Source organism: Blastococcus sp. SYSU DS0616 (genome assembly GCF_054051015.1).
Genome location: NZ_JBJHAJ010000015.1, coordinates 55562 through 103805, shown reverse-complemented (window position 1 = coordinate 103805; position 48244 = coordinate 55562). Strand labels below are relative to the sequence as shown.

The window sequence follows — 48244 nt, the reverse complement described above, 5'->3', positions numbered from 1 at the left end:
CCCCCCCCCCCCCCCCCCCCCCCCCCCCCCCCCCCCCCCCCCCCCCCCCCCCCCCCCCCCCCCCCCCCCCCCCCCCCCCCCCCCCCCCCCCCCCCCCCCCCCCGGCCCGGATCAGATCAGTCGTGGTCACTCACCCGCAGGGGCGGCGTCGGCCGGAGCCTCGGCGGGCGTGTCGGCACCGTCGGCGGCGACCGGCGCGAGGCTGATCTTGCCGCGGGCGTCGATGTCGGTGATCTCGACCTGCAGCTTGTCGCCGACGTTGGCGACGTCCTCGACCTTGCCGATGCGCTTGCCGCCACCGAGCTTGCTGATGTGGACCAGCCCGTCCTTGCCCGGGAGCAGGGAGACGAAGGCACCGAACGGCGTGGTCTTGACGACCGTGCCGAGGAAGCGCTCGCCGACCTTCGGCATCTGGGGGTTGGCGATGGCGTTGATCCGGTCCACCGCGGCCTGCGCCGAGGGACCGTCGGAGGCCCCGACGTAGATCGTGCCGTCGTCCTCGATGGTGATGTCGGCGCCGGTCTCGTCCTGGATGGCGTTGATCATCTGCCCCTTGGGGCCGATGACCGCACCGATCTTGTCGACCGGGATGCGCACCGTGGTGACCCGCGGCGCGTACGGGCTCATCTCGTCCGGCGCGTCGATGGCCTCGTTCATCACGTCGAGGATGTGCAGGCGGGCCGCACGCGCCTGGGTGAGCGCACCGGCGAGGACGTCGGAGGGGATGCCGTCGAGCTTGGTGTCCAGCTGCAGCGCGGTCACGAAGTCGCGGGTGCCGGCGACCTTGAAGTCCATGTCACCGAAGGCGTCCTCCGCACCGAGGATGTCGGTGAGCGCGACGTACTCGGTCTTCCCGTCGACCTCGTCGGAGACCAGGCCCATCGCGATGCCGGCGACCGGAGCCTTCAGCGGCACACCGGCGTTGAGCAGGGCCAGCGTCGAGGCGCAGACCGAGCCCATCGAGGTGGAGCCGTTGGAGCCCAGCGCCTCCGACACCTGACGGATCGCGTAGGGGAACTCCTCGCGGTCGGGCAGCACCGGCAGCAGCGCGCGCTCGGCGAGTGCGCCGTGGCCGATCTCGCGGCGCTTGGGCGAACCCACGCGGCCGGTCTCACCCGTGGAGTACGGCGGGAAGTTGTAGTTGTGCATGTAGCGCTTGCGGTCCACCGGCGAGAGGGTGTCCAGCTGCTGCTCCATGCGCAGCATGTTCAGCGTGGTGATCCCCAGGATCTGGGTCTCGCCGCGCTCGAACAGCGCGGAGCCGTGCACGCGGGGCACGACCTCGACCTCGGCCGACAGCGGCCGGATGTCGGTGAGTCCACGACCGTCGATGCGCACCTTGTCGCGCAGGATGCGCTGCCGGACGACCTTCTTGGTCAGCGCGCGGAAGGCACCGGAGATCTCCTTCTCCCGGCCCTCGAACTGACCGGCCAGCGCGGCCTTGACCTCGTCCTTGAGCGCGTCGGTCGCGTCCTCGCGCTCCTGCTTGCCGGCGATCTGCTGGACCTGGGCCAGCTTGTCGCCGACCTGCGCCTCGACGGCGGCGTAGACGTCGTCCTGGTAGTCGAGGAAGCGCGGGAACTCCGCGGCGGGCTTGGCGGCCTTGTCGGCGAGCGCGGACTGCGCGTCGCACAGCGCCTTGATGAACGGCTTGGCCGCCTCGAGGCCCTGCGCCACGACCTCCTCGGTCGGGGCGGGCGCGCCGCCGGCGACCAGCTGGACCGTCTTCTCGGTGGCCTCGGCCTCGACCATCATGATCGCGACGTCGCCGTCCGGGAGGACCCGACCGGCCACGACCATGTCGAAGACGGCGTCCTCGAGCTCGGCGTGCGTCGGGAAGCCGACCCACTGGCCGTTGATCAGCGCGACGCGGCAGCCGCCGACCGGGCCGGAGAACGGCAGCCCGGAGAGCTGGGTGGACGCCGAGGCGCCGTTGATCGCCAGCACGTCGTAGAGGTGCGCCGGGTCCAGCGACAGGACGGTGATGACGACCTGGACCTCGTTGCGCAGGCCCTTGGCGAACGTCGGGCGCAGCGGGCGGTCGATCAGCCGGCAGGTGAGGATCGCGTCCTCCGACGGCCGGCCCTCGCGGCGGAAGAACGAGCCGGGGATGCGCCCGGCGGCGTACATCCGCTCCTCGACGTCGACCGTCAGCGGGAAGAAGTCGAACTGCTCCTTGGGCTGGCGCCCGGCCGTGGTGGCCGACAGCAGCATGGTGTCGCCCATGGTGACGACGACGGAGCCGGCGGCCTGACGCGCGAGCCGGCCGGTCTCGAAGGTGATCGAACGGCTGCCGAATGCGCCGTTGTCGATCACCGCGGTGGCGGTGGTGACCCCGTCCTCGGGGTCGAACTCGGCGGCGATGGGGCCGCTGGTGGTGGGTGCGGACATCTGTCCTTCTCTCGTCTCGTCGCGCCGGCCTCGTACCGGTTCGCGACTCCTCTTACGGCGAGCGTTCGCCGTCTGCGCCCGGGGCGACCGGTGCTCGATCGAAGCCCTCGGGCCGTGCCGTTCCCCGTCCGGGGTCCGGCCACTCCTCCCGGGGGCCACTACCGAGGACCGGCCCTGTGCGGGCGGCCGACGGAGGTCCCGCCTGGCCCGTGCGGCGGGTGCCGCACGAGAGAGGGGACCGACCCGGTGATCCGGAGCGGTCCCCTCGACGTGCTAGCGGCGCAGGCCGAGCCGCTCGATCAGCGACCGGTAGCGGTTGATGTCGGTCTTCGCCAGGTAGTTCAGCAGCCGACGGCGGCGGCCGACCAGCAGGAGCAGGCCCCGCCGGCTGTGGTGGTCGTGCTTGTGCATCTTCAGGTGCTCGGTCAGGTCGCTGATCCGGCGGGTCAGCATCGCGACCTGCACCTCGGGCGAACCGGTGTCCTTCTCGACCGTCGCGTAGTCGGTCATGATCTGCTGCTTGGTCGCGCTGTCGAGCGCCATGGTTCGCCTCCTGGGCGGGTCACGTGTGGCCCTCGGTCCGACTCACGAGGGCAGGTGAACACACACGTCGGTCACCCGACGTTGCTGCCAACCTTACACACCGCCCGGGCGAGGACCGGGTCCCGCGTCAGCGGAGCCCGAGCAGACGCCGGGTGTCGGCCACGTCCTGCGCCATGGCGGCGAGCAGTCCGTCGACGTCGGGGAAGGCGGCCATCGGCCGGAGCCGGTGGGCGAACTCCACGCCGACGTGCTCGCCGTAGAGGTCGCCGTCGTAGTCGAGCACGTAGGCCTCGACGGTGCGGCGGCTGCCCTGGAACGTCGGGTTGGTCCCGACCGAGATGGCCGCGGGGAACCGGTCGCGGCTGGCACCGCTGCGCGGGTCACGGGTCACGAGGTGGCCGGCGTAGACACCGTCGGCGGGGATCGCCGTGTACGGGGGCGTCTCCACGTTGGCCGTCGGGTAACCGAGGTCCCGCCCCCGGCGGTCACCACGCACCACGACGCCGTCCACCCGGTGCGGCCGGCCCAGCGCGCGGGCCGCCGGCACCATGTCCCCGGCGGCGACGCAGGCGCGGATGTAGGTAGAGGAGATGGTCACCTCACCGTCCTCCGACGCGTCCTGCGCCAGGGCCATCCCCTCGACCGCGAACCCGAAGCGCCGTCCCTCCGCGGTCAGCGACGCCACCGTGCCGGCGGCGCGGTGGCCGTAGGTGAAGTTCTCCCCCACGACGACCTGGGCCGCGTGCAGCCGCTCGACGAGCACCGTGTGGGTGAACGTCTCCGGCGGGAGCTTCATGAACTCCGGGGTGAAGGGCAGCACGCACATCGCGTCCACCCCGAGCTCCGCGACCAGCTCCGCCTTCCGGTCCAGCGACGTGAGGATCGCGGGGTGCGAACCCGGTCGGACGACCTCGGCCGGGTGCGGGTCGAAGGTCAGCAGCAGGCACGGACGGCGCATCGCCCGGGCGCGCGCGACGGCGGCCCCGATCAGCTCCTGGTGCCCGCGGTGGACGCCGTCGTACATGCCGACGGTGACCACGGTCCGCCCGAGGTCCCCCGGGGTGGCCTCCAGCCCCCGCCAGCGCAGCATGCGACCGCCTCCAGCCGCGATCAGGAGACCCGGTGCAGCCAGCCGTGGGTGTCGGCCACCCGCCCGTGCTGGATGTCCAGGAGGGTCTCCCGCAGCCGCATGGTCAGCGGGCCGGGCTCGCCGTCGCCCACGGTGAAGTCACCGGTCCGCGCCTTGACCTCGCCGACGGGGGTGATGACCGCGGCCGTCCCGCAGGCGAAGGTCTCGGTGATCGAGCCGTCGAGCGCGCCGCTGCGCCACTCGTCGAGGGTCACCTTGCGCTCGGTCACCCGGTGCCCGAGCTCCCGGGCGACGGTGATCAGCGAGTCGCGGGTGATGCCCGGCAGGAGCGTGCCGGAGAGCTCGGGGGTGACCAGCTCGGCGTCCTCGCCGGAGCCCAGGACGAAGAAGAGGTTCATCCCGCCCAGCTCCTCGATGTAGCGCCGCTCCACGGCGTCGAGGTAGACGACCTGGTCGCAGCCCAGCTCGCCGGCCTGCTGCTGGGGGCGGAGGCTCGCGGCGTAGTTGCCGGCGCACTTGACGTCGCCGGTTCCGCCGGGCGCGGCCCTCACGTAGTCCTCGGAGACGAAGACCGAGACCGGGTGCACGCCGCGCGGGAAGTAGGCGCCGGCCGGGCTGGCGATGACCAGGAAGAGGTACTCGTGCGCCGGGCGGACACCGAGGAAGGACTCGCTGGCCAGCTGGTACGGACGCAGGTACAGCGTCTGGTCGGGCCCGGTCGGCACCCACTCGCGATCGGCGTCCACGAGCGCGTCGACGGCGGCGAGGAACGCCTCCTCGGGCACCGGCGGCATCGCCAGCCGCTCGGCGCTGCGGACGAAGCGCGCGGCGTTGGCCTCCGGCCGGAAGGTGGCCACGCTGCCGTCGGGCTGGGCGTAGGCCTTGAGCCCTTCGAAGATCGACTGCGCGTAGTGCAGGGCGGCCGTGCCCGGGTCCATCGGCAGCGGGCCGTACCGGGTGAGCCGGGCGTCGTACCACCCGCGGCCGGCCTGGTAGCGGGCCACGAACATGTGGTCGGTGAAGTAGCGGCCGAACCCGGGGTCCGCCAGCAGCTCCTCGCGCTCGGCCGTGGGGCGGCGCTGCACGTCCTCCACGACCACCGGCACGCCCTCGACGAACGTCCGGGACGAGGTACGGCTGTCGGCGAGCGTCTCGGTCATGGCTCCTACCTGACGGGCGGGTGTTCGGACGGAGCGGCGAGCGCCGGATCCGCGGGCTCACCCTAGCCCGCGCCCGCGCGGGAGCCGACGGCGAAGCACCCCCGGCGCCCGCGACCACGCGACGATCGGCGGCCACCCCAGGGGCGGCGCCCGGTCACCCGGACGTCGCCCGGGGGGGCACCCGGCCGCCCTAGGCTCCGGTGGATGGGCGGGGATCCCGCGCGGACCCCCGCGTCCGGGGCGCTTCGCGCCGTCGGGTTCGGGATCGCCGTGCACGCGGCCCGCCTGGTGGTCATCCTGGCCACCCTCGCGCTCGGGCCGCTGGCCGGGATCTCCAGCTGGTACCTGGGGCTGGCGGCGAACGTCGCCTGCACCGTGTACGCCGTCGCGCTGGTCACCCGGATGCGGCTGTGGCGCTCGACCGGCCTGCTCCGCCTGCTGCCCTCCCGTCTGGCGCTGCTGTCCCTCCTCCCCCTGGTGGCGGAGGCGGCGCTGTGGGCGCTGCCCGGAGGCATCACCGTCCGGGCACCGGGGCTTCCGCTCTGGCTGCTGACCCTGCTGCTGGTCGGTGTCAACGAGGAGCTGATCAGCCGGGGCGTGGTGCTCTCCAGGCTGCGGCGCGACCTCCCGGTCGGGGTCGCCGTCCTGGTCACCGCTGCCCTCTTCGGCACCCAGCACCTCTCGCACCTGGTCACCGGCGACCGGGCCCTCGCCGACGTCGCGGTGAACGTCGTCCTGTCCGGCGTCCACGGTTTCGCCCTCGCCGCCTTCCAGGCCCGTTTCACCTGGCTGTGGCCGCTGGTGCTGGTGCACGCGGCCACCGATGTCACGTCGGTGCTCGGGCAGGAGGCGCCCACCGGCTGGTACGTGGCGGCGCACGCCGGCCTGCTGGCCTACGGGATCCTCCTGCTGCGCGGCCGGCCGGCCGACCCGGTTCCGGGACGGCCGGCGTCCGGGTCCGCGACGGTCAGGCCTGGTGGTCCTGGTTGACCTTCGGCCCGGCGTACTCCAGCACCTCGTAGGTCCACACGTGCGCCGAGTGCGGGGCGGCCGAGGCGAGGGTGTCGCCGCCGCCGTCGTGGGCGCGGTCGAAGTCCTGGCTGGACTGCCATGCCTCGTACGCCTCGACGCTGCTCCACCGCGTGTAGACCAGGTACTGGTCGGTGCCCTCGACCGGCCGCAGGAGCTCGAACCACTCGAAGCCCGGGGTGCTCTCCACGGCTCCGGCACGCCCGCGGAACCGCTCCTCGAAGCGCTCCTGCTTGTCCTTCGGCACGGTGATCGCGTTGATCTTGACGACGCTCATGGTCGTCCCCTTCCCGGTCGGCGCGGCCGCCAACCCCACGGCCACCCGCCCGTGCGGCACGCTGGCGCAGGTGAGCGCACCCCGCACCACGGACCTGGGCTTCGCCCGCCTCGACCTCGACCGCGAGGCCCGCACCGGCACCCCCGAGGTGGTGTACGCGGCCGGCAAGACCCCGACGCAGACGGTCACCTGCCTCGCCGGCCTGCTCGAGGGGTCGCCGGCGGCGTTCGCCTGGGCGAGCCGGGTCGACGACGCCACGGCCGAGGCGATCCGCGAGCGCTGGCCCGACGCGGTGGTCGACGAGGAGGCGCGGTGCGCGTTCGTGGGGACTCCGCCGCCCCCGGTCGGGGAGGTGCTGGTCCTCACGGCCGGCACCTCCGACGGCCCGGTGGCCGCGGAGGTGGCCGCCACCCTGCGCGCGTGCGGAGTGGGCTGCCGGCGGGTGGACGACGTCGGGGTGGCCGGCGTGCACCGGGTGCTGGCGGTCGCGCCGGACCTGGCCGCGGCCGACGCGGTCGTCGTCGCCGCCGGGATGGACGGCGCGCTGCCCAGCGTGGTCGCCGGCCTGACCGACCGCCTCGTCGTCGCCATCCCCACCTCGGTGGGCTACGGCGCGGCGTTCGAGGGGCTGGCCGCGCTGCTCACCATGCTCACCGCCTGCGCACCCGGGGTGCTCGTCGTGAACATCGACAACGGGTTCGGCGCCGGGGTGGCCGCCGCCCGGATCGTCCGCTCGGCTCAGCGGTAGCGGACGGGGTCGGGCAGCAGCTCGTTCATCGCGCCCGACCGGAAGCCCCGGGGATCGAGCTCCACCCGGCCGAAGCCGGGGACGGCGGTGGGCAGGTCCACCCGGGCGGCGACCTCGTCCACCAGCGCGGCGTCCACCTCGACCCGGGCGACGTCGTCCCCCAGGTCGCGCACGCGCAGGTCGCGCACCGGCAGGCCCGCACTCGCGAGGGCCGAGCGCAGCGCCACCTCCGCGCGCTCGACCCGGGCCAGGGCCTCGGCGCTCACCGGCACGCCGTAGGCGATCCGGCTGGCCAGGCATGCGGCGGCGGGCTTCTCGGCCAGCGGCAGACCCCAGCGCCGGGCGGCGGCGCGGACGTCGTCCTTGGTGAGGCCCGCCCGCGCCAGCGGCGCCCACGCACCGCGTTCGGCGGCGGCCCGGATCCCCGGCCGGAAGCCGGCCACGACGTCGTCGGCGTTGGTACCGGTGACGACGTCTCCGATGCCCAGCCGCGCCGCCAGCGGCATCAGGACGTCGACCAGCTCGGACTTGCAGAAGGCGCACCGGTCGCCGGCGTTGGCGCGGTACCCGGCGCGGGAGAGCTCGTCGGTGCGCGGCCGCTCGTGCCGGACGCCGAGCGACGAGGCGAAGTCCCCGGCGCCGGCCAGCTCGGCCGTGGGCAGGCTCGGCGAGACGGCCGTGGCCGCGACCACCCGCCCCGGGCCCAGCGCACGCACCGCGGCGGCGAGGAGCACCCCCGAGTCCACGCCCCCGGAGAACGCGACGACCACCCCGGGCAGCGGGCGGAGCTGCGCGTCGAGGTCGGCCAGCCGGGCGTCGAGGGTCACGGCCGCCAGGCTGCCACCGGCTCAGGCCGGCGGGAAGCCGACGACGACGCGGGCGGTGCGGCCGGCGTCCTCGACCAGCGCCGCCAGGCGGCCGTCGGGGTCCACGGCGGCGTGCAAACCGGCGGCCCCGGTGGCCGGGATGCGCTGCCCGTACCCCAGCGCCCGCGCCTCCTCGGCGGCGAGCGCGCGCTCGGGGAAGACCAGCCGGGCCGCCTCGGTGAGCCCCAGGAACCCGGGGCCGCCGCCGGCCACCAGGGAGGCGGCGGACTCCTCCACCGTGCCCGCCTGCGCGACGGTGAACGGGCCGGAGGCGGTGCGGCGCAGCGCGGTCAGGTGGCCGCCGACGCCCAGCGCCGCCCCGGCGTCGCGCGCGATGGCCCGGATGTAGGTGCCGGCGGTGCACTCGACGGTGACGTCGGCGTCGACCAGGTCCGGCTCCGGCCGGGCGATCCGGTGCACCTCGAGGCGGTGCACCGTGACCGCGCGGGGCTCGAGGACGACCTCCTCCCCCGCGCGCACCCGGTCGTAGGACCGGCGGCCGTCGACCTTGACCGCGCTCACCGCCGACGGCACCTGCCGCAGCGGCCCGGTCTGCGCCGCCAGGGCCGCGCGGACGGCGTCGTCCGGCACGTGGGCGGTCGAGGCGGAGCTCAGCAGCTCCCCCTCGCGGTCGTCGGTGACGGTGGCCTGCCCCAGGCGGATCGTGGCCTCGTAGGTCTTGTCGTGGCCGCCGACGTACCCGAGCAGCCGGGTCGCGGTGCCGACACCCAGCACCAGCAGGCCGGTGGCCATGGGGTCCAGGGTCCCGGCGTGGCCGACCTTGCGCACCGACAGGGCGCGCCGGGCGCGCGCGACGACGTCGTGGGAGGTCATGCCGCCGGGCTTGTCCACCAGCAGCAGACCGGGCGGTACGTCGGCGTCGGGGCGTCTCGGGCTCACCCGGCAACCGTCTCAGGTGCCCGCAGCCAGCGGTCACCCGCCACCCGCACCAGCACGGCGAGCAGGCGCAGCCCGATGAACAGCGTGAGACCGGTCCAGATGCCGGCCAGCCCCAGGCCCAGCGGGGCGGCGAGCAGCGACAGCGGCAGGAAGCCGACGAGGGCGGCCGCGATCGTGACGGTGCGCAGGTAGCCGACATCCCCGGCGCCCATCAGGACGCCGTCCAGGGCGAACACCACGCCGGCCAGCGGCTGGAAGCCGGCGAGGAACCACCAGACGACGGCGGCCTGCGCGAGCACCGCCGGGTCGTCGGTGAACAGCGGCGGCAGCACCCCGCGCAGCGCGACCAGCGCGGCGGCCACGAGGCAGCCGGTGACCAGCCCCCAGACGGCGACCCGACGCGCGGTCGCCCGGGCGTCGTCGGGACGCCCGCCGCCGAGCGCCTGCCCGACCAGGGTCTGCGCGGCGATCGCGTAGGCGTCGAGCACCAGCGCGAGGAAGAAGAAGAGCTGGAGCGCGATCTGGTGGGCGCCCAAGGCGGCGGTCCCGGCCCGGGCGGCCACGCCGGCGGCGACGAGGAACGACAGCTGCAGCACCGCCGCCCGCAGCAGCAGGTCCCGGCCGATGACCAGCTGGCGCACGATCGCGGCGGGCCGCGCCCGCCAGGCCGCCCCCTCGCGCAGCAGCGCCCGCACGAACAGCGCCGCGGTGAGCGCCTGCCCGACCACGTTGGCCACGGCGGAGCCGACCAGGCCCAGCCCCGCTGGGTGCACCAGCAGCGGGCACAGGACGAGGCTGAGCAGGCTCCCCGCGACGACGTAGCGCACCGGTCGGCGCAGCTCCTGCACGCCGCGGAGCCACCCGTTGCCGGCCAGCGAGACCAGCAGCAGCGGGGCACCGAGCGAGGCGACCCGCAGCCACTGCTCCCCCGCCTCGGCGACCGGGCCCGCGCCGCCGGCCAGCGCCCGGGTCAGCGGTCCGGCCAGCGCCTGGAAGAGGGCCAGCACGAGCAGGCCCAGACCGACGGCCAACCACGTCGCCTGCACGCCCTCCTCGACGGCGCCGGCCCGGTCGCCGGCCCCGGCCCGGCGGGCGGCCCGCGCGGTGGTGCCGTAGGCCAGGAAGTTCAAGAGCGCGGCCGCCCACGCCAGCAGGCCACCCCCGACGGCCAGGCCGCCCAGCGCGACCGTCCCGAGGTTGCCGACCACGGCGGTGTCCACGAGGAGGTACAGCGGCTCGGCAGCGAGGACGACCAACGCCGGCAGGGCGAGGGAGAGGACGGACGCCGGGCGCGACGGGAGCCCCGCCGGGTCCCGCTCAGCGCCCCGATCGGCCTCGGTGCGGGGGCCCGCGCCGGGCGTGCGAGGCGTGGGGGGCTCGGTCCTTCTAGGCACCTGGTCGCGGGGGGAGGCCGGAGGCCGACACCGCGTCCAGCTCGCGGCGCAGGGCCTCGATGGTCATCTCGCGATCGAGGGAGGAGGTGTACCCCGCGGCGGCCCGGTGCCCGCCACCGCCCAGCGCCATCGCCACACGGGCGACGTCGGTCCGGCCGCGGGAGCGGAGCGACACCGACCAGGACCCGTCGTCCTGCCCCTTGAGCACGCAGGCCACGTCGGCCTCCTCCGTGGCGCGGACGACGTCGACCAGCGCCTCGAGCTGCTCGCCGGGCAGGCCGTGCTCGCCGGCCTCCGCGGTGCTCGACCAGGTCCAGACCAGCCCGGCGCCGACCCCCGGTTCCAGGACCGCCCGGCCCGCGACGACCGAGAGCAGCCCGAGCCAGCTGAACGGCGCGGTGTCGAAGAGGCGGCGGCTGATCGCCGCGTGGTCGATCCCCGTGGCGAGCAGGCGCGCGGCGAGCTCGTGGGTCTCGGGGCGGGTGCTGCCGAACCGGAAGGAGCCGGTGTCGGCGGCCAGGCCGGCGTACAGGCAGGTCGCCAGTCGGTCGTCCAGCGCGACACCGAGGCCGTCGAGCAGGTCGGCCACCAGCGTGACCGTCGCCGGTGCGGCCGGGTCCACCAGGCGGACCCGGCCGAAACCCGGATTGCTCGCGTGGTGGTCGACGACCACGGAGGTCCCGGCACGGTCCAGCAGCGGGGCCAGCTCTCCCAGCCGTCCCGGGGAGGCCGCGTCCAGGGCGACGAAGACGTCCGGGGAGGACGGCACGTCGGCGGACGGCACCAGCCCCTCGGCGCCGGGGATCCACCCGAGCGAGGCGGGCAGCGTGAACGGACCGGGGAAGGTGGCGAGCACCCGGGCGCCGCGCCGGCGCAACGCCTCGGCGAGCGCGAGGCAACTGCCCAGCGCATCGGCGTCGGGCTGCACGTGGCCGGACAGCACGACGGTCGCACGCGATCGCGCGGCCTCGGCCAGTACCGCGGTCGCCGACCGGGTCGCGTCCGCCAGATCCGCGGCGGGGCGCTCGTCGGGGACGGGGGTCACGCGCCCGGATCGGGGTCGGCCATGCGGCCGCCCTGGTGCTCGGTGATGTCGCCCCCGCCCACCGGGTAGCCGGGGCCGCCGTCGTCGGGCTCGTCGGCCGCGATGCTGGGCGCCTCGCCGATCTGGCCGCGCTTTCCGCCGTCGGTCGGGTCGCCGGTGTCCGGCACGGGTGCACCGCCCAGCACCGATGTGCCGTGGCCCTCGTCGGGCTCGTACGGGTCGGGGTCGTTCTCGGTCACTGCGCACTCCTCGTGTCGGCGGCGTCCTCGGATCCGTCGTCGACGGGGTCGGACGCCACCATGTCGTCCTCGTCCTCGTCGTCGTCCGCGTCCTCCACCGGCTTCCGGTAGGGGTCCGGCTCGCCGGCGTAGCTGGCGCCCTCACGGGCGCGGGCCAACTCCGCATCGGCGTGCCGCGCCCGCTCGAGCGCTTCCTCGAGCTCACGCGCGGTGTCGGGCACGATGTCGGCGACGAAGGTCAGCGAGGGGACGAACTTGATCCCGGTCTGCCGTCCCACGGTGGAGCGCAGCACACCGGTCGCACTGCTCAGCGCCTTGGCCGAGTCGGCGACCTGGGTCTCGTCGCCGTACACGGTGTAGAAGACCGTGGCCTCGCGGAGGTCGCTGGTCACCCGGGCGTCGGTGACGGTCACCATGCCCAGGCGGGGGTCCTTGATCTGGGACTCGATCGCGGCGGAGACGATCTGTCGGATGCGCACCGCGAGCTTGCGGGCGCGGGCCGGATCGGCCATCGGGACCTCCTGGTGCGTGGATGGAACGGCCCCCTCGCAGGGCCCCGCCGCGAGCCTGCGAGCGGTGGGGGGCGAGGGGGTCCTTCTAGTCGGTGTCGCTGAACAGCTGCCGGTGCGTGGACAGCAGCGTCACCTCCGGCCGCTCGGCCAGCAACCGTTCGCAGGCGTCCAGGACGTCGGTGACCTGGGCTGCCTCCCCCGCCACGGTGGCGACCGCGACCTGCACCCGACGGTGCAGGTCCTGGTCGCCCACCTCGGCGGCGGCGACGGCGAAGCGGCGGCGCAGTTCGGCCACGATCGGTCGCACGACCGATCGCTTGCCCTTGAGCGAGTGGACGTCGCCCAGCAGCAGGTCGGCGGTCAGTGACCCGGTGAACACCGGATCACCTCCCGACGACCTGCTGCTGGCGACGAACTGGGCCGGCCCTCGTGCTGGGCCCCGCCACGAGCCTGCGAGTGGTGGGGGGCACGGGGGTCCTTCGACTTACTCGCGCGGCTTCTCGCGCATCTCGAAGGTCTCGATCACGTCGTCGACCTTGATGTCGTTGAACGACCCCAGGCCGATACCGCACTCGAAACCCTCGCGGACCTCGGTCGCGTCGTCCTTGAAGCGGCGGAGGGACTCCACCGTCAGGTTGTCGGCGACCACGGCACCGTCGCGGATGAGCCGCGCCTTCGAGTTGCGGACGATCGTGCCGCTGCGGACCAGCGAACCGGCGACGTTGCCGATCCTCGGCACCCGGAAGACCTCGCGGACCTCCGCCGTACCGAGCTGGACCTCCTCGTAGACCGGCTTGAGCATGCCCTTGAGCGCGGCCTCGATCTCGTCGATCGCCTGGTAGATGACCGTGTAGTACCGGACGTCCACCCCTTCGCGGTTGGCGAGCTCGGTGGCCTGGCCCTCGGCCCGGACGTTGAAGCCCAGGACGATGACGTCGTCGGCCAGCGCCAGGTCGATGTCGCTCTTGGTGATCCCACCGACGCCGCGGTGGATGACCCGCAGCGAGATCTCGTCGTCGACCTCGATCTTCATCAGCGCCTCTTCGAGCGCCTCGACGGTGCCCGAGTTGTCGCCCTTGATGATCAGGTTGAGCTGACGGTTCTCCTTGAGCGCCGCGTCCAGGTCCTCCAGGCTGATCCGCTTGCGCATCGAGGCGTTCTGCGCATTGCGGATGCGGGCCTGGCGGCGGTCGGCGATCTGCCGGGCGACGCGGTCCTCGTCGACGACGAGGAAGGTGTCACCGGCGCGGGGCACCGAGGTGAGCCCGACGACCTGCACGGGGCGGGCCGGCAGGGCCTCCTTCAGCTTGTTGCCGTGCTCGTCGAGCAGCGACCGGACGCGACCGTAGGCGTCGCCGGCCACGATCGAGTCGCCCTGGCGCAGCGTGCCGCGCTGGACGAGCACCGTGGCGACGGGGCCGCGGCCCTTGTCCAGCTTGCCCTCGATGACCACACCCTGCGGGTCCTGCTCGGTGTTCGCGCGCAGGTCCAGCGAGGCGTCGGCGGTCAGCAGGATCGCCGCGAGCAGGTCGTCGAGACCCTGCCGGGTGATCGCCGAGACGTCGACGAACATCGTCTCGCCGCCGTACTCCTCGGCGACCAGGCCGTACTCGGTGAGCTGCTGGCGGATCTTGGCGGGGTTGGCCCCCTCCTTGTCCACCTTGTTCACCGCGACCACGATCGGCACCTCGGCGGCCTGCGCGTGGTTGAGCGCCTCGACCGTCTGCGGCATGACGCCGTCGTCGGCCGCGACCACCAGGACGACGATGTCGGTGGCCTTCGCGCCACGGGCACGCATCGCGGTGAACGACTCGTGACCCGGGGTGTCGATGAAGGTGACCGGCCGCTCGTTGCCGTCGAGCTCGGTGACGATCTGGTAGGCGCCGATGTGCTGGGTGATGCCGCCGGCCTCGCGCGCCACCACGTTGGTGTTGCGCAGGGCGTCGAGCAGCTTGGTCTTCCCGTGGTCGACGTGACCCATGACGGTCACCACCGGCGGACGGGGCGACCAGTCCTCCTCGTCGCCCTCCTCGTCACCGAAGGTGAGGTCGAAGGTCTCGAGCAGCTCGCGGTCCTCGTCCTCGGGGCTGACGACCTGGATGTTCCAGCCGATCTCGGCACCCAGCAGCTGCAGGGTGTCCTCGTTCACCGACTGGGTGGCGGTAACCATCTCGCCCAGGTGGAACAGCGCCGTGACCAGCGCGGCGGGCTGGGCGTTGATGCGCTCGGCCAGATCGGTCAGCGAGGCGCCGCGGGGCAGCCGGACGGTCTGCCCGTTGCCGCGCGGCAGGCTGACACCGCCCATGCTGGGCGCCGCCATGGAGTCGAACTCCTGACGCCGCTGCTTCTTGCTCTTGCGCCCGCGGACCGGACCCCGGCCACCGGGACGCCCGAAGGCACCGGCCGTACCGGCACCCGAGCCACCGCGACCGCGACCACGGCCACCGCCGCCACGGAAGCCACCGCCGGCGGGCGCGCCGGCACCCGGGGCACCGCCACCGCCGCCGGGACGGAAGCCACCGCCGCCACCGGGACCACCCGGACGGCCACGACCCGCACCTCCGGGGCCACCACCGGGACGGCCGCCGCCGGCCGGCCGCGGCGGCATCATGCCGGGCGACGGGCGCTGCGGCATCATGCCCGGGTTCGGGCGCGGACCGCCCGGACCGGCCGCGGGACGCGGGCCACCGGCACCGGGGCCGGGACGCGGCCCGCCGGGCCCGGCCGGACGGGGACCGCCGGCACCGGGCGCAGGACGGGGACCGCCGGCACCGGGCGCAGGACGGGGACCGCCGGCGCTGGGCGCAGGACGGGGACCGCCGGCTGTGGGGCCGGGGCGCGGGCCGCCGGCCGCGGGGGCCGGGCGGGGGGCGCTGCTGAAGGGGTTGTTGCCCGGACGCGGGGCCGGCCGGGGACCGGGACGCGGACCACCGGGCGCAGATCCGCCGGCCGGGGCCGGGCGGGGGGCTCCGGGACGCGGGGCCGACGGCTGCTGCGGCGGGGCCGCCGGAGCCTGGGCCGCCGGAGCCTGCGCCGCCGGAGCCTGGGCTGCCGGGGCCTGGGGCGCCGGGGCCTGGGCCGGAGGCTGCGGAGCGGGCGCCGCGGGACGCGGACCCGGGCGCGGTCCGGGAGCGGCCGGGCGCGCCGGCGCCGACGCCGCCGGGGTCTGCGGGGCCTGCGGGGCCTGCGGGGCCGGAGCCTGCGGAGCAGGCGCCGCGGCCGGAGCCGTGGGCGCGGCCGGCGTGGGAGCGGGGGCGCTCGGGCGCGGGGCTGCCCCGCCGTTGCCGCCACCGGTGGCGGCGCCGAGCGCCTCGCGGAGCCGTCGGGCCACGGGGGCCTCGACGGTCGAGGACGCGGACTTCACGAACTCGCCCTGCTCCTTGAGCTTGGCGAGCACGGTCTTGCTGTCGACACCGAACTCCTTGGCGAGTTCGTGTACGCGGGCTTTGCCTGGCACGGGTCTCCTCTTGGTGAGGCCGGCGGCTTGCCCGCTCGACCTCGTCGTTAGTGGCGCATGGTCATCGTGAGAACTTCACGGCTGAGTCATCCGACGGTGTCCTGTCGACGTGCGGACCGGCCTGGTGCCGACCCGACTGGGTACTGCTGTCCTCCCCCGACCCGGCCCCGGTGGCCTCCGCGGAGGCACCCAGGACGTGAGCCCGGAGCGGGCCGGCCCCCGGCGGTGTGCTGCATCGCAGCGCCCGCTGGAAGGCCCGGCGTCGCTCCGCTGCGCGCAGGCACTCCGCGGTCGGGTGCAGCGAGGCACCACGACCGGGGAGGCGCCGCCGCGGATCGGGGACGAGGTCCCCGGCCACGACGACGACGCGCAGCAGGTCGGTGACCGACGTCCGCTTCCGGCACCCCACGCAGGTGCGGACCGGAGTCGACGTTTCGGCCATCCTCAACTCTAGCGCGTGGCCGGTCCGCGTTGTTCCGCGCGGCGGGGAGCCGAGCGGGAACCCCCCGCGGGAGCCTGCGATCGGGCCCCGGGCGCCCCGCCACGCCCCCCGCCCGGGTGGGGTGGCAACCCGGACCGCAGCGGCGGGCGGCCTACCCCCGGAGAGGGGGATGCGTCGGCGTCGTCGGCCTGGGCGTCGCTGCGGATGTCGATCCGGCAGCCGGTCAGCCGGGCGGCCAGGCGGGCGTTCTGCCCCTCCTTGCCGATGGCCAGCGACAGCTGGTAGTCGGGGACGACGACGCGCACCGCCTTCGCCTGAGGGTCGACGAGGCGGGCGCTGCTCACCCGGGCCGGGCTGAGCGCCGAGGCGACGAAGTCCGCTGGGTCGTCCGACCAGTCGACGATGTCGATCTTCTCGCCGTGCAGCTCGCTCATCACGTTGCGCACCCGCTGCCCCATGGGGCCGATGCAGGCCCCCTTGGCATTCAGCCCGGGCACCGCGGTGCGGACGGCGATCTTCGAGCGGTGCCCCGCCTCGCGCGCGACGGCGACGATCTCGACGCTGCCGTCGGCGATCTCCGGGACCTCGAGGGCGAACAGCTTGCGGACCAGGTTCGGGTGCGTCCGCGACACCGTCACCTGCGGGCCGCGGAAGGTGCGGGAGACCGCCACCACGTAGGCCTTGATCCGGTTGCCGTGGGTGTAGGTCTCCCCCGGAACCTGCTCGGCGGAGGGGAGCACGGCCTCGACCTTGCCGATGTCGATCATCACGATGCCGCTGGCGTTGCGCCGCTGGTCGGCCTGGACGATGCCGCTGACGATGTCGCCTTCCTTGCCGGCGTACTCGCCGAAGGTCTGCTCGTGCTCGGCGTCGCGCAGCCGCTGGACGATGACCTGCTTGGCGGTGCTGGCCGCGATCCGGCCGAAGTCCGACGGGGTGTCGTCCCACTCGCGCACGACCTCGCCGTCGGCGCCGATCTCCTGGGCGAGGACGGCGACCTCGCCGCTCTTGCGGTCCACGTGCACGCGCACGTGCTTCGCCGCCCCGTCGGCGTGCCGGTAGGCGGTGACCAGGGCCGTCTCGAGCGCCTCGATGACCGTGTCGACCGGGATGCCCTTCTCCCGCTCCACCGCCTTCAGCGCGGTGACATCGATGTTCACTTCTCTCCTCCGTCGTCGTCCGCGAGCCCGGCCTGGTCCAGGTCGTCGAGCTCGGCGGCGTCGTGCTCCGCGATGTCGTCCGCGGTGTCGTCGGTGATGTCGTCGGGGGAGTCGGCGCGGCCGAACTCGACCTGCACCCGCCCCGCCCCGAGCTCCGCCCACGGCACCTGGCGCGGCTGCGGGGGCCGCTTCTTCGCCCCCGGCTTCCCCTTGGCCTCGACCGCCAGGGTCACGCCGTCGCCGTCCACCGCGGTGATCCGTCCGGTGAGCTGCTCGACGGCCCCGGCGGGGCCCACCCCCACCACCACCAGCCGACCGGTGTTCCGGCGCCAGTGGCGCGGCTCGGTGAGCGGCCGGTCGACCCCCGGACTGGTCACCTCGAGGACGTAGGGCGTGCGGCCCATCCCGTCGTCGTTGCGGTCGAGCACGTCGGAGACCGCCCGGCTCACCTCGGCGATGTCGTCGAGGGTGACACCGGCGTCGCGGTCGACGACCACGCGGACGACGCTGCGCCGGCCGGCGGGGGTGACGACGAGCTCCTCCAGGTCGTACCCGGCCTCGGTGACGACCGGGCGGATCCAGGCGGTCAGCCGGTCGGTGGCGGGGTCGCTCCGCTGGGTTCCGCGAGAGGCGGACACGCTGGCCTCCTCAGGCTCGGTCGGCGGCACGGTGCCGTGCGCGCAGTTCTGCGGCCCGGCGCCGCGGACCTGCGTCGCTGGCCGGGCCCGGTGTCGAGGGGAAGAGCTCAGGTTACCGCCCACCCCGGGACGGCGGCCCGGCGCGGGGCGACCGGACCGCTCCGGCCGGACCCTGCGCCCACTGGGGCGCACGGGGGCAGGGTGACGCGGTGGACGTCCCGACGACGCGGCGCGCCCGCCCGACCGCGCGACCGGCTGCCGGTGCGGTCGAGCTGCGAGGATGGACGGCGATGTCTGGCACCCCTCGTCCCGGTCGGCGGGCGTTCACCCGTCGGACCCTCCTGGTGGCGTCCGCCGCCGGCGTCGCCGTGGTGGCCGCCGGCTGCACCTCCTCGCCGCCGGTCGAGGAACGCGACACCGTGACCAGCGCGCAGGCCGACGAGCTGGCGGCGCAGGTCGGCGTCCAGGAGACCCTCGTCCGGGCGTACGAGCTGGCCTTCGACGCCGACCCCGCACTCGCCGCTGCCGCCGGGAACCTGGCGACCCAGGCCGGCGAGCAGCTCGACCGCCTCCGCGCGGCCACGCCGGGCAGCAGCCCGTCGGCCACCCCGCCACCGGACACGCCCCCGGCCGGCGAGGGGCAGGCCTGGCTGCGGGCGCAGGTCGCCGCCGCCGCCACCTCCCACGCCGCCGCCGCCCTGGGCCAGACCGGAGGGCGGGCGGCGCTGCTGGGCTCCATCGCCGCGGGACTGCGCGGTCACGAGGCACGACTGGCGTGAGGAAGATCGGCCATGGCTGACGACGAGACCACCGGCCCCTCCCCCGAGGACGACGCCCTGAACGCCGCGCTGGCCGCCGAGCACGCCGCCGTGTGGGGATACGGCGTGGTCGGGGCGGCGCTGGGTGCGGGCGGCCGGGCGGCCGCCGCGACCGCCGAGGCCGGGCACCGCGACGTGCGGGACCAGCTGATCACCCTGCTCGACGGGCGCGGCACGGACCCCGTGCTGCCCGAGGCCGGCTACGCGCTGCCCTTCCCGGTGCTCTCGGCGGTGGACGCCGCCGCCCTCGCCGCGGTGCTGGAGGAGGGCGTCACCGCCGCCTGGGTGCGGGTTCTGGACCGGGCCGAGGAGCGGACCACGCGCACGCTGGCGATGGAGGTGCTCAGCGCCGCGGAGGTGCGGGCGGTCGGCTGGCGGGAGGCCGCGGGCCAGACGCCCGTGACGCGCGCCCTCCCCGGGCTGCCACCCCGGTAGCAGGCCCCTGCCCTCGCTCCCCCGGCGCGAGGCGGGATCCGGACGCCGCGACGCTCAGAGAGCGCCGAGGAACGCGTCGGTGACCGCGACCGCGGCGCTGCTGGACTGCCCGCCCTCGACGAGCACGGCGAAGGCGATGTCACCGGCCGGTCCGGCGACCTGGTACCCGGCGAACCAGCCGTGGGAGTCCGGCGGCGTCTTCGTGCCGTACTCCGCGGTGCCGGTCTTGCCGTGGACCTCGCCCCGGTCGGGCAGCGCCTGAGCGGTCCCCGACAGCACGACCGCTCGCATCATCGGCCGCAGCGCGTCGAGGACCGCGGCCGATGGCCCGGCCGGAACCGGCCCCGCCGCCTCGGCGCCGACCACCTCGACCGGCGCCACCGGCGTGCCCCCGGCGACACCGGCCATGACCAGGGCCATCTGGGCCGGGCTCATCAGCACCCGGCCCTGGCCGATCGCGTCGGCCGCCTTGCCCGTGCCCGTGCTGTCACGCGGGACGCTGCCGCCGAAGATGTCGACCGGCAGCTCCCAGTCGGTGCCCACGCCGTAGGCCGCCGCCGCCTCGGCGAGCGCCGGGTCCGGCAGCTCGAGGGCCTGCTGGATGAAGGTGGTGTTGCACGACTGGGCGAAGGCCTCGGTGAAGGGGACGGTGCCCAGGTCGAACTGGTCCTGGTTCTCGAACTCCCGCCCCTCCACCGTGGTCGTGGCCGGGCAGGCGACCGGCGTCTCCGGCGTCAGGCCACCCGCCGTCACCAGGGCGGTGGCCGTCATCGTCTTCATGCTCGATCCGGGCGGGAACTGGCCGCGCAGGGCGTTGCCCGGGTCCGCCGCCTCGTTCGAGGAGACAGCGAGGATCTCCCCCGTGCCGGGGCGGACGGCCACCAGGTGGGTGGGGCGGGACTCCCCCGCCACGGCGGCGTCGGCGGCGTTCTGGATCTCCGGCACCAGGGGGGTCTGCAGCGGCTCCCCGGCGACCGGGGCCACCGAGGCGATCTCCCGGCCTGCATCACCGGTCGCCTCGTCGGTGCTGACCACCGACACGGTGAACCCGGGTGTGCCGGTGAGCTGGTCCTGGTACGCCCGCTGCAGCCCGGACAAGCCGAGCTGGTCACCGGCGGCGTACCGCGGCTGCCCGTCCACCGAGGTCTCCTCGATGATCTCCGCGGTCGCCGGCCCCACCCGGCCGAGCAGGGCCGAGGCGAACCGCGCCGTCGGGGCGAGCAGACGGGTCTCGGTGGGGAAGACCGCACCGGGCAGGTCGAACACCTGCGCGCGGATCTCCTCGAAGTCGGGGCGGCGCAGGGAGATCACCGGCACGAACTGACCCTCCGGCGCCGCCTGGACGTCCGCGACGATCTCCTGGGGGTCGATGCCGGTGGCCGCCCCGAGCGCCGACGCCAGTGACGGCAGGTCGGTGACGCGGGCCGGGTCGACGCCCACGTTGACCACCTCGGTGGGGGTGAACAGCGGGGCACCGGTCGCATCGGTGATCGGCGCACGATCGGGCAGGGTGCGGTCGAGCTCGAGGTGCTGACCCTCCGCCAGCTCGGGGTGCACCATCGCGGGCTCGGCGACCACCTCCCAGGCGTCGTCGCCCTCCCGCAGCCGCAAGGTGGCCTCGTAGCTCCACTCCGGTGCCGCTGCCAGGTCCCAGGTCGCGGTCCAGCCGACGGTGGCCGAGCCGTCGTCGACGGTCACCTCGCCGACCTCGGTGGCCAGCTCGGCGCCGGGCAGGTCGTCGGCCGTCTGCGCGAGCAGCGCCGCCGCGGCGTCCGGATCGGTGGTCGCGTCGGCCGCCGCAGGGACGTCGCCCGCCGCCCAGTCCTCGAGGAACGCCTGGGCCGCGGCCCGCACGTCGTCCTCGCTGTTGCCCGAGCAGCCGGCCAGCACCGGGCCGGTCAGCACGATCAGAGCGGCCGGGAGAGCGAGACGTCGTCGTGTCGACACGGTCACAGATTGTCAGACGAATGAGACGGCTCAGAAGAGGACGCTCGCGTACTCGCCGACCTCGCGGAACCCCACCCGACGGTAGGACGCGCGGGCCCGGGTGTTGTAGTCGTTGACGTACAGGCTGACGACCGGCGCGATGGCGGCTCGGGCGTACTCGACCACCGCTGCGGTGCAGGCCGTGCCGATCCCCCGGCCGCGCAGGGTCGGCGCGACCCACACGCCCTGCACCTGGCAGGCGGCCCGGCAGACCGCGCCGATCTCCGCCTTGAACAGCACGCGCCCGTCCTCGATCCACGCCAGCGACTGGCCGGCCCGGACCAGCTCGTCGACCCGCGCCCGGTACCCGGCGCCCCCGTCGACCCGGAGCGGGCTGACCCCGACCTCCTCGGTGAACATCGCGACGGCCGCCGGCAGCAGGACCTCGAGCTCGTCCGGGCGCACCGGCCGCACCCGGGGCTCGGGCGCGACGGCGGGCGGGCCGTCGATCGCCAGCAGCGGCTGCCGGGGCCGGTGGTCGCGGGCCGGGCCCCAGGAGGGCTCGAGCAGCTCCCACAGCGGTGCCACGGCGGCCGACGGGCCCACGATCGTGGAGCAGCGGCGCCCGGCCCGGCGGGCCCGCTCGGCGAAGGCGACGGCGGCGGGCCGCTCGGCCCCGGGCCGGGCGAACGGGACGAGGTTGGCGCCGGCCAGGCACACCGCGTCCAGCTCGCGGCCACTGCCGATGCCCCAGAGCGGGGCTCCGAGGGCGGGCGCCGCCGTCCCCGCGACCTCGACCCGTCCCGCGAGCACGCAGGCAGCAACCGGGTCGGTGGCCAGCAGCCGGTGCACCGCCGGCTCGTCGGCCTCGTCGAGGACGCGGGCGCTGGGCGTTCGGAGCACGGGTCAGCTGACGGTGACGACCGGCGGCCCGGAAGGCTCGCCGGCGTCGACGTGCTCCCCGGCGATCCGCATGGCCTCCTCGATGAGGGTCTCGACGATCTGGGACTCCGGCACGGTCTTGACGACCTCCCCCTTGACGAAGATCTGGCCCTTGCCGTTGCCCGACGCCACACCCAGGTCGGCCTCGCGCGCCTCACCCGGACCGTTGACGACGCACCCCATGACGGCGACGCGCAACGGCACCTCCATGCCCTCCAGGCCGGCGGTGACCTCGTTCGCGAGCTTGTAGACGTCGACCTGGGCCCGGCCGCAGGACGGGCAGCTGACGATCTCCAGCCCGCGCTGCTTGAGGTTCAGCGACTCCAGGATCTGGTTGCCGACCTTGACCTCCTCGGCCGGCGGCGCGGAGAGCGAGACGCGGATGGTGTCGCCGATGCCCTGGCTCAGCAGCGCCCCGAAGGCGACGGCGGACTTGATCGTCCCCTGGAAGGCGGGGCCGGCCTCGGTGACGCCCAGGTGCAGCGGGTAGTCGCACTGGGCGGCCAGCAGTTCGTAGGCGCGGACCATGACCACCGGGTCGTTGTGCTTGACCGAGATCTTGATGTCGCGGAAGTCGTGCTCCTCGAACAGCGAGCACTCCCACAGCGCCGACTCGACCAGCGCCTCGGGCGTGGCCTTGCCGTACTTGGCGAGCAGCCGCTTGTCCAGCGACCCGGCGTTCACGCCGATCCGGATCGGGACGCCGGCGCCCTTCGCGGCCTTCGCGATCTCGCCGACCTTGTCGTCGAACTTCTTGATGTTGCCCGGGTTGACGCGGACGGCGGCGCAGCCGGCGTCGATCGCGGCGAACACGTAGCGCGGCTGGAAGTGGATGTCGGCGATCACCGGGATCTGCGACTTCTTCGCGATGATCGGCAGCGCCTCGACGTCGTCGGTGTCGGGCACGGCGACCCGCACGATCTGGCACCCCGACGCGGTGAGCTCGGCGATCTGCTGGAGGGTCGCGTTGATGTCGGCGGTCTTGGTCGTGCACATCGACTGCACGCTGACCGGGTGGTCGCTGCCCACGCCCACGCCACCGACCATCAACTGGCGGGTCTTCCGGCGCGGGGCCAGGACGGGCGGAGGAGCAGCGGGCATGCCGAGGCCCACGGGGATCGCCATGGGGCCAGTATCCCCCGCGGCGCGATCGATGCTGGTGGCGCTGCTGTGACGTCGGTCGGGCTGGACGACGACGACCGCGCGGCGCCGCGCCCGCCGACCGGTCAGGCGCGGCCGGCGTCGCGGTCCCGGTAGGGCTCCGCCTCCGCCACGAGCTCGCCGAGCACCGTCCGCACCGCGCGCCGGGCGGCCTTGTCCGGGCGCGCCAGCGCCTCGACGATCCGCCCGGCGCGGAGGTCGGCCAGGGGCACCAGCGCCAGCCGCCCCTCGGCCCGCTCCCGGGTCGTGTGCCGCGGCAGCAGTGCGATGCCGTGCCCCCGGGCGACCAGCTTCTCCATCAGGGGCAGGTGCGTGGTCCGGCGCACGACGTGCACCGGTCGCCCCGCCCGCGCGGCGATCGCCGTCAGCACCCGGTCGATCGGGAACTCGGCCGGGGGCGCGATCCACTGCTCGCCGATCACGTCGAGCGGGCTCACGCGGGCCCGCCGGGCCAGCGGGTGGTCCAGGGGCAGGGCGACGTCCAGCGGCTCCCGCAGGAGCAGCCGGACCTCGGTACCCGCCCGGTCCGGGGGCACCACGTCGTCGGACCGGTGCGCGACCACGATGTCGTAGCCCGCGGTGAGCGCCGCGAAGCCGTCCTGCGACACGTCCTCGTCATACGTCTCGAGGGCGATCTGCGGAACCGCGGCCAGCCGGTCGAGCAGCCCGGGGACCAGCAGCTCGCCGGCGGAGTGGAAGACCGCGAGGCGGACCGTCCCGCCGGCGCCGCCGCGGTAACCGGCCCAGTCCGCCTCGGCGACGGCCAGCGCGGTGGCGACGCCGGTGGCAATGCCGACCAGCGCCCTGCCGGCGTCGGTCAGGCGGACGCCCCGGCCGAGCCGCTCGACCAGAGGCACGCCCACCCGTCGCTGCAGCACCTTCAGCTGCTGGGACACCGCCGACGGCGTCCGCCCGGTGGAGCGAGCGGCGGCGGTCACCGACCCGTGCTCGGCCAGCTCGCGCAGGAGGAGGAGCTGCGCGGGGTCGACCCGGTCCCACAGGCCCGGGGCGTCGTTCATGTAGTGAACCTACAGGGACCGTTCACGACTTCGTGCTTGTCCTTCATCGAAGCGGAGACGCACGCTTTCTGGCGTGCCTCTCCGCGACCGCCTCCTCGCCTGCCTCGTCGCGGTGTGCTGGGGGTTGAACTTCCCGGCCACCGCCCTGGCGCTCGAGCAGTTCCCACCGCTGTTCATGGTCGCCCTGCGCTTCGCCCTCGTGGGCCTGCCCGCGGTCCTGCTCATCCCCCGCCCTCCCGTTCCCCTCCGCTGGCTGATCGGGGTGGCGGTGGGCATCGGGATCCTGCAGTTCGCCTTCCTCTACGCCGGGATGGCCGCCGGCATGCCGAGCGGGCTGGCCTCCCTGGTGCTGCAGGCGTCGGCACCCTTCACCGTGCTCATCGCCGGCTTCTGGCTGCACGAGCGACTGTCCGCGCGGCAGCTCGCCGGGGTCGGTATCGCCGTCCTCGGCCTCGCCGCGATCGCGGTCCACCGGGCGCAGACGGCCGCCTGGCTGCCCGTGGTCCTCACCCTCTGCGGCGCGCTGGGCTGGGCGATCGGCAACGTCTGCAGTCGGCGGGCCCAGGCCCCGAACGCCCTGCACCTCACGCTCTGGACGGCGGCGATCCCACCCCTGCCGATGCTGGCCCTGGCGCTGCTCGTCGAGGGACCGGACCGCATCCTGCGTTCGCTGTCGACCGCGGTCACGGCCGAGGCGCTGCCGTCGGTGCTCGGCCTGCTCTACGTCGTCGTGGTGGCGACGCTCATCGGCTACGGCATCTGGAACACGTTGCTGTCGCGCCACCCGTCGAACGTGGTGGCACCGTTCTCCATGCTCGTGCCGGTGGTCGGCGTCCTCGCGTCGTGGCTGGCCTTCGGCGAGATCCTCGACCCGGTGGAGCTCGTCGCCGGCGGGTTCGTGGTGGGCGGCGTCCTGATCGCCTCCCGGCCGGTCCGCCGCACCGCGGCACCGGCCGCGCCGGTCACCCAGCCAGCCTGACCGGGTTGACCACGTCGGCGATGAGCAGCAGCAGGGACAGCCCCAGGAAGAGCCCGGCGACGGCGTAGGCGACCGGCATCAGCCGGGCGATGTCGAAGGGACCCGGGTCGGGCTTGCCACGCAGCCGTGCGACGACCGATCGCGCCTTCTCGTACAGCGCCCCGGCGACGTGCCCGCCGTCGAGCGGGTAGATCGGCAGCAGGTTGAACAGGAACAGCACCAGGTTCAACCCGGCCAGCAGCTGGATGAAGTACCCGATCTTCTGCACCGGGGACAACTGCTCCAGCGCGAAGACCTCGCCGGAGATGCGGCTGACGCCCACGACCCCGATCGGCCCCAGCGGGTCGCGCTCCTCGCCCAGAAAGGCGGCGCGGAACAGCTGCGGCACCCGTTCGGGGATCTCGACCAGCCGGTCGACCGACCGGACCAGGATGTCGCCGAAGTGGCCGGGCACCTCGGCGAAGGACTGGCGCACCTCTCGCTGGAGGGGGCTGATCCCGACGAACCCGACGGTCTGGGTCGTCTCGCCGTCCTCGTCGGCGTAGACGAGGTTCTGGATCGGGGTGACGGTGAGGTCCACGCGTTCCCCGTCGCGCTCGACGGTGAAGACGACCGGCTCACCCGCATTGGCCCGGATCGTCTCCTGCACCTGCTCCCAGCCGACGTCGGTCTCCCGGGGAACCGGCTCCCCGTCCAGGGCGACCACCGTGTCACCGGGCTGGAGCCCGGCCCGGACGGCGGGGCTGCGCGGCGGCAGGGAGCAGTCGGCCGCCCCGGCCTCGCAGCGCTCCCCCGCCGGCGTGATCGGGATGGAGCAGGGGTCCTCGGCCGTGGCGGTGGCAGCGCCCGCCGGCAGGACGCACTCGGGCACCTGGCGGATCGTCGTGGTGATCTCCGGGATGCCGAAGCCGACCAGCACGACCGTGAAGAGGACGACGGCGAGCACCAGGTTGTGGAAGGGGCCGGCGAACATGACGATGACCCGCTGCCACCACGGCTTCTTCCAGAAGACGCGGTCGCCGTCCGTGGGCCGCACGTCGTTGAGCGCCTGCCCCCGCACCTCGGCGATGAAGCTGCGCATGCGGGTGGCCCGCTTGCTCTCGCCCTCCTCGGCCGGCGGGATCATGCCGACGATGCGGATGTAGCCGCCCAGCGGGATGGCCTTGACGCCGTACTCGGTCTCGCCGCGGCGCCGGGAGAACACGGTGGGGCCGAAGCCCACCATGAACTGCGGCACCCGCATGCCGAACTTCCGTGCCCACCAGAAGTGGCCCGCCTCGTGGAAGGCGATGGAGAACATCAGGCCGAGGGCGAACAGGACGATCCCCACGACCGTCAGCAGGATCCCGCTCAGCTCAGCCTCCGGCGATGACGCCCCGGGCGTGCTCCCGGGCCCACTTCTCCGCCGCCAGCACGTCCTCGACGCAGGTGGGGGCGCCGAGGTCCGGCGCGGCGTCGAGGGTACGCGCGACGACCTGGACGATTCCTGGGAACGAGAGGCGACCCGCCGTGAAGGCGGCGACGGCCTCCTCGTTCGCGGCGTTGTACATGGCGGGCACCACTCCGCCGGCCTCTCCCGCCGCGCGGGCCAGCCGCACGGCGGGGAACGCCTGCTCGTCCAGCGGGAAGAACTCCCAGGTGCTCGCGGTCGACCAGTCCAGCGGCGGCTGCACGTCGGGCAGGCGGTCGGGCCAGGCCAGCCCCAGGGCGATCGGCAACCGCATGTCCGGCGGGCTGGCCTGCGCGATCGTGGCGCCGTCGGCGAACGTGACCATCGAGTGGACGATCGACTGCGGGTGCACGACGACGTCGATGTCGGCGTAGGGGACGCCGAAGAGCAGGTGCGCCTCGATCAGCTCCAGCCCCTTGTTGACCAGGGTCGCCGAGTTGATCGTCACGACGGGGCCCATCGCCCACGTCGGGTGGGCCAGCGCATCCGCCACCGTGACCTCGGCGAGCTCGGCGGCAGTGCGACCCCGGAACGGTCCCCCGCTGGCGGTGAGCACCAGCCGGGCGACCTCCACGCGCGAGCCGCCGCGCAGGCACTGGGCGAGGGCGGAGTGCTCGGAGTCGACCGGCACCAGCTGACCGGGGGCGGCCGCCGCGAGGACCAGGTCACCACCGGCGACGAGGGACTCCTTGTTGGCCAGGGCGACGGTGCGCCCGGCCCGCAACGCCGACAGCGTCGGCCCCAGCCCGATCGAGCCGGTGATCCCGTTGAGGACGACTTCGGCCGGGCGGGTCGCCAGCTCCTCGGCGGCGCGCGGGCCGGCGAGGATCTCGGGCAGCGCGAACTCCCCCCTGGCCCAGCCGCGCTGCTGCGCCGCGGCGTAGAAGGCCAGCTGGAGGTCCTGGGCGGCGGTGGCCCGCGCGACGGCGACGGTGCGCACGCCGAGCGCCAGCGCCTGCTCGGCGAGCCGCCCGACATCCCCTCCTCCTGCCGCCAGGCCGGTGATGCGGAGCCGGTCGGGGTTCTGCGCGGCGACGGCCAGCGCCTGCCGGCCGATGGACCCGGTGGAGCCGAGGACGGTGACCTCGCGCGGCTGGCTCATGCGGGCATCCTGCCAACCACGGGCGCCGATGGCGCCGGGACGGGGTGAGCGAGCGGAGAGCGACACCGCCGCTCACGGTGACCCCCCACCAACGAACCTCGATCACTTGGCAGGACATGCCATAGCGCGAAATGCCCGTCCTGCACTCGTCGTGCGATCTGACCGAGCGGTGCGAGTTTTCGCGGCGTGTCGTGGGCGATTGGCTACATCTGATTCCTCTGCGTGTCGATACTCATCTCGACGGCTCGGAAGTCCGGGCCCACTACCAGACCGGAGAAATTAGATGCCCCGTGTGTTCCCGCTCCGCGCCGCCATGGCCACCGGGCTCGCCCTCGGCAGCACCGTCCTCGGCCTGGCCGTGGCGCCCGCCGCCCTGGCAGCGCCCGCCATGCCGACCGTGAGCCTCAGCTCGGCCACCGTCGCCCCCGGCGCCGAATACACCGTCTCCGGCGCCGGGTGCCTCCCGCGCACCGACGGGATCCCCGTGGCCGCCGTTCTTCTCCCGGCCGTCGACGACCCGCAGTGGGCCGACGCCCTGGAGCCCGAGGCGGATGGCTCCTGGAGCATGACGCAGACCGCTCCGACCGAGTTCGGCGCCTATGAGTTCTCGGTGCTGTGCGACCAGTACGACGACGGGTTCGAGTACGCCAACTTCACCGTCACCGTCACTCCGGGCGGCAAGCCCGTCGGCACCCTGCGCGGCACTGCCGCCAACACCCCCGGTGTGGCCAGCAAGTCTTCCGACACCACCGCCAAGGCCCCCGCCGTGGGTGAGACGGTGACCAGGATCCTCAGCGGCTTCAAGCCGTTCGAGAAGGTCACGGTCACGCTGCACTCGACCCCGCAGACGATCGGCACGTTCGACGCGGACGGCAACGGTGTGGTCACCGTGACGTTCGCCATTCCCGCGGGCACCCCGGCCGGCGACCACGACCTGGCCTATGACGGGAGCATGGGCACCTACTTCCAGGAGGCCCTGACGATCAGCGACGCCGCGGCCGGCCCGAGGCTGGCCGACACCGGCGCGAGCGTCGCCGTGCCGCTGGCGCTGGGCACCGGCCTCCTCGTGGTCGGCGGTGGCGCACTCATCGCCAGCCGTCGTCGCTCTCCAGGGGCCTCGCAGGCCTGAGCATGACCGCACAACACGCGCCGGACGCCGGCCAGGACCTCCCTGGCCGGCGTCCGGCGCGTTCCGGTTTCCGCCACCGTTTCCGCCGCATCGCGTTCCTCCTGCTGGCCGGACTGCTCGTCGCGCTGACGGTGGACGTCGTCCTCGTCGGCTCGCGCATCGACCGGGTGGACGTCGACCTGTCCGACGGCCCCCGAGACGCCGACGGGCGGACCTGGGTGCTGGTCGGCCTCGACTCACGGGCACACCTGCCCGCGGGCGCCACCACCGCGGAGTTCGGCAGCGCCGAGGACGTGCCCGGCAGCCGCGCCGACGTCGTCGTCGTCGTGCACCAGACGGACACGGAGACCACTGCTGTTTCCGTCCCCCGGGACCTACTGGTCAAGGCCGGCGAGCGCCCCGGCCGGCTGGCGATGGCCTGGCTGGATGGGCCGGAGGCCCTGGTCGACGGCCTGTGCGGCCTCGGCATCCCCACCGATCACCTGGTCACAGTGGACCTTGCCGGCTTCACGGCGACGGTGGATGCCGTCGGCGGCCTCACCTTCGACGTACCCCGCGCCGTGCGCGACCCCGCGGCGGGCCTCCTCCTCGAGTCCACCGGGGAGGTTCACGTCGACGGCGCGACCGCACTGGCCCTCGTGCGGTCACGGCACCCCGAGCACCTGGTCGACGACCGGTGGGTGCCGGCGACCGTCGACCCGGATGGACGGGCCGGTGCCGCCGGCACGGTCCTGTCGTCCCTGCTCGACCGGGCCCGCGCGTCAGGTCTGCACCCGTGGCGCCTGCAGACGCTGGCATGGACCGCCGCCGATGCCATCGCGGTCGACCCTGGCACCTCCGTGGTGGACTTGATCGCGCTCGCCCGGTCGGAGGTGGGAGCCGTCCCCATCCTGCCCGCATCCGACCCGGTGGGCCCGGCCCTCCTGCGCCTCCCCACCGCGGAGACCGCCGCCGCCGTGGTCGCGGCCGGCCTCTCCTGCGACCGGTGACGACCCGCCGAGGAGCCACCTCGGGGCGTGCGCGGGACCGGCTCCTGCCAGAATGGCGGGGTGACCGAGGCATTGCACTCCCCGTCGACCCAGCGGGTCAACCAGCCCGGCCGTGAAGAGGCCGTCGTCCGCGCCGGCGAGCACCCCGTGGAGCACGAGCAGCCCGAGGACTGGGGCTGGCACGGCGAGACCGGGAAGTGGGGCCAGATCGGCGGCTGGATCGCGACCGCGGTGATCCTGCTCTACCTGGTGGGCAACCACGAGGGCCGGGTGGAGGACCTCTGGCTGATCGGCCTCGCCGCCGTCATGGCGACGGTCCTCATCTGGGACATCCGCCGCAAGAAGACCGCCTGGCGCCGCTAGTTCCTTCGTCCGGGACGCCGCCACGGCGTCCCGGACGGCGAACGGCGCCGGCTCAAGTGACCGCGACGCCGATCGCCGCACCGATCAGGTAGGTGACGCCCGCCGCGGCGGCGCCGAACAGCAGTTGGCGCAGGCCCGCGTACCACCAGGGCCGTGGGGTGAAGCGCGAGGACAGCGCACCGGCCAGCAGCAGACCCAGACCCCCGCTGAGCAGAGCCACCCACAGGACCGGGGCCCCCAGGAAGTACGGCAGCAGCGGCAGCACGGCGCCCGTCGCGAAGGTCAGGAACGACGAGACCGCCGCCACCCGTGGGGAGGGGCGCTCCTCCGGGTTGACGCCCAGCTCGGCCAGCACGTGCAGCCGCAGGGCGATCTCCGGATCGGCCGACAGCTGCACGGCGACCTGCCGGGCCAGCCGCGCGTCCACCCCGCGGTCCTGCAGCATCGCGGTCAGCTCCGCGAGCTCGCCGGCGGGGTTGCGGGTGAGCTCCCGCCGCTCCTTCTCGATCTCGAGGTCCAGCTGCTCGTTCTGCGTCTTGACCGAGGTGTACTCGCCCAGCGCCATCGAGACCGCGCCGGCGACCAGGCTCGCCACGCCGGCCAGGACGATCGCGCGCGGTGCGGCGCCGCCCCCGCCGACCCCGGCGACCAGGGCCGTGTTGGTGACCAGGCCGTCCATGGCGCCGAACACCGCGGCCCGGAGCCAGCCGCCCGAGACGTCGCCGTGGGTGTGCTCGTGGGCCTCGGCGTCGGGCAGCGCCGTGCTCACCCCTGGTCGGCCTCGGCGCCCAGCGGCACCGGCTCCTCGACGGCCGGGACGGGGATCGCGACGGCCGGCACTCCCTCGACCCGGTCGGCGGCGGCGAGCTGCCCGCAGGCGCCGTCGATGTCATGGCCCCGGGTGTCGCGCACCGTGGTCGCGACACCGGCCGCCCGCAGCCGGGCGACGAACTCCCGCTGCGCGGGCAGCGGGCTGGCGTCCCAGGGGCTGCCCGGCGTCGGGTTCAGCGGGATGAGGTTGACGTGCGCGAGCTTCCCGGCCAGCAGCTTCCCGAGGAGGTCGGCGCGGAACGGCTGGTCGTTGACGTCCCGGATGAGCGCGTACTCCACCGAGTAGCGCCGGCCGGTCTTCCGCGCGTAGGCGTCGGCGGCGTCGATGACCTCGCCGACCTTCCAGCGGGTGTTGATCGGCACCAGGGTGTCGCGCAGCTCGTCGTCGGGGGCGTGCAGGCTGACCGCGAGGGTGACGTTGCGCCCCTCCTCGGTGAGCCGGCGGATCGCCGGCACCAGGCCGACGGTCGAGACGGTGACCGACCGCTGCGAGAGGCCCAGTCCGTAGGGGGCGGTGCCGAGCAGCGCGTCGAGGGTCTTGCGCACCCGGGCGTAGTTGGCCAGCGGCTCCCCCATGCCCATGAACACCACGTTGGACAGCCGCCCGGGCCCACCGGCGACCTCCCCGTTGGCCATGTCCGCGGCGGCCGCAACCGCCTGGCCGATGATCTCGGCCGCGGAGAGGTTGCGGGTGAGCCCGGCCTGGCCGGTGGCGCAGAACGGGCAGGCCATGCCGCAGCCGGCCTGGCTGGAGATGCAGACGGTGGCGCGGTCGGGATACCGCATGAGGACGCTCTCCACGAGCGCCCCGTCGTGCAGCCGCCAGAGCGTCTTGCGGGTGCGACCGTTGTCCGCGGTCTGGTGGCGGACGACGGTCAGCAGCCCGGGCAGCAGGGCCTCGCGCAGCGACTCGCGGGCGGCGGCCGGGATGTCGGTCATCAGTGCGGTGTCGGTGACCCCGCGGTAGAAGTGCCGGGCGAGCTGGTCGGCCCGGAACGCCGGCTGGCCGAGCTCGGCCACCGCCGCGCGGGCCTCCTCGCGGGTGAGATCGGCGAGGTGGCGCGGCGGCTTGCCGCGGCGGGGGGCATCGAAGACCAGGGGCAGGGCAGTCATAACCACTCCATGGTCCCACTCCCCCGGGCCACCGGGGCCGGTCCGGAGACCGAACTCACGCGAGCGGGGTGAATCCCTGGCAGGGTCTGGGGCCATGAGCCGGCTGGACGACGTCGACCTGAGCCTCTCCCTGGACAAGAAGGAGGGGAAGAAACAGCTGGCCGCGGCGCAGGAGCGCCTGGTCCATCTGCGCCTGCTGCTGGGCGGGCAGATCGGGCCGGGTGAGCTCGGCCCGCCGCTGCTGGTGCTGTTCGAGGGCTGGGACGCCTCGGGCAAGGGCGGCGCGATCCAGCGGCTGGTCGGCGAGCTCGACCCCCGGCACGTCCGGGTGGCGCAGTTCGCCGCTCCCACGAACGACGAGAAGCGGCACCACTTCCTGTGGCGGTTCTGGCCGGTCCTGCCCGGCTGGGGCGGCATGGCCGTGCTCGACCGCTCCTGGTACGGCCGGGTGCTGGTCGAGCGGGTGGAGGGCTTCGCCACGGAGGAGGCGTGGCGCCGGGCCTACCAGGAGATCGTCGACCTGGAGACCTCGCTGGCCGCCGAGGGCACCGTGCTGGTCAAGTTCTGGATGCACGTCTCCCCCGAGGAGCAGCTCCACCGCTTCGAGTCCCGTCGCACGAACCCCTACAAGGCGTGGAAGCTCACCGACGAGGACTGGCGCAACCGGGAGAAGCGCGGCGAGTACGAGGCGGCGGTCGAGGAGATGCTCGACCGCACCGACACCCCGGTGGCCCCGTGGCACGTCATCCCGGCCGACGACAAGCGGTGGGCGCGCGTGGCCGTCGTTCGCACCGTGTGCGAGGCCGTCGAGTCGGCGCTGCACGCCCGCGGCATCGACCCCGATCCCCCGCTGCACCGATGAGTTCCGGTCGGCGCGCCGGTCGGAAGGGCATGACCACCACGCTGTCGCTGCCCGTACCGGGCGCCACCCTCGTCTACGACGTCCGCGGCCCCCTCCCGGCCGAGGACGGACAGCCGCCGCTGCTGATGATCGGCCAGCCGATGGACGCGAGCGGGTTCGGCACGCTCGCCGGCCTCTTCCCCGAAAGGACCGTGGTCACCGTGGACCCGCGGGGCCTGGGCCGCAGCACGCGCACCGACGGGCGCACCGATCACGATCCCGCCCGTCAGGCCGAGGATCTCCACCTGCTCGTCGAGGCCCTCGGCGCCGGTCCGGTCGACGTCTTCGCCAGCAGCGGCGGCGCGGTGACCGCGCTCGCCTGGGTGGCCGAGCACCCCGGCGACGTGCGCACCCTGGTCGCGCACGAACCCCCGATCCTGTCGGTCCTGCCCGACGCCGAGCAGGCCTTCGCCGCCGAACGGCAGGTGCAGCTCACCTACGACAAGAGCGGCTGGGGTGCGGGCATGGCCGCGTTCATCGCGCTCACCTCGTGGCAGGGCGAGTTCACCGACGAAATCGCCGCCCCCGACCCGGCCGTCTTCGGGCTGCCTGCCGAGGACGACGGATCGCGTACCGACCCCCTGCTCTCGGGCGCCTCCAACGCGGTCACCGCCTTCCGGCCGGACGCCGAGGCGCTCCGGTCCGCGGCCAGCCGGGTGGTGATCGCCGCCGGGACCGAGTCCCAGGGAACGGTCACCTGGCGTACCGCCGAGGCGACCGCGCGGCTCCTCGGCTCCGAGCTGGCCGTCTTCCCGAGCCACCACGGCGGGTTCATGGGCGGCGAGTTCGGCCAGCCCGGCCAGCCAGAGGAGTTCGCGGCGCGGCTGCGGGAGGTCCTCGCGGGCTAAGCGGGACCGGCGTGCTGCCGGATCCACGCGTGCATGGCGATCCCGGCGGCGACGCCCGCGTTGATCGAGCGGGTCGAGCCGAACTGGGCGATCGAGACGGTGAGCGCCGCGCCGCCGCGCGCCTCCTCGGTGAGCCCCGGCCCCTCCTGGCCGAACAGCAGAACGCAGCGCTCGGGCAGCTCGGTGGTCTCGAGCGGGACCGCGCCGGGCCCGTTGTCGACGGCGACGACGGTGAGTCCCCGCTCGGCGGCGAACCCCAGCAGCCCGCCGACGTCGGCGTGGTGGCGGAGGCGCTGGTAGCGGTCGGTGACCATCGCCCCGCGCCGGTTCCACCGCCGTCGGCCCACCACGTGCACCTCGGCCGCGAGGAAGGCGTTGGCGGTGCGCACCACCGTTCCGATGTTCAGGTCGTGGCCGAAGTTCTCGATGGCGACGTGGAAGGGGTGCCGGCGCCGGTCGAGGTCGGCCACGATCGCCTCGACCGTCCAGTAGCGGTAGCGGTCCACGACGTTGCGCCGGTCGCCCTCGGCGAGCAGCTGCGGGTCGTAGCGGGAATCGTCCGGCCACGGCCCCGCCCACGGGCCGACGCCGACGGTCGTCCCCCAGTCGGTGGGGCCGGGCAGTTCGTCGTCGTGCACCCAGGGAGGATCGCAGGGGTGAGCACCGACGTCCTCCTGCACCTCCTGGAGCCGGCGCGGTGGCGCGCCGCCCTGCGGCAGGGGTCGATCCAGCCCGGCCCGGGCGGATTCGTCCACCTGTCGACGCCCGACCAGGTGCACCTGCCCGCGCAGCGGTTGTTCCCCGGGCGACGCGACCTCGTCCTGCTGGTCGTCGACCCGGCTCGGCTGACCGTCCCCGTGCGGTTCGAGCCGGGTCGACCCGCGGATCCGGCCGACATGCTCTTCCCGCACCTCTTCGGCGCCCTGCCGACGTCGGCTGTCGTCGCCGTCGTCCCGTACCGGCCGCCCGCCGCGCCGGTGCTGCCTCGGCCGGACGACGCGCTCGGAAGAGCGCTGGCCCTCTACCTGTCCATGACGGTGCGGCGGGCCGTGGAGGTGCGCGACGTACCGGGCGGGGTGGCCGTCACCGATCGCCGGTTCCCGCACTCCCGGGCGCACAACAGGCTCCTCCTCTCCGAGGCGACCGACGCCGGCACCGTCATCGGGCTCTCGGCCGCCGTGGCCGCCGACGCCGGCTGGCCGCACCTGGCGGCGACGCTGCGGTGGGCGGGCGCCGGCGACGTGGCCGGCGACCTGGCCGCCCGGGGGTGGGACGTCGAGGAGCTGCTGCTGATGGCCCGGCCGGCCGGTCGGCTCCCCGGCGGCGAGCGGGCCGAGGTGGTCGCCCAGGAGGAGGTCCACGACCTGTGGCGTCGCTCGTGGCGGGAGGGCGAGGCGGCCCCACCGCAGCTCCTCGACGAGGTCGTGAGCCAGCTGGTCGGTCGCGAGCACCTCAACGACGAGGTCGTCCGCGTGCACGACGTCGTCGTCCGCGAGAGCGACGCCGTGGTCGCGGCCGGTCAGCTCTACGTCGACGGCGCCACCGCGGCCGTCGAGTCGGTGCTGACCGACACCGCCGCGCGCGGACGGGGACATGCGGACGCGGTGCTCGCCCGAGCCCTAGGCGTCGCCGTCGATGCCGGCTGCGACCTGGTGGTGCTCGAGGCGGCGGCGGACGACTGGCCGCGGCACTGGTACGCCCGCCGCGGCTTCGAGGTGGTCGGCTCGATGTGGGTGGCGCTCCGTACCGGCTCTCAGACCGGCGCGAGCACCGTCAGCAGCACGTAGGCGACGGCTGCGGACGGCAGCAGCGAGTCCAGCCGGTCCATGATCCCGCCGTGGCCGGGCAGCAGGTCGCCCATGTCCTTGATGCCGAGATCGCGCTTGATGAGCGACTCGGCGAGGTCACCCACGGTCGCGGAGACGGCGATCGCGGCGCCGAAGACCAGCCCGCCCCACCAGGGGGCGCCCAGGCCGAGGACCAGGATCGGCGTCGCCACGAGCATGCAGGTGAGCACCGAGCCCGCCATGCCCTCCCACGACTTCTTGGGGCTGATCGACGGCGCCATCGGGTGCTTGCCGAGCATCACCCCGGCGGCGTAACCACCGACGTCGCTGGCCACCACCGTGGCGATGAAGGCGATCACCCGCAGGGCCCCGTCGACGGGCACCAGGAGCAGCACGGCGAAGCCGGCCAGCAGCGGCACGTAGAGCGCGACCAGCACCCCGGCGGCCGCGTCCCTCCGGTAGCCGACCGGCCCGCCTGCCAGCCGCCACAGCAGGACCGCCAGCGCGGTGAGGAAGAAGCCGGCCAGCAGGCCGGTCGGGCCGCGCGTCCAGGCGAGGGCCTCCATGGCGAAGGCCCCCACGAGCAGCGGGACCAGCGGGGCGGAGAACCCGCCCTTGCCCAGGGCCCGGGTGATCTCGACGACGGCGACGAGGATCGCCGCGACGAGCACGCCCAGGAACGCCGGCCGCCAGAGGAGCAGCGACAGCAGGACGAGCGCGACCAGGCTCACCCCGACGCCGATGGCCGCGCGCAGGTTCCGCCCGGCCCGGCTCACCGGCTGCTCCGTGGTGGGGAGCTGCGCGACCTCCTCGGGCAGGGGCAGAGCCGTGGAGGTGGGGACGTCATCGGGCTCGGCCACCTCGCTGTCGTCCGGGACCGGGACCGGCTGGCGCGGCGGGAGCGGCGGCAGCGGACGCGAGGCCGCGATCGGGACCGGCCCGGTGTCGCCGTCCCGACGGCGCTCGCCCGACATCGGGCCGCCGCGCCGCGGGAACGGCTGACCCCCCGGGCGCAGGGCACCCGGGCGGTCGGCGGAGGGAGACGACATGGTCGTGCGGCGGCCGGCGAGGTCAGACCTCGAGCAGCTCGCTCTCCTTGTTCTTCATCGCCTCGTCGACCTGCGCCACGTGCTGCTCGGTGAGGTGGTCGAGCTCCTTCTCGGCGCGGCGCACCTCGTCCTCACCGGCCTCGCCGTCCTTGGCGATGCGGTCGAGCTCGTCCTTGGCCCGGCGCCGGATGTTCCGGATCGCCACCTTGGCGTCCTCGCCCTTGGCGCGGGCCTGCTTCACCAGGTCGCGGCGCCGCTCCTCGGTCAGCTGGGGGAACACCACCCGCAGGATCTGGCCGTCGTTGGTCGGGTTGACGCCCAGGTCGCTGTCGCGGATGGCCTTCTCGATGGCCGTCAGCTGGCTCATGTCGTAGGGCTTGATGACCGCCATGCGCGCCTCGGGCACGGTGATCGACGCCATCTGCGGCACCGGCGTGTAGGCGCCGTAGTAGTCGACCATGATCTTGTTGAACATCGAGGGGGCGGCCCGGCCGGTGCGCACCGACCCCAGGTCCTCCCGTGCCACCGAGAGGGCCTTGTCCATCCGCTCCTCGGCGTCGAGCAGGGTGTCGTCGATCACGGGGTGTCCCTCCTGCGGCGGTTGTCGTCCCGCCGGCGTCCTCGTCTGTGCGCGATCGGTGCGGCCGGCGTCAGGCCGGCTGGCTGATCAGCGTGCCGATCCTCTCACCTGCGGTGGCGCGGGCGATGTTGCCGTCGCGCAGCAGGTCGAACACCACGATCGGCATCTTGTTGTCCATGCAGAGGCTGATCGCCGTCGCGTCCGCCACCTTCAGCTGCTTGGCCAGCACCGTCGCGTAGTCCAGGTCCTGGTACATGACGGCGTCCGAGTTGGTGCGCGGGTCGTCGTCGTAGACGCCGTCGACGCCGTTCTTACCCATGAGCAGGACCTGGCACTCGATCTCCAGCGCCCGCTGCGCGGCGACGGTGTCGGTGGAGAAGTAGGGCATCCCGGCGCCGGCGCCGAAGATGACCAGCCGCCCCTTCTCCAGGTGCCGGATGGCCTTGCGCGGAATGTAGGGCTCGGCGACCTGGCCCATGGTGATCGCGGACTGCACCCGGGTCTCCAGGCCCGCCTTCTCGCAGAAGTCCTGCAGCGCGAGGCAGTTCATGACCGTGCCGAGCATGCCCATGTAGTCGGCCTTGGTGCGGTCCATGCCGGCCTGGGACAGCTCCGCGCCACGGAAGAAGTTGCCGCCACCCATCACGACGGCGACCTGCGTGCCCCGCGAGACGACCTCGGCGAGCTGCTCCGCGATGCCCCGCACGATGTCGGCGTCGACGCCGACCTTGCCGCCGCCGAAGGACTCACCGGAGAGCTTGAGCAGCACCCGCTGGTAGCCGCTGCCGTCGGCCGGCTGGAAGGCGGTGGGGGCGGAGAGCGGCGCGGTGGTGTCGGTCAACGAATCATCCCTGGAGTGGTCGATGGGTGCTGTCGGTGGTGTGTGATCCTGCCGCATCCCGCTGCCCGGCTCCTGCCGAGCGGGGGGCGTCCGCACAGACGACCGGCCCCGTCCCACGAGGGGAACGGGGCCGGTCATCGGTACCGGGTGCGGCTCAGGCCTGGCCGACCTCGAAGCGCGCGAAGCGCTCGACGGTCAGGCCGGCCTCGTCGACGATCTGCTTGACCGTGCGCTTGGGCTCGGTGATCGACGGCTGCTCGAGGAGGACGAAGTCCTTGTAGTAGGCGTTGACCCGACCCTCGACGATCTTGGAGATCGCCTGCTCGGGCTTGCCCTCCTCCTTGGCGGTCTGCTCGGCCACGCGGCGCTCGGTCTCGACCGCCTCGGCCGGGACCTCGTCGCGGCTGAGGTAGCGCGGCCGCGCGGCGGCGATGTGCATCGCCAGGCTGCGGGCGGCGTCCTCGCTGCCACCGGAGTACTGCACGGCGACACCGATGGCCGGGGGCAGGTCGGTGGCCCGCTTGTGCAGGTAGACGGCGGTGGTGCCGTCGAAGGCGACGAAGCGCGAGAGGACCAGCTTTTCGCCGATGCGGGCGGACTCGCCCTCGACGAGCTTCTCGACGGTCTGCCCGTCGGCCTCGGTGCTCAGCAGCGCCGCGGCGTCGGCCGCCTTGTTCTCGAGGCCGATCGCGAGCAGCCGCTCGGCGAGGGCGACGAAGTCGGCGTTCTTCGCGACGAAGTCGGTCTCGCAGTCGAGCTCGAGCAGGGCGCCGTCCTTGCTGACGACGATGCCGTTGGTGGTCGAGCGCTCCAGGCGCTTGCCGACGTCCTTGGCACCCTTGACCCGGAGCAGCTCGACGGCCTTGTCGTACTCGCCGTCGGCCTCGGTCAGGGCCTTCTTGGCGTCCATCATGCCGGCGCCGGTGGCGTCGCGGAGACGCTTGACGTCGGCAGCGGTGAAGGCAGGCATGTCTCTTCCCTCTGGTCGGGTGGTGCGTGCTGTGGAACGGCCGTGCGGCGGCGCCGCCCTCCCGCCGATCAGCGGGAGGACGGCGCCGGACCGTCAGACGGCGTTGGTCTCCTTGCCACCGGTGGTGGCGGGGACGTCCTCGACCGGGGCGACCTCGCCGACGGTGACGTCGGCCGGCTGCGCCGGGGTCTCCGGCAGCGGGGTGGCGGTGGCGTCGGCGTCGGCCGGCGCGGCAGCGGCGTCGCCACCGCCGGTGAGCAGCTCGCGCTCCCAGTCGGCCAGCGGCTCGCCGGCGCCGACGGCCGGCTCGCCGCCGTCCTCACGACCGGCGTTGGCCTGCGCGGCCGACCGGGCCATGAGCCCCTCGGCGACGGCGTCGGCGATGACCCGGGTCAGCACCGTGATGCTGCGGATCGCGTCGTCGTTGCCCGGGATCTTGTAGTCGACCTCGTCGGGGTCGCAGTTGGTGTCCAGGATCGCGACGACCGGGATGTTGAGCTTGCGCGCCTCGCCGACGGCGATGTGCTCCTTCTTGGTGTCCACGATCCAGATGGCGCTGGGCACCTTCTGCATGTCGCGGATACCGCCGAGGCTGCGCTCGAGCTTGGCCTTCTCGCGGCTGAGGACCAGCTGCTCCTTCTTGGAGAGGCTGACCAGCACGCCGGTCTGCTCCTGGTCCTCGAGCTCCTTGAGGCGCTGGAGGCGCTTGTGCACGGTCTGGAAGTTGGTGAGCATGCCGCCCAGCCAGCGCTGGTTCACGTAGGGCATGCCGACGCGCGTCGCCTGCTCGGCGACGACTTCCTGCGCCTGGCGCTTGGTGCCGACGAAGAGGATCGAGCCACCGTGCGCGACCGTCTGCTTGACGAACTCGTAGGCGTTGTCGATGTACCCGAGCGTCTGCTGCAGGTCGATGATGTAGATGCCGTTGCGCTCGGTGAAGATGAAGCGCTTCATCTTCGGGTTCCAGCGACGGGTCTGGTGCCCGAAGTGCACGCCGCTGTCGAGCAGCTGCTTCATGCTGACGACTGCCATATCGCAGCCCTTCTGCTCCGCGCGCGACCGAGGCCGCACGCATTCCGGTTGTCGCGGGCACCGGGTGGTGCACCGCCCTGGCGCCCTGCGGCACCACTCACCCGGCTGGGCCGGGACCGAGGTGGCGACTGCCCCGCCGATCGGCGGGAAGAGGACGCGCGAAGTCGACCCGCTCGCACGGGCCGCACCGGTCAGCATACCCGTCCACAGGCGCTGCTCGTCCCGCCGGTCGGATCGCCGCCGGCATGCCACGCTGCCCCTCCGGAACCGGCCCGTCCCGCCGGTCGACGAGGAGGTCCACCCATGAGCGTTGCGCCGGACAGCACGGAGCGCAGCCCCCGGTCCCAGACGCGGCTGCAGCGAGCCGTCCGGCTCGTGATCCTCGGGGTGCTGCCCACCGTCGTGGCCGCCTCGATGCTGGACGACCGACTGGCCCGCCCGCTCGCCCACCTCATGCCCTCGGCCACCAGCGAGGCGCTGGGTGCCGCGGTGCTCCCGCTGCTCGTCGCCCTCGCCACCGTGGCCGGGGAGCAGCGGCGGGCGCGGGGCGCCCCCTATCCCCCGTGGCTGACCGGCCTGATCTGCGGCTTCGTCCTCGCCATGCTGGTGCTGGCGCCGCCGCCGGGACGCGGTGGCACGGGGAGTTCGGTCGTGCACGACACCGTGCCGGTCTTCGTCACGGGCACGTGGGTGGGCTACGCGGCGCTGGCCGCCGGCTGGTTGGCGACCATGCAGCTGCGCAGCGCACGCGAGGAACGGGACTTCCGGCGGGGCCGGCTCGACCTCGCGCTCCCGCCCGCCCCGCCCGACGGCCGGGACGCGATCCTGCTCGGCCTCGCCGTGGCGTACGCGGTGCCCGTCGGCGTGCTGGTGGCGGTCCTCGCCGTCGGATAGCGCGGCGGTGGCTGCCCCACCCGCCGTCCACAGCGCCGACACGCGTCCACAGGCGACGCCGGGCGCCGTCCACCGGACCGCGGGGCGGCCAGCATCGAGGGGTGCCCTACCGCGCCGCGCCCTTCGCCGCCTTGCTCCTCGGTCTGGTGACGCTGGCCGGAGTCGTCCCCGCAGCGGCCGCGCCCGAGCGGGTCGTCGAGACCCGGCTGAAATTGATCTGGAGCCCTCCCCTGCCCGGCGAGCCCGTGGTCGGCCGGCCGTTCGAGCCGCCGCCGCACCGGTACGGGCCAGGGCACCGTGGAGTGGATCTCGCGGGGGCACCCGGCTCCCCCGTCCTGGCCGCGGGGGACGGGGTGGTCGTCTTCGCGGGGATGGTCGCCGGGCGGCCGGTGGTCAGCGTCGACCACCCCGGCGGGCTGCGGACGACCTACGAACCGGTGACGCCGTCGGTGGGCGCCGGCCAGGCGGTCGCCCGCGGAGCCGTGCTCGGCGGGCTGGCGGCCGGGCACACCGGCTGCCGGGCGCCCGCCTGCCTCCACTGGGGTCTGCGCCGCGGTGAGGACTACCTGGACCCGATGTCACTCCTCCGGCCTCCGCAGGTCCGGCTGCTACCCCTCGGCACAGGCGTCAGCCCGGACGCCGGGCGCTCCAGACCGTCCAGCGGTCGGCCTCCTCCAGCGGCCCGTCGGGCAGCCTGGTTCGCAGGGCCTGGACCAGTTCGGCGAGCTCGCCGTCGGTCAGCTCGTGGAGGATCGAGCGGCCGGTGCGGGCGGCGATCTCCGCCAGGTAGGGCTCCGGGCCTGGATACCGGCGACGGACCTCCCACAGCGACGTGGTGCCGACGTCGCCGAAGCCGACCGCGGTGAGGGTCGCCAGGAACTCCACGGGGTCAGGTCGACGACGGTTCTCGACGTCCAGCAACCGCGGGAAGACCTCGAACAGCCAGCCTCGCGGGTGGCCGGGCGAGCCCGGCTGGGCGACGTCGTCGGCGGTGCGGTCCTGCACGAGGTAGGTACCACCGGGCCGGAGCAGCCGGAACGCCTCGGCGGCAACAGCCGACGGATCGGGCGTGTGGTGCACCAGCGCCCGTTCGAAGACGACGTCGGCGCAGGCGTCCGGCAGTCCGGTGGCGGTCGCCTCCCCGACGGTGAACTCGACGCCGGGGAGACCGCCGTGATCAGCGCGCGCGGAGACGAGGATCGGCCGGCTGGAGTCGACGCCGATGACGCGAACGGCGCCGAGCTCGTGCCATGCGCGGGTGTAGGGGCCCCCGCCGCAGCCGACGTCCACGACCACGGCGCCCGCCGGCTCGACCAGCCGACTGACGGCGTCGCGCCAGGAGGCGTCCACTTCCCGGCCCGAGTACGTCCGCCGGTTCCTGGCGTCGTGGAAGTCGATGGGCACGCGTCGCCTCCAGGTTCGCGCGGCCGATGCTCCGAGCATAGGACGTTCCGCATCCCGCCGACCGACAGCCGGTGACGGACCGTGCACCGCGAGCAGGCGCAGATCCCCGACGAGCCGGTGACCCGGCGCTACCGTCGGGGAGTGCGATTTGGACGCAAGCGGGCCGCGAAGTCCCGCGCGGGCGAACCGACCGGCGCTCCGGCTGCCACGAACGAGCCGGTCGAGGGTGGGCCTGTCGAGGGCGGCCAGGATCCCGACCAGGTGCTCCGCGACCTGCGCCGGGTGATCGACACGTTCGGCTGGGCGGTCCTGCACGGCGGCGGCAACCCCGGCGAACCGCGGTACTCCTACACCGTGGGGCTCGCTGCCTGGCAGCACCCCGAGGTCATCGTGGTCGGGCTGCCCTTCCCCGCCGCAGAGAAGTACCTGAACCTGGTCGGCGAGGCCGTCCGCGCCGGGGCGCGTTTCACCCCCGGAGCGGCGACGACCGCCCTCACCGACGCCGACTCGCCCGTGGTGTTCCTCCGCGTCGAGGAGACCGAGCGGCTCACCGTGGTCGAGCAGCTCCACGGCTCGGTGGACGCGCTGCAGCTGGTGTGGCCGGACTCCACCGGCCGGCTCCCCTGGCAGGAGGGGCACCGCAATCCGCCGGGGACCCAGCCGCTGCTGGGCCCCCGGACGGGGGACGAGCCCGCCGGGGACTGAGGGCCAGGGCGCACGCACGGACACGGCGACGGACGGGAGCTCGTCGTCGAGCCGCGCCTGGCCGCGGGCGAGGGCTCGGGGAGGCCGTGCTGAGTCACCAGAGGGACCACGACCGGTCGAACTGCACGTACAGGAGGACCCGCTCTCCGATGACGTGGATCCCAGTGCAGACGCGGCGCCGATCGAGCAGGCTGCGCGCGCTGCACACCTCCTGCGGCAGGCCGACGCTCGCCGCCAGGTCCGCGGCTGACTGACCGCGGGGCCCACGCAATGTCAGCTCGCGCCAGCAGCCACCGGACCCGCACGCCACCTCCTCCCGCGCGACCGTGACACCGGTGGGGAGCGCGGGGGTGTCCGAGGACGGCGGAACGGCGCCCTCGTCGAACGCCAGCCGCAACGTGGGCGCGGCGAGGACCAGAGCGGTGGCCACCGCGAGCACGGCGGACCACACCCGCAGCGATCGCCGGGACCGCAGCGCGCGGCCGCGCATCGCGGACGCACGAGATGACGAACCGCTGCCGTGCTGCCGAGGCAAGACGACTGCCCAGCTGTCGTCAGGGGATCGGCCTCAGGCGATGTCGGCGAGCTTGGTGCGCAGGTGCAGGACCGCCTTGGTGTGCAGCTGGCAGATCCGGCTCTCGGTCACGCCGAGCACCCGGCCGATGTCGGCGAGCGTCAGGCCCTCGAAGTAGTAGAGGGAGACGACGACCTTCTCCCGCTCGGGCAGCTGCTCGACGGCGCGGGCCAGCAGCTGCCGGGCCTCGCCGTGCTCCGCCATCGCCTGCGGGTCCAGCGCGCTGGGGTCCCGGAGCGTGTCACCGAGGCGCGGGGAGCCGCCGTCGTCGTCGGTGAGCAGCTCGTCGAGCGCGACGACGTTGACCAGGGAGAGCTGGCCGAGGAACTTCCGGATGTCCTCGACGTCCATGTCCATGGCGTCGGCGACCTCTTCGTCGCTCGGCGTCCGGTGCAACTTGCTCTCGAGCTCGGCGACGGTGCGCTCGAAGGCGCGCGCCTTGACGCGGACCGACCGCGGGATCCAGTCGGTGTTGCGGAGCTCGTCGATGATCGCGCCGCGGATGCGCGCCATCGCGTAGCTCTCGAACTTCACCTCGCGGGTCGGCTCGTAGCGGGTGATGGCGTCGATCAGCCCGAACGTGCCGTAGGAGATGAGGTCGGCCTGCTCCACGTGTGCGGGCAGACCGCTGCCCACCCGGCCGGCGACGTACTTCACCAGCGGCGCGTAGTGCAGGATCAGCCGGTCGCGCAGCCCGGAGTCCCGGCCCTCGACGTACCGCGCCCACAGGTCGGCCAGCAGGGCATCGCGGTCGTCATCGGACCCGTCGATGCGATGGATGGTTGCCTCAGACACGGTCGCGCTCCTCGGTCGTGCTGCGCGGGCACCGTCCGTGGTCCCGCGTGGTCATGACTGCCGCCGCAGGTCCCGCCCTCCGGCCGCCCGCCTCAGGCACGGGGATGCGCCTGGGCGTGGACCGCACGGAGCCGTTCGACCGTCACGTGCGTGTAGATCTGTGTCGTCGCGAGGCTAGCGTGGCCGAGCAGCTCCTGTACGGAACGCAGGTCCGCGCCGCCCTCGAGCACGTGCGTGGCGGCGGAGTGCCGCAGCCCGTGCGGGCCGATGTCCGGCGCACCCGGGACGTCGGCCGTCGCGGCGTGCACGGTGCGGCGGGCCTCGCGTGCGTCGAGCCGGCCCCCCCGCAGACCGAGCAGCAGCGCCGGCCCGGAGTCCGGCCGGGCCAGCGCCGGCCGCCCGCGGGTGAGCCAGGCGTCCAGCGCCCGCTCCGCGGGGACGCCGTAGGGCACGCTGCGCTCCTTGCGCCCCTTGCCCAGCACCCGCAGCAGCCGGCGGCCCCGGTCGACGTCGTCGACGTCGAGCCCCACGAGCTCGCTGACCCGGATGCCGCTGGCGTAGAGCAGCTCGAGGACGACGGCGTCGCGCAACCGCGCCGGGTCGTCGGCCCCCGCCGCGGTCTCCACGAGCGCCCGCGCCTGATCGGGGGCGAGCACGTCGGGCAGGGTGCGGAGCGCCTTCGGGCTCACCAGGCGCTGTCCGACATCCTCGGGGGTCATGCCGGCCCGGCGCAGCCAGGCGGTGAACGAGCGCGCCGCCGAGGCGTGCCGGGCGGTGGTCGACCGGCTGTGCCCGCGGGTGCGCCCCTGGGCGAGCCAGCTGCGCAGGGTGGCGAGGTCGAGGTCGTGCGGCTGGGTGCCGCTGCGCCGGGCCAGGTGGTCCAGCAGCCGGGCGACGTCGCCGACGTAGCTGCGCACGGTGTTCGCCGACAGGTCGCGCTGCCCGGTCAGGTGCTCCTCGTAGCCGGCCAGCGCCTCGGCCAGCGCGGGCGGGAGCCCGGCGCGGACCTCGTCGGTGCTGGGGGTGGCCACGACTGCACCGTCCGTCGGTGCCCGGCCCCGGTCAAGCCGCCGCGCCGGGCGGCTTCGCCCGCGGGGCCAGCCGCCAGCCGGTGCCGGTCCACTCCACGAGGTCGGCGATCTCCAGGGCGGGCAGCACCCGCAGCACCTCCAGGACGTCGCACCCCGCCGTCCGGGCCAGCCGCTCCGGGCTCACGCCGATGCGCACCGGGCAGGCGTCGAGCACCCGGGCGGCGAGGTCGGAGAGCCCGTCCCGCGGGGACACCGGGCGCTCGACCGGGGGCGCCAGGTCGTCGCCGATGCGGCCGACCGCCTCGATGACCTGCGCGGCCGACGTCACCAGGGCCGCCTCGGACTGCCCGTCCCGGAGCAGCTCGTGGCAGCCGACCGACAGGGCACTGGTCACCGGCCCGGGCACCACGAGCACCGGGCGGCCCAGCTTCCGAGCGCGCGCGGCCGTCGCCAGGGCCCCGGATCGGGCGGCCGCCTCGACGACGACCGTTCCGCAGGTCAGCGCCGCGATGAGCCGGTTGCGGACGAGGAAGCGGTGCCGCAGCGGGGCGCAGCCGGGTGGCCACTCGCTCACCAGCAGGCCCGTCTCGGCGATCCGGTGGAACAGCGCCCCGTGGCCCGCCGGGTAGGGGCGGTCCACCCCGCAGGAGAGGACCGCGACCGTGGGCGCCCCCGCGGCCAGCGCTCCCCGGTGCGCGGCGCCGTCGATCCCGTAGGCACCCCCCGAGAGGACGGTCCAGCCTCGCTCGCCCAGCTGGTGGCCCAGCTCCGCGGCCACGTGCTCGCCGTAGGCGCTGGCGGCGCGGGCGCCCACCACGCCGACCGAGCGGGCGGTCACCTCGTCGAGCCGGGCCGGTCCGCGCACCCACAGCGCGAGGGGCGGAACGAGCGCCAGCGTGCGGTCGGTCTGCTCCCGACGGTCGAGCGGTTCCTCCGCGACCGCGACCGTGAGCGCGTGGAGCTGGAACGCCGGCCACTCGTCGTCCTCGGGCACGACCACCCGGGCGTCGCACCGCTCGGCGCGGCGCAGATCGGCCAGGCTTGCTTCCTCTTCCGCGCGGGCGCCGACCAGCGAGCGGATACCGGCCGGTGCGGCACCGGTCCGCAGCCGCCGCACCGCCTCGACCGGGCCGACGTCCTCGACGTAGCGCCAGAGGTCGACGGTGCCCGGTTCGACCGCCCGGGTCAGCCACGCCCGCGCCCGGCGGACCCCCGGGTGCACCACCCCGCTTACCGCCGGCGCGGCGGCCGCGTCCTCCAGGTCCTCTTCGAGGGTGGTCACGCCGCCGCCCGCTGCAGCCGCATACCGAGCGCCTCGACGACCTCGTCGGAGCCGGGCACCGCGCGTCCGGCCAGGACGCTCAACGTCCACGCGACGCGGAGTACAACGGTTTGGCAGAAGTTCTGGCGAAGGGACGACTTCTCGCGGCGGCTCACTACCGTCGCGGCGTGGGCATCATCTCCCGGTGGCGTTCTCGGGTCCGCTTCTACGGCACCTGCCCCGCCTGCGGCCATGACTGGCGTGAGCACCCGGGGGGCTCCCTCGATCCGGACACGACCACCTGCGGTGGGTGCGTCTACGAGGTCGAGCACGAACAGAGGGAGCCGAACAGCGGCCCGCCTTGCGAGGAGCGAGCCCTGGCCCCACCCGCCAAGTAGGGCGATCGGCGCTGGCTCGATCGAGCGCCGGCCCCTCGGTGCGCTCGTGTGCCGCGTCACGCCGCGCTCCGCTGCAGCCGCATGCCGAGCGCCTCGGCCACCTCGTCGGGGCCGGGCACGGTCCGTCCGGCCAGGTCGCTCAACGTCCAGGCGACCCTCACCACCCGGTCGAAGCCCCGCACCGAGATGGCGCCGCGCTCCAGCGCCCGCTCAGCCAGCCGCAGCGCCGGGCGCGGGATCGCGAACCGCTCGCGCAGCAGGCGGCCTGGCACCTCGCTGTTGAGGGCGTGGCCGGTGCCGGCCAGCCGCTCCCGCGCCGCGGCACGCGCCCGGGCCACCCGCTGGGCGACGACGGCGGTGGGCTCGGGGGCGGGCAGCCCGTCCAGCCAGGCCGCCCGGGTGACCGGAGGCAGCTCGACCCGCAGGTCGACCCGGTCGAGCAGCGGGCCGGAGAGCCGCGACTGGTAGCGCCGCCGTTCCAGCGGGCTGCAGGTGCAGGCGGTGTCACCGGCGGCGGTGGCGCACGGGCACGGGTTCGCGGCCAGCACGAGCTGCGCGCGGCACGGGAACGTGGCGGCGCCGGCGGCCCGCTGGATGGTCACCTGCCCGCGCTCCAGCGGCTGGCGCAGGGTGTCGAGCACCGCGCGGGGGAACTCCGGCGCCTCGTCCAGGAACAGCACGCCGCGATGGGCCCGGCAGAGCGCGCCCGGCCGGATCTGGCCGGAGCCGCCGCCGATGAGCGCCGCCATCGTCGCGGAGTGGTGCGGCGCCTCGAACGTCGGCCGGGTGACCAGCGGCGCCTCCGGCGGCAGGGTGCCGGCGACGGAGTGGATGGCGGTGACCTCGAGCGCCGCCTCCTCGTCCAGCGGCGGGAGCAGCCCGGGCAGGCGCTCGGCGAGCATGGTCTTGCCGGCGCCGGGTGGTCCGGCCAGGTAGAGGTGGTGCCCACCCGCGGCGGCGACCTCCACCGCCCGGCGGCCCGCGGCCTGCCCGACGACGTCCCCGAGGTCGGGGACCGGCGGCTGC

At 74.5% G+C, this 48244-nt stretch carries 49 protein-coding genes and 2 pseudogenes (1 of these 51 only partly in view); 14 read left to right on the top strand and 37 right to left on the bottom strand.

The annotated features are described in order from the left end of the window. Positions 1 to 126: 126 nt before the first annotated feature. The 4 genes from ACI79K_RS13060 to ACI79K_RS13045 form a co-directional block, all read right to left on the bottom strand. Positions 127 to 2391: a polyribonucleotide nucleotidyltransferase gene (locus ACI79K_RS13060; RefSeq protein WP_456588747.1), complete on the bottom strand. Its 2265-nt coding sequence runs from the start codon at positions 2389 to 2391 to the stop codon at positions 127 to 129. A gap of 273 nt (positions 2392 to 2664) precedes the next feature. Continuing rightward, positions 2665 to 2934 carry a 30S ribosomal protein S15 gene (gene rpsO, locus ACI79K_RS13055; RefSeq protein ID WP_113812701.1) on the bottom strand — a complete coding sequence of 90 codons (270 nt, stop codon included), beginning with the start codon at positions 2932 to 2934 and terminating at the stop codon, positions 2665 to 2667. 127 nt (positions 2935 to 3061) lie between these two features. Continuing rightward, on the bottom strand, positions 3062 to 4024 hold the full coding sequence (locus ACI79K_RS13050; RefSeq protein WP_456588748.1) for a bifunctional riboflavin kinase/FAD synthetase: 963 nt from the start codon (positions 4022 to 4024) through the stop codon (positions 3062 to 3064). Between the two features lie 20 nt (positions 4025 to 4044). Next, complete coding sequence (locus tag ACI79K_RS13045) at positions 4045 to 5184, bottom strand: branched-chain amino acid aminotransferase (protein ID WP_456588749.1); 1140 nt, start codon at positions 5182 to 5184, stop codon at positions 4045 to 4047. Positions 5185 to 5388: 204 nt separating this feature from the next. Between ACI79K_RS13045 and ACI79K_RS13040 the strand changes: the two genes are divergently transcribed. After that, on the top strand, positions 5389 to 6174 hold the full coding sequence (locus tag ACI79K_RS13040) for a CPBP family intramembrane glutamic endopeptidase (RefSeq protein WP_456599907.1): 786 nt from the start codon (positions 5389 to 5391) through the stop codon (positions 6172 to 6174). On the opposite strand, the gene ACI79K_RS13035 is transcribed toward ACI79K_RS13040, so the two are convergent. Further along, on the bottom strand, positions 6152 to 6490 hold the full coding sequence (locus tag ACI79K_RS13035) for an antibiotic biosynthesis monooxygenase family protein (protein WP_456588751.1): 339 nt from the start codon (positions 6488 to 6490) through the stop codon (positions 6152 to 6154). The genes ACI79K_RS13040 and ACI79K_RS13035 overlap by 23 nt on opposite strands. Here ACI79K_RS13035 and larB point away from each other — a divergent pair. Then, entirely contained in the window at positions 6471 to 7238 is a 768-nt protein-coding gene (larB, locus tag ACI79K_RS13030; RefSeq protein ID WP_456599906.1) for a nickel pincer cofactor biosynthesis protein LarB, read from the top strand. The two genes, ACI79K_RS13035 and larB, sit on opposite strands and share 20 nt — an antisense overlap. Here larB and larE read toward each other — a convergent pair. From larE to rimP, 12 genes and pseudogenes are all read right to left on the bottom strand, one after another. Continuing rightward, positions 7229 to 8065, bottom strand: coding sequence for an ATP-dependent sacrificial sulfur transferase LarE (larE, locus tag ACI79K_RS13025; RefSeq protein WP_456599905.1), 837 nt, complete (start codon positions 8063 to 8065; stop codon positions 7229 to 7231). The genes larB and larE overlap by 10 nt on opposite strands. A 21-nt stretch (positions 8066 to 8086) precedes the next feature. Then, entirely contained in the window at positions 8087 to 9004 is a 918-nt protein-coding gene (gene truB, locus ACI79K_RS13020; protein WP_456596893.1) for a tRNA pseudouridine(55) synthase TruB, read from the bottom strand. Beyond that, the gene (locus ACI79K_RS13015) at positions 9001 to 10260 is read right to left on the bottom strand and encodes an MATE family efflux transporter (RefSeq protein WP_456599904.1); all 1260 of its coding nucleotides are present in this window, start codon (positions 10258 to 10260) and stop codon (positions 9001 to 9003) included. The genes truB and ACI79K_RS13015 overlap by 4 nt, the downstream gene beginning before the upstream one ends. A 130-nt stretch (positions 10261 to 10390) precedes the next feature. Further along, positions 10391 to 11443 (bottom strand): DHH family phosphoesterase, encoded by a 1053-nt coding sequence (locus ACI79K_RS13010; protein WP_456599903.1) that lies wholly within the window; start codon positions 11441 to 11443, stop codon positions 10391 to 10393. Beyond that, entirely contained in the window at positions 11440 to 11682 is a 243-nt protein-coding gene (locus tag ACI79K_RS13005; protein WP_456599902.1) for a hypothetical protein, read from the bottom strand. The genes ACI79K_RS13010 and ACI79K_RS13005 overlap by 4 nt, the downstream gene beginning before the upstream one ends. Next, entirely contained in the window at positions 11679 to 12194 is a 516-nt protein-coding gene (gene rbfA / locus ACI79K_RS13000; protein ID WP_456599901.1) for a 30S ribosome-binding factor RbfA, read from the bottom strand. Before rbfA ends, ACI79K_RS13005 begins: the two co-directional genes overlap by 4 nt. An 85-nt stretch (positions 12195 to 12279) precedes the next feature. Next, positions 12280 to 12573, bottom strand: a complete 294-nt coding sequence (locus ACI79K_RS12995; protein WP_456588759.1) for a DUF503 domain-containing protein — start codon at positions 12571 to 12573, stop codon at positions 12280 to 12282. A 105-nt stretch (positions 12574 to 12678) separates the two neighbouring features. Next, the gene (infB, locus tag ACI79K_RS12990; protein WP_456588903.1) at positions 12679 to 14514 is read right to left on the bottom strand and encodes a translation initiation factor IF-2; all 1836 of its coding nucleotides are present in this window, start codon (positions 14512 to 14514) and stop codon (positions 12679 to 12681) included. A gap of 993 nt (positions 14515 to 15507) precedes the next feature. After that, positions 15508 to 15651: pseudogene (locus ACI79K_RS12985) on the bottom strand (translation initiation factor IF-2 N-terminal domain-containing protein); the annotation flags it as partial. Positions 15652 to 15712: 61 nt separating this feature from the next. Further along, positions 15713 to 16093: a YlxR family protein gene (locus ACI79K_RS12980; protein WP_456588760.1), complete on the bottom strand. Its 381-nt coding sequence runs from the start codon at positions 16091 to 16093 to the stop codon at positions 15713 to 15715. Between the two features lie 8 nt (positions 16094 to 16101). Continuing rightward, the gene (gene nusA / locus ACI79K_RS12975) at positions 16102 to 17253 is read right to left on the bottom strand and encodes a transcription termination factor NusA (RefSeq protein ID WP_456588761.1); all 1152 of its coding nucleotides are present in this window, start codon (positions 17251 to 17253) and stop codon (positions 16102 to 16104) included. Beyond that, the gene (gene rimP / locus ACI79K_RS12970) at positions 17250 to 17891 is read right to left on the bottom strand and encodes a ribosome maturation factor RimP (RefSeq protein WP_456599900.1); all 642 of its coding nucleotides are present in this window, start codon (positions 17889 to 17891) and stop codon (positions 17250 to 17252) included. The genes nusA and rimP overlap by 4 nt, the downstream gene beginning before the upstream one ends. 290 nt (positions 17892 to 18181) lie before the next feature. On the opposite strand from rimP, the gene ACI79K_RS12965 reads away from it, so the two are divergent. Together ACI79K_RS12965 and ACI79K_RS12960 are read left to right on the top strand one after the other, a co-directional pair. Next, the gene (locus ACI79K_RS12965; protein WP_456599899.1) at positions 18182 to 18670 is read left to right on the top strand and encodes a hypothetical protein; all 489 of its coding nucleotides are present in this window, start codon (positions 18182 to 18184) and stop codon (positions 18668 to 18670) included. Positions 18671 to 18682: 12 nt separating this feature from the next. After that, the gene (locus tag ACI79K_RS12960) at positions 18683 to 19144 is read left to right on the top strand and encodes a ferritin-like domain-containing protein (RefSeq protein ID WP_456588764.1); all 462 of its coding nucleotides are present in this window, start codon (positions 18683 to 18685) and stop codon (positions 19142 to 19144) included. Between the two features lie 54 nt (positions 19145 to 19198). Here the strand turns inward: ACI79K_RS12960 and ACI79K_RS12955 are convergent, their stop codons facing one another. The 4 genes from ACI79K_RS12955 to ACI79K_RS12940 all read right to left on the bottom strand — a co-directional run bounded on the left by ACI79K_RS12955 (position 19199) and on the right by ACI79K_RS12940 (position 24192). Then, positions 19199 to 21091, bottom strand: a complete 1893-nt coding sequence (locus tag ACI79K_RS12955) for a penicillin-binding transpeptidase domain-containing protein (protein ID WP_456599898.1) — start codon at positions 21089 to 21091, stop codon at positions 19199 to 19201. A gap of 30 nt (positions 21092 to 21121) precedes the next feature. Next, positions 21122 to 21973 (bottom strand): GNAT family N-acetyltransferase, encoded by an 852-nt coding sequence (locus ACI79K_RS12950; protein ID WP_456588766.1) that lies wholly within the window; start codon positions 21971 to 21973, stop codon positions 21122 to 21124. Between the two features lie 3 nt (positions 21974 to 21976). After that, positions 21977 to 23137 (bottom strand): flavodoxin-dependent (E)-4-hydroxy-3-methylbut-2-enyl-diphosphate synthase, encoded by a 1161-nt coding sequence (ispG, locus tag ACI79K_RS12945; RefSeq protein WP_456588767.1) that lies wholly within the window; start codon positions 23135 to 23137, stop codon positions 21977 to 21979. Positions 23138 to 23238: 101 nt separating this feature from the next. Next, positions 23239 to 24192 carry a LysR family transcriptional regulator gene (locus ACI79K_RS12940; protein WP_456588768.1) on the bottom strand — a complete coding sequence of 318 codons (954 nt, stop codon included), beginning with the start codon at positions 24190 to 24192 and terminating at the stop codon, positions 23239 to 23241. 73 nt (positions 24193 to 24265) lie between these two features. Between ACI79K_RS12940 and ACI79K_RS12935 the strand changes: the two genes are divergently transcribed. Further along, positions 24266 to 25171 carry an EamA family transporter gene (locus ACI79K_RS12935; protein ID WP_456588769.1) on the top strand — a complete coding sequence of 302 codons (906 nt, stop codon included), beginning with the start codon at positions 24266 to 24268 and terminating at the stop codon, positions 25169 to 25171. Here the strand turns inward: ACI79K_RS12935 and ACI79K_RS12930 are convergent. Both ACI79K_RS12930 and dxr read right to left on the bottom strand, forming a co-directional pair. Beyond that, positions 25155 to 26501, bottom strand: coding sequence for a M50 family metallopeptidase (locus ACI79K_RS12930; protein WP_456596908.1), 1347 nt, complete (start codon positions 26499 to 26501; stop codon positions 25155 to 25157). The genes ACI79K_RS12935 and ACI79K_RS12930 overlap by 17 nt on opposite strands. A gap of 25 nt (positions 26502 to 26526) precedes the next feature. Continuing rightward, positions 26527 to 27723, bottom strand: coding sequence for a 1-deoxy-D-xylulose-5-phosphate reductoisomerase (dxr, locus tag ACI79K_RS12925; RefSeq protein ID WP_456599897.1), 1197 nt, complete (start codon positions 27721 to 27723; stop codon positions 26527 to 26529). A gap of 283 nt (positions 27724 to 28006) precedes the next feature. Here dxr and ACI79K_RS12920 point away from each other — a divergent pair, with 283 nt between their 5' ends. Genes ACI79K_RS12920 through ACI79K_RS12910 form a run of 3 tightly spaced genes read left to right on the top strand, consistent with a single transcriptional unit; the run spans position 28007 to position 30204 of the window. Continuing rightward, a complete protein-coding gene (locus ACI79K_RS12920) occupies positions 28007 to 28852 on the top strand; it encodes a hypothetical protein (RefSeq protein WP_456588772.1) in 846 nt (281 codons plus the stop codon). Between the two features lie 2 nt (positions 28853 to 28854). Next, positions 28855 to 29841, top strand: a complete 987-nt coding sequence (locus ACI79K_RS12915) for an LCP family protein (protein WP_456588773.1) — start codon at positions 28855 to 28857, stop codon at positions 29839 to 29841. A gap of 60 nt (positions 29842 to 29901) precedes the next feature. After that, positions 29902 to 30204 (top strand): DUF2631 domain-containing protein, encoded by a 303-nt coding sequence (locus tag ACI79K_RS12910; RefSeq protein WP_456588774.1) that lies wholly within the window; start codon positions 29902 to 29904, stop codon positions 30202 to 30204. Between the two features lie 52 nt (positions 30205 to 30256). On the opposite strand, the gene ACI79K_RS12905 is transcribed toward ACI79K_RS12910, so the two are convergent. Then, positions 30257 to 30973, bottom strand: coding sequence for a VIT1/CCC1 transporter family protein (locus ACI79K_RS12905; RefSeq protein ID WP_456588775.1), 717 nt, complete (start codon positions 30971 to 30973; stop codon positions 30257 to 30259). Continuing rightward, the gene (rlmN, locus tag ACI79K_RS12900) at positions 30970 to 32148 is read right to left on the bottom strand and encodes a 23S rRNA (adenine(2503)-C(2))-methyltransferase RlmN (protein WP_456599896.1); all 1179 of its coding nucleotides are present in this window, start codon (positions 32146 to 32148) and stop codon (positions 30970 to 30972) included. Before rlmN ends, ACI79K_RS12905 begins: the two co-directional genes overlap by 4 nt. Before the next feature lie 94 nt (positions 32149 to 32242). On the opposite strand from rlmN, the gene ACI79K_RS12895 reads away from it, so the two are divergent. Both ACI79K_RS12895 and ACI79K_RS12890 read left to right on the top strand, forming a co-directional pair. Then, positions 32243 to 33010, top strand: a complete 768-nt coding sequence (locus ACI79K_RS12895) for a polyphosphate kinase 2 family protein (protein ID WP_456599895.1) — start codon at positions 32243 to 32245, stop codon at positions 33008 to 33010. 29 nt (positions 33011 to 33039) lie between these two features. Continuing rightward, positions 33040 to 33897 carry an alpha/beta fold hydrolase gene (locus ACI79K_RS12890; RefSeq protein ID WP_456588778.1) on the top strand — a complete coding sequence of 286 codons (858 nt, stop codon included), beginning with the start codon at positions 33040 to 33042 and terminating at the stop codon, positions 33895 to 33897. Here ACI79K_RS12890 and ACI79K_RS12885 read toward each other — a convergent pair. Beyond that, entirely contained in the window at positions 33894 to 34535 is a 642-nt protein-coding gene (locus ACI79K_RS12885) for a TrmH family RNA methyltransferase (RefSeq protein ID WP_456599894.1), read from the bottom strand. The genes ACI79K_RS12890 and ACI79K_RS12885 overlap by 4 nt on opposite strands. 18 nt (positions 34536 to 34553) lie before the next feature. Here ACI79K_RS12885 and ACI79K_RS12880 point away from each other — a divergent pair, with 18 nt between their 5' ends. Next, on the top strand, positions 34554 to 35684 hold the full coding sequence (locus ACI79K_RS12880; RefSeq protein WP_456599893.1) for a GNAT family N-acetyltransferase: 1131 nt from the start codon (positions 34554 to 34556) through the stop codon (positions 35682 to 35684). Here ACI79K_RS12880 and ACI79K_RS12875 read toward each other — a convergent pair. The 5 genes from ACI79K_RS12875 to rpsB form a co-directional block, all read right to left on the bottom strand. After that, entirely contained in the window at positions 35651 to 36544 is an 894-nt protein-coding gene (locus tag ACI79K_RS12875) for a phosphatidate cytidylyltransferase (RefSeq protein WP_456599892.1), read from the bottom strand. The genes ACI79K_RS12880 and ACI79K_RS12875 overlap by 34 nt on opposite strands. A gap of 211 nt (positions 36545 to 36755) precedes the next feature. Next, on the bottom strand, positions 36756 to 37313 hold the full coding sequence (gene frr / locus ACI79K_RS12870; RefSeq protein WP_456588782.1) for a ribosome recycling factor: 558 nt from the start codon (positions 37311 to 37313) through the stop codon (positions 36756 to 36758). A gap of 70 nt (positions 37314 to 37383) precedes the next feature. Then, positions 37384 to 38154, bottom strand: coding sequence for a UMP kinase (gene pyrH / locus ACI79K_RS12865; RefSeq protein ID WP_456599891.1), 771 nt, complete (start codon positions 38152 to 38154; stop codon positions 37384 to 37386). Positions 38155 to 38308: 154 nt separating this feature from the next. Continuing rightward, positions 38309 to 39124, bottom strand: coding sequence for a translation elongation factor Ts (tsf, locus tag ACI79K_RS12860; protein ID WP_456588784.1), 816 nt, complete (start codon positions 39122 to 39124; stop codon positions 38309 to 38311). Positions 39125 to 39217: 93 nt separating this feature from the next. After that, positions 39218 to 40156 (bottom strand): 30S ribosomal protein S2, encoded by a 939-nt coding sequence (rpsB, locus tag ACI79K_RS12855; RefSeq protein ID WP_456588785.1) that lies wholly within the window; start codon positions 40154 to 40156, stop codon positions 39218 to 39220. Positions 40157 to 40459: 303 nt separating this feature from the next. Here rpsB and ACI79K_RS12850 point away from each other — a divergent pair, with 303 nt between their 5' ends. Together ACI79K_RS12850 and ACI79K_RS12845 are read left to right on the top strand one after the other, a co-directional pair. Then, positions 40460 to 41050, top strand: a complete 591-nt coding sequence (locus ACI79K_RS12850; RefSeq protein ID WP_456599890.1) for a hypothetical protein — start codon at positions 40460 to 40462, stop codon at positions 41048 to 41050. Positions 41051 to 41151: 101 nt separating this feature from the next. After that, a pseudogene (locus ACI79K_RS12845) lies at positions 41152 to 41613 on the top strand (murein hydrolase activator EnvC family protein); the annotation flags it as partial. Positions 41614 to 41677: 64 nt separating this feature from the next. Here the strand turns inward: ACI79K_RS12845 and ACI79K_RS12840 are convergent. Further along, on the bottom strand, positions 41678 to 42454 hold the full coding sequence (locus tag ACI79K_RS12840) for a class I SAM-dependent methyltransferase (RefSeq protein WP_456599889.1): 777 nt from the start codon (positions 42452 to 42454) through the stop codon (positions 41678 to 41680). 81 nt (positions 42455 to 42535) lie between these two features. Here ACI79K_RS12840 and ACI79K_RS12835 point away from each other — a divergent pair, with 81 nt between their 5' ends. Then, positions 42536 to 43159 (top strand): DUF4262 domain-containing protein, encoded by a 624-nt coding sequence (locus ACI79K_RS12835; RefSeq protein WP_456599888.1) that lies wholly within the window; start codon positions 42536 to 42538, stop codon positions 43157 to 43159. Between the two features lie 94 nt (positions 43160 to 43253). On the opposite strand, the gene ACI79K_RS12830 is transcribed toward ACI79K_RS12835, so the two are convergent. From ACI79K_RS12830 to ACI79K_RS12810, 5 genes are all read right to left on the bottom strand, one after another. Further along, the gene (locus ACI79K_RS12830; protein ID WP_456599887.1) at positions 43254 to 43649 is read right to left on the bottom strand and encodes a hypothetical protein; all 396 of its coding nucleotides are present in this window, start codon (positions 43647 to 43649) and stop codon (positions 43254 to 43256) included. A 78-nt stretch (positions 43650 to 43727) separates the two neighbouring features. Next, a complete protein-coding gene (whiG, locus tag ACI79K_RS12825; RefSeq protein WP_456588790.1) occupies positions 43728 to 44528 on the bottom strand; it encodes an RNA polymerase sigma factor WhiG in 801 nt (266 codons plus the stop codon). 92 nt (positions 44529 to 44620) lie between these two features. Further along, a complete protein-coding gene (locus ACI79K_RS12820; protein ID WP_456588791.1) occupies positions 44621 to 45559 on the bottom strand; it encodes a tyrosine recombinase XerC in 939 nt (312 codons plus the stop codon). 31 nt (positions 45560 to 45590) lie between these two features. Then, positions 45591 to 46841 carry a DNA-processing protein DprA gene (dprA, locus tag ACI79K_RS12815; RefSeq protein WP_456588792.1) on the bottom strand — a complete coding sequence of 417 codons (1251 nt, stop codon included), beginning with the start codon at positions 46839 to 46841 and terminating at the stop codon, positions 45591 to 45593. A 433-nt stretch (positions 46842 to 47274) separates the two neighbouring features. Continuing rightward, positions 47275 to 48244: the 3' portion of a YifB family Mg chelatase-like AAA ATPase gene (locus ACI79K_RS12810; RefSeq protein ID WP_456599886.1), read on the bottom strand. Its footprint extends 551 nt past the window's final position; 970 of the gene's 1521 nt are visible here — the last part of the coding sequence; its start codon lies off the right edge, out of view; the stop codon is at positions 47275 to 47277.

Coding starts and splice junctions, on each gene's coding strand:
- rbfA (WP_456599901.1), bottom strand. CDS start 12,194: ATGGCCGATCCGGCCCGCGCCCGCAAGCTCGCGGTGCGCATCCGACAG.
- ACI79K_RS13060 (WP_456588747.1), bottom strand. CDS start 2,391: ATGTCCGCACCCACCACCAGCGGCCCCATCGCCGCCGAGTTCGACCCC.
- ACI79K_RS12920 (WP_456588772.1), top strand. CDS start 28,007: ATGCCCCGTGTGTTCCCGCTCCGCGCCGCCATGGCCACCGGGCTCGCC.
- ACI79K_RS12850 (WP_456599890.1), top strand. CDS start 40,460: ATGAGCGTTGCGCCGGACAGCACGGAGCGCAGCCCCCGGTCCCAGACG.
- ACI79K_RS13045 (WP_456588749.1), bottom strand. CDS start 5,184: ATGACCGAGACGCTCGCCGACAGCCGTACCTCGTCCCGGACGTTCGTC.
- ACI79K_RS13040 (WP_456599907.1), top strand. CDS start 5,389: ATGGGCGGGGATCCCGCGCGGACCCCCGCGTCCGGGGCGCTTCGCGCC.
- ACI79K_RS12960 (WP_456588764.1), top strand. CDS start 18,683: ATGGCTGACGACGAGACCACCGGCCCCTCCCCCGAGGACGACGCCCTG.
- rpsB (WP_456588785.1), bottom strand. CDS start 40,156: ATGGCAGTCGTCAGCATGAAGCAGCTGCTCGACAGCGGCGTGCACTTC.
- ispG (WP_456588767.1), bottom strand. CDS start 23,137: ATGGCGATCCCCGTGGGCCTCGGCATGCCCGCTGCTCCTCCGCCCGTC.
- rpsO (WP_113812701.1), bottom strand. CDS start 2,934: ATGGCGCTCGACAGCGCGACCAAGCAGCAGATCATGACCGACTACGCG.
- ACI79K_RS12915 (WP_456588773.1), top strand. CDS start 28,855: ATGACCGCACAACACGCGCCGGACGCCGGCCAGGACCTCCCTGGCCGG.
- ACI79K_RS12980 (WP_456588760.1), bottom strand. CDS start 16,093: ATGGCCGAAACGTCGACTCCGGTCCGCACCTGCGTGGGGTGCCGGAAG.
- ACI79K_RS13035 (WP_456588751.1), bottom strand. CDS start 6,490: ATGAGCGTCGTCAAGATCAACGCGATCACCGTGCCGAAGGACAAGCAG.
- ACI79K_RS13050 (WP_456588748.1), bottom strand. CDS start 4,024: ATGCTGCGCTGGCGGGGGCTGGAGGCCACCCCGGGGGACCTCGGGCGG.
- ACI79K_RS12965 (WP_456599899.1), top strand. CDS start 18,182: ATGTCTGGCACCCCTCGTCCCGGTCGGCGGGCGTTCACCCGTCGGACC.
- ACI79K_RS12830 (WP_456599887.1), bottom strand. CDS start 43,649: ATGCGCGGCCGCGCGCTGCGGTCCCGGCGATCGCTGCGGGTGTGGTCC.
- dxr (WP_456599897.1), bottom strand. CDS start 27,723: ATGAGCCAGCCGCGCGAGGTCACCGTCCTCGGCTCCACCGGGTCCATC.
- ACI79K_RS12890 (WP_456588778.1), top strand. CDS start 33,040: ATGACCACCACGCTGTCGCTGCCCGTACCGGGCGCCACCCTCGTCTAC.
- ACI79K_RS12895 (WP_456599895.1), top strand. CDS start 32,243: ATGAGCCGGCTGGACGACGTCGACCTGAGCCTCTCCCTGGACAAGAAG.
- ACI79K_RS12940 (WP_456588768.1), bottom strand. CDS start 24,192: ATGAACGACGCCCCGGGCCTGTGGGACCGGGTCGACCCCGCGCAGCTC.
- rlmN (WP_456599896.1), bottom strand. CDS start 32,148: ATGACTGCCCTGCCCCTGGTCTTCGATGCCCCCCGCCGCGGCAAGCCG.
- tsf (WP_456588784.1), bottom strand. CDS start 39,124: ATGCCTGCCTTCACCGCTGCCGACGTCAAGCGTCTCCGCGACGCCACC.
- infB (WP_456588903.1), bottom strand. CDS start 14,514: ATGGCGGCGCCCAGCATGGGCGGTGTCAGCCTGCCGCGCGGCAACGGG.